The following is a 54,537-nucleotide window of genomic DNA, read 5'->3' as shown; positions in this document are numbered from 1 at the left end:
ATGCTGGAACCACGACCCAGAAGATCTGTTCACCTGGACCGGAGGTGACGGTGCCTGGCGCGCACGGACCGTCCTACAGGTGCGTGGACAACTCAGCCACCAACCACTGATGCACTCCGAATGCGCAGAGATACGGCAGGTGCAGCTCAGCGAAGCGGGCTATGCCGAGCTGAAATCCGCCTTCCCATCGCTCGCCAGATCACTGGTCGTAACCCGCAGGCTCCCCGCCAGCCGGCGACAAGGAAGGCCCGAGGAAACCCATTCGGACAGCGTAGTTTTGATCGACACCCCACCATCTGGGAAAGGATCGACATAGGTTCGTTTTACGCCGCCGCCCCACCATGAGAAACCAAGTCGACACGGGGATGGCTAATGTCAGCGGGCAGAGATTTGGTGTTGCGCCGACGACACGGGATCACTTCGCCCCTTCCATGACGTCGGCAGTGGAGGCATGCATCTGCAACGCTCTCCGAGAGGTTTGCACCGCCGCCTTCGATCTCACCCCGAATAGAGGCGGTCATGCTCTAAGCATTTAGCTCTCCCTCTCCTGTTCGTGAAGTCCGCGGGCCACTCTCAGCAACATCTCGTCCGCCTCCTTTGTACGGTCCAAAGCATTGCCAAACACTGGAGGCATGACATTTTTTCTTAAAAGCATCGGTAATGCATCACGGCGCGTGGCGATCTCGTCGAGCGCCGCGGCGCTATGCGGCATGTGTAGGCTGGGCGCTGCGGGATCAGCAAGAGCCCACAACTGAGCCGCAGTATAGGCTGACGAAGGCCCGATCGTAACCGACATCTGCGCAATCATCGAATACTCTTCTCCGATGTGTGCATGCGCTCCGACAGACGCTATGCAGAGGCTGAGCGCGGATTGATCAGCCTCAAGTTCAGTCGTCAGCAGTACGTCTGAACTAGCGGAAGATCGAGTGTGTTTGGGATGTTTCGCCAAAATGTGGCCCAGTTCATGCGCGATAATGAACTGTTCGGAAGCAGCCACAACAGCCAACCTTGTATTGACCGTGCGGACGAACTCCTCGTCACCTTTGAGGACCGCGGAATATCGGTGGCCGTAGGGGTCGGGACCCACGTCGTACAAGTGCCGGACACGGCTCAAGACCAGCATTGTGGCTTGAGTCACCAATTGAGTTCGACGGTGGGCGAGCTCGCCGACATCACCGAATCCGAATATGTCCGTGCCCGATCCAGGACTGGCATACCCGTCAAGGTCGATCCGAATCGACCTGAGGTTCGAGTAGAACTCATGCATCGATCGAATCATCCTGATCAGACCTACGCTGATGAAAATGAAGTCGACATCGCCCGATCCAGTTTTTGCGCTGGCCATGAACTCTCGACTCCAGGCCATCCTGACTGATACTGGCCGCGCATCAATGAGGTCACGATGGTCAGGACGAACCTCCGCGAGAAGAGAAAGCAGGAGCCACTGGAGAAATATATCCCCGTCATTGTCATAGGATTCGGGATCGATGCACCACCCATATCCCAGCTTCCGCGTGAGGTGGGGGTACGCCTTCAGCAAATCGGCGATTAATTTGAGTACGGATCTCCCACCTCCAACAGGACGTCTCACCATGTCGGACTCGTCCCGATATTCCTCAACCAGGTCGAGCGCCGACGTTGCTGCCGCCCGGACTGACCGCCCGGACGGGCCCCACATACTCATATCGGCAACATCTGGGCGAGTCCGAACCAGCGCGCGTTAACCAATTCATACGCCGTTCCATTACTCCACACTGACAATCGGATCACTGAGTGGCGTCCTCTGCCGTGTCCCAATAGATAGCGCAGTACTTCAGTACACCTGCTCTGACCGTGAGCACGGCGATGGAAACCGAAACCTCAGAGGAGACCTGATAGTGCTGAAGTACGAGGTCTGCAATCGCGGATCCTAATGCGACCGATTCCCCATTGTCCTGTGAGAGTTTTCGAATCTCATCGCTAGTACAAATTTGCTCACGTAGCTTTGCTGTGAGGTTGAGGTATGCCTGCTTTCCTCGCCTCAAGGGGTCGCTAGGAAACGCTCCGTATTCAGACAGTCCGATCGTCCGGTAGAGGTCGTCATCAGACCGAGTCAGGGCGGCTTTTACTTCGGCGTAGCTACTCATGCACAGTTTTTACCACGCCAACCACCTGCAACCTCAGTGTCATTCATCCGAGTGATATCCGACCTCGCACTGCACGAGACATCGCAGCGACTACTTCTCTTAAGCGCTGGGATGATGGGAGTGAGGTAGTCAGGCCTCTCAGAGGAAGCTGCGTGGAAGGCTGTGTCTACCGTGTTCGAGCCATCGCGCTGTCGGATGTTCTGCCGGATGCGAGGGGTGTCGTCGGAGGATCTCGATCAGCGGGTCAGGTTGACCACACATGCGTCGAGGGCTTGGACACGCTCGTCGCCGGGCGAAACACGCAGTGGAGCGTCACTGGCCTTCGCAAACGAGGTCGTATTCCGCGCACCCCCGGTGGACGCGTACGCGGTCCCGTTCGAGATCACCCACACGTCGGACCGGTTCTTGACCTTGCCGGAAGCGTCTACCGTGGTTCCGCCCACGAAAGTCAGCGGACCGGAATTGATTACCGTGCCGTTGATGAGCGACAGCCCCGTCTCCGAGAAGCCCGATTGCACGCGAGAGACCAGTGCGTCGTCGGCGGGCACGCAGCGCGGGTCGGACGCGGGCTTCGACGGTGCCGCCTGCGGCTGACTCACCGAACCAGATGGAGCTACCGTGGGCGCCGACGATGACGGAGCCACCGCCGGCGTGGTCGTGGCCGACCCCGGTGCCGCGGACGTGGCCGATGTCGCGGCCGAGTCTCCATTCGACCCGCACGCGGTCAACGACAAAAATGCACAGGCGGCGCCGGCCGCGAACAACGTCCTCATGCAGCGTATTCAAGCAGACCCAGCGCGCCTGCTCGTCACCCGAGCGGGCTGTGGATGCCAGGCCGTGTCGGTGAGCCGGTCTGTCAATACGTTGCATGAATGAATCTGCGGCGCAGCGTATATGCTCTTCAGCTCCCGCCATGCGAGGACACCGGCAGCTACGGCGCCGGACTCGCGTCTGTCGCGAAGAATTAATAATACGGACGAGGCGGCGCAGCTCACCATAGGTGAGGTCGGAGGTACGGCATCGAGATACCCAGATCGCCGGCGATTCGCATTTGGGGCCGCGGTTCACACCCGACCTAGTCAGATCCGTTTCTCGAGTGCCCGCCTGGGTGCAGTCGCGTTTGTGCGATACCGACGTTCACGGATGTCGCACAGTACCGTCCACACGAACATGCCGACGAGCGTGAGCATCACCACCCCGTAGGGCCTCATGCTGCTCTCGGCCACGAACACCCAGCCTCCCCCGGTCAACCACAACGAGAGGTAGATTCCAATCAGGATCTTCGGTCCTCCCAGTGGATTCTTCGGACGCGCGGTGTGGCCGCCTTCCACTGGAGATGAGTGCCGTACCCGGCAGCGGCCCAGAACAGGGCTGCGGCACCGGCAAGCACAACCCCGAGGACAGCACCCCATCCCGAGCCGTACCACGCGATCAACACCGCGATCTCCGCCAGCAGCACGGCAACGAGCAGCGCGGACAACGGCGAGAGTCCAGCCGCCGAAGGCGACGGCCGAACATCCTTCTTCGGCGGGGAAGGGCTTGCGACAGCAGGCGCGATTTCGCGCGGATACTCCAGCGCCAACTCCTCCACCAGACGCCCCACCGGGTTCGCTGCGGCGATCCTGCCCAGCACGTCATAGGTGAACAGGGCGATACCCACAGTGTCGGCGTAGGCCACCGCCTGCCGGGAATACCCGGCCGCGGAGAAGAACAACAGGTCGCGGGAACGATCCTCACCGCGGGTACCATACAGTCGTTGCAACGCCGGTCGGCCGGTCTGGTAACTCTCCTGCTTCACCTGCGCCACTGCACGATCGGACACGACGTCCACACCACCATCGGCGCCACGACCGGTCACGCGCGCATCGGAGTAGCCCAACTCGCGCATGCGGGCAGCGGCATTTAGCTCCGCAGCCTCCGGAGTCGTGAGGTATTCCACCGCTCACCTCGCTCTGCACCCTGAGAAATTCGAATCGTAGTCAACCAGTCACACCGTCGTTGGGCGTTAGTCGACTCTCGCCGTCACTGACAGCTCAGGCTCTCGGTTTGCTGGATAGGCATGAGGTTGCGCGCTGGCGGTTTGGTTTCGATCACGCATGCAGCGACGCGTTGCCAGGGACCACGGGAAGGGTGCCAGACCCCTGGCACGGCGTGCGCGGAGCGATGGCGCTGTCAGCAGAATCGGCCGCGGCACCGGCCGCCCCACCCTCCCCCGCCTCCACTTCCTCCACCACCGCTGGTGTCGAGATAGAGCTCACCCTGTTCGTTGTACCGCCAGTTCCTGAAATCATCATCGCTCGTACCGAATTCACCGTCGGGACCGCGGCGCACGCGGGTGAGCTCGTCGTCACGCTGCTTCTTGAGCACATCTTCGGCTTCCTTGGCCCTGCAGTCGGCTTGGAATCCGCCGTGCCCGTCCCAGGCGATTCGATGAGCATCAAGGAGTCGGGGAAAGAGCGAGAGACTCGGGTTCAGCTCCAGGGGCGCGTAACCGGCATACATCTGTTCCTCGACCGTGTTGGGTGCCACGGCCGACAGGTTGATATCCGGGTTGACCAGGGAGCCCAGCCCCTCGGCGAGGATCGTCTCATTCAACGACGTGCCAGTCGGCAGGTCGGGATCTGGGGCCTCACTGGTCGGTGCAGCGACGCTACGAGTCGCGACGCTGGTGGTGGTGCTCGGGGCAGTGGGGGTGCTCGGGGCGGTGGTGGTCATACTGGAGCCTGGCTCCCGCGTGGTTGAGGTGACTGGTGCAGCGTCCGACGCATCCGCCAGGTACACGAATCCGTCCTGACTGAAGTCGATGGTGCGACCGATCTGCTTCGTTCCTCGCACGATAGTGACCTCGGTACCAGGTGGCGCGAGCTGACTCAGGCGGGCAAGTACTGCTGCAGTCGTCTCATCCCTATCCGCGAAGTGCTTACAGCTGGGCGTGCCGACGTGAGCAAGCACAACCGACTCGAAGTGGTCGCTGCCGAGATTCACCCGCAGCACCGGGGAATGGTAGTCACCGCCGTACGTATCCACGGTTCCAGACCACACCGGCTGATCCTTCAGCGGCACGAGAGCTGCGGCACCGGTGCGGGAACCAGAGCCCGAGTCGTCAGTCCCGTCGTCGTTGCAGCTGGCGAACAGCATGAGAACGACCAGGGCGGCACCACCCATCGCCCACTTCTGCTGCTTCCCCGCCATCGATGCCTCCCACGTTTGGTTGCCCGGAGTTTGCCGTCCGGGACCGCGTGAGCTTAGACCGCGAGTCGTGCCAACTCAGCGGCGGGATTGGCTGCTGGCCGGAACCTCACTCATCCAACCCGGTTCGAGTAGTCCGTTCCCCGCGCGCGGCGGGACCCGCCTGGTTTCGAGGGTGTCGCCCTTCGGAGAGCCGAAGACGACGGAACCAGCTTCTCGGGAGGGTGAGCACCCAAGCAGCCATACGTATCGGTTGGTTACAGATGACCTTGCCGCTGAGTTGACCCGCTGCAACCGTGCTATCAGTTGACATCGTCTCACTTTTCGCGCCGCGGGTAGATGGCCACCGGTACGGCGCAGGATTCCATAGCCCGTGTCATTCATGTGAATGACAGACGGGCTCAATGATACTGGCGATCCCTGAATCCAAGAGCTAAACCATGAGGCGAGGCAAGTGCTTGCACGCAGGTGTGGTAACTCTAAGGATCTTGCTCCCGTCGTGGGCGGGGGCGACGATGAATGCGCTCTGTGCGCGCCGGGCAGGGGGCGTTAATGGTCAGTGCGGCAGAACCGCACGCCGAGGCAGGAGGTCTCGGTGAGTCGACGCTGGCTCCTTCCGGCGCCGACGGTCTCACCCATCTGGTATTCGGGCTGGCTCCTGCGGAGGACAGCGGATCGGACACACTGGGACGGTACCGCTATCAGGCGGAGGTGGCCGCCCGTGATTGCCTGACCATGCTCACCGAGGAAAGCATTGACTTCATCGTGTGCGAGTGGCACGAGGACTTTGTGGTGGCCTTCACCGATGGATCGGTGGAACTGGTCTCGGTCAAGCACCGGGAGGAGAGCCAGGGCCCCTGGTCGGTCACGGAGCTGTGCAAAACCGGAGGGTTGGCGCACCTCTTCGACCGCTGGTGTGCGTGTGAATGCGCCCCCAACGTTCGACTGAGGCTGGCTACGAACGCCGCGATGAAGCCGAGCAAGAACAACGCTGGCACACTTGCGCGGATGTGCGGTCCGGAGCCGGAACTCACCAGCGGGTTGACGGACATGGTGAAGACGGTCGCCCATCAAATGCTCAAGATCCGCTGGAAGCAAGAGTATCTCAACATCCCCCTGACCCCGGAGGTGAAGCTCGCCGATATTCAACCGCCCGCTGGATTCGTGGAGAAGGTCAGACGCTTCCTCGCTGTACTTGAGATCTCGTGTGCTCCTCCGCAGCGCCGCTATATCACAGACGTCAATATTCAGAGACTCCTTGCACCTGCCGTCAAAAGCCTGGAACTGGTGGACGTCGACCTCGAGGCAACTTACCGGGCAATCGTAAACCGGATCGAGCAGGCCAACCGCGACGAGGAAGACCGCAGCCAACTCGCGGTGTACATCGCCGACCCCACCCGGGTCCGCTACAACACACAGCTGCAGCAGCGCATCAGCCGACGCCAGCTGACCCGAACCATCATCTACGAAGAGTTCGAATACACGACGGTGCAGCCTCCAACCGTCCCGCGTGGCCAAACTCCCGTCGTGGCTCCGGGAGGCATCAGACTTCGACGCAAGTTGAGTCGTGGACAGGTGCTGTCGGACGAGGCGGAGTTCGCCGAGTCGCTTCGCTCGGCGTGGTTCACGACCTGGTCCGGGCGACGTTCTGGATTGGTCGGCGACGAAACGGACTTGATGAACCTGTCGTTCGACGTACTTGACACTGCATTCAAATGCCGCCGCCACGCGCGCAGCGAGGTCAACGACGGCAGCGCATTCGGGACCGAAATGAACGAGCTGCTCGCCGAACGGCTCACCGTCGACGCGCTGTCCTCTACCCCGCCCTTCCCTCTCAACGACCTGCACTTGCGCGGGCTGGCCTACCAGTTGTGCGACGAGTGCCGCTTCTACTTCTCCGAGCCGTTCGACACGGACGAGGAAGCCTCGTGACGCACAGTCTCGACTTCGAAACCGCAGCAGCGCGCATGCGGACACAACAGCGCGCGGCCGAACAGCGCGAAGCCCATTATCACGAGGCTCGCGTTCTCCTACTCATCTCCCAGTTCACCACGGCCAAAAAGGGTCTGGCAGGCCTGACCAAGCTCGCAAAACTCGACTTCCTTCTGCGCTATCCCGCGATGCTCGAACGTCTCCTACCCTCTGGTGTGGCGTCCTGGCCGGAAGGGACCGCCCCGACCGGGCCGGAACGCCTGGCCGTCGAAAGCCGGATGACTCGTTACAAGTACGGGCCCTGGGACCAGCGTTACTACAACATCCTCGGCTCACTCGCCGCCCGCGGCCTGATCACGTACGGAGACGGCGCCAGAGCCGAATTCTTGGCCACCCCGCAAGGTGTCGCAGCCGCGACCGCCCTCGCCGCAACACCCGAGTGGTCGGTCGTCGCGGACCGGGCCAAGTTGTTGAAGAGGCATTTCAACAAATCAGGTTCGGCCTTGAAGGACCTCATCTACGACCGTCTGCCCGACGCGGTAGACCGGCCCTGGCGAACGGAAATTTGACGTGGCCGTCCACCTGCGCTTCTTGTCTCTGACAGTCACCACCGCCGAAGCTGAGAGCACCTACCGTTTCGACAAGCCGGCCACCGTCATTACCGGCCCCATCGGCACCGGCAAGTCCAGCCTGCTCATGCTTCTCAAGCACGTCGTCGGTGGCAATGCAATGCTCACCCCAGCGGTCCGCGAGAACGTGCTCTCCGTTCAGGCCGAGATCGCAGTCGGCACCGAACGCACTGTCGTCAAACGAGCGATCGATGGAGACACCACCGACCGCGTCGACCTGCTCGATCCCGACACACTCACTCTGCGCTCGTCCCTCCCCACACGGACCACACCGGGTGAGAACACCGTCTCCGACCATCTCCTCGACGCGCTCGGCTTCCCCCGCGAACAGGTCGCAGCTCGACGCGACGGGGTGTCGCGGCCCCAGAACCTCACATTCAACGACCTGTACGCCTACGTCTACATGCAGGCACGCGAGATCGACCGGCAGGTCGTCGGCCACCTCGACTCATATTTCGACCCCAAACGCAAAGAACTCTTCCGGCTAATGTTCGCGCTCACCAACAGCACGCTGATGGAACTCAAACGAGACGCCAGCGCACTTGCCGACGAGCTGAAATCCAAGACCTCCGAACACAAAAGCGTCGATGCGTTCCTCCTGGCATCCGATCCCCGCAGCGACGACGAACTGCGTGCCGAACTCACCGAACTCCGCGACACTCTGCAACGAGCCGAATCGACGCTGTCCGCCCTACGCTTTGAACTCTCCGAACAATCCGCCGCCGATACCGCGCTGCGTGAGGAACTGCAGTACGCGATTCAAATCGCACGACGGGCCGAGGAAGAAGTAGTAGCCGCACGTGAGTTGGTAGATGCACGCCAGGCGGTGGTCGCCCAAGTCCAACTCGACGTGTCTCGACTCAACCGATCCGCCACCGCAATCGACCGCCTTGCCCCATTCCAGTTCGTCCTCTGCCCGCGCTGCATGCAATCGCTGACCGGCCGACACATCGCCGAGGATCATTGTGTCGTGTGTCTGCAACCCGATCCCGTCGGAGCAGACATCGACCCCGCCGCCATCGAGGAAACCCGCGCGGTGCTGCACCAGCAGCTCGAGGATGCGCAGCACATCGAACAGTCCGACATCGCACACCTTCAGGCCGCACATCAGCAGGCTCAGCAAGCCAGCTTCGTCGTTGCCAGCCTGCGTAGGGAGCTCGATACTCAAAGCCGCGATGTAGTGGCCCCACGATTTGATGCAATCGCCGATGCCAGTTCCCGCGTCGCCACGCTCAAGGCCAGCATCGACGCTGTCACCCAGTTGCGAGAATCCTGGGCCCGTGTCCGCGCGATCGAAGCGAAGATCCGCGAAATCAAGAGAACCCGCAGGCAGATCAACAAGGAGATCAAGGATATGTCCGAGCAACTTGCGGCCCGCCAGGCGACAGTGATAGCCGAGCTCAGCACGGAATTCGGGAATCTGCTCAGAAGCTGGAACTTGCCCTGGGTCAACACCGCCGTTATCGACAGCGACAGCTACCTGCCCATGGTCAACGGCCAGCCCCTCGAAAGCCAGCAGGCATCCGGTGGTGGTATCGCTACCTCCATCAACGTCGCCTACAGTCTCACGCTCCTCGCATTCGGGCTCGATCACCCCGATGTCCTTGTTCCGTCCCTCCTGATCATCGACTCTCCTCGTAAAGCATTCGGCAACAACGAATCCGACCGACAGCGAGCAACTCAGATCTACAGTCGCTTCCGCACACTTGCCGATGCATACGGCGAACGTCTCCAACTCATCATCGCCGACAACGACCCCCCGCCAATTTCGAGCGACTCCTTCGGCAAGGTGGAGTTCACCTACGAGAACCCTATGGTGCCCGGAGTCCACCACCCCGGACCCGACCACGTCGTCCGCCTCGAAGACGGCGCAGACAGTTAAGATTTCGCTTGCCAATTCGGACCGCCCGATTCGTGCGGCGATCTCAGTGCACCTGCGGAGCCGACGCGATCGAACACCTTGACGCCGCTCACCTCATAGTCGGCGCTGGAAGCGCACGGTTCCCCTGTCGTGGCCGCGGCTCGAAACGGCTTCGCGCGAAGAACAACAGCGGGCAATCTCCGGGGTGGCGCTCCCTGAGCTACGTCAACCCGCAAGCAGATTGACCTCCGCGGGGCCCTGTGAAAAAGTTGGCCTACCCCTCGGACCTGCACACCCGAGGGGACCAAATCTGAGTGGCCATACGCTCGGCGGCTGCCGTCTCGGTCAACCCACTACTTCAGCTCGTTGCGCCTGGACTGGACCAGGAGTGACCCCGTGAGGCCATGACCGATGTTCTTGATTGCGTGCCAGGAATTTACGCCCATACGCATCCACCTCGTGCTTCCTTTGTCGGATCCTTGACGGTTACTTTCAGCACCGCTTCTGAGTGACTCCAACACCGGAACGACGATCGTGAAGACAAAAACACTGCACACGGTCACGGCCAACAACACCGTAATCGGTGCTCCAGACCCAAACCACGCGCAACGAGCCGACTATAATTATAGTAGTCCCGTCACATCAGCCCCACGGGCCCCTCCTCTCGCGCATGTGAACCAGTTCGCTGCCGAACATCCAGGTCAAGAGCGTGGCGCGACTTCTTCGAATCAATCATCCCGACGGCGTCGAAGACTAATCCGTGTGCGTTGGCCCGCAGTGAGGTCCCGTGGGGCGTGGGTGGCAGTCGCGACTGCGCGAGCCGCACGCGCTTCGCTTCGACCGCGCCACGCGCGACCGCGAAGGACTGGGGCGAGGGCCCTCACCACGTCCCGCCTAGCGTCACCTGCCCAGCGAAGACACGCTGGTCCCGCCGGAGTTCGGCGGGCGGGCACACGATTGAGCTGCCAATCAGCGCTGCTGTGGCCTGCAAAAGGAGGGGCCCACCTCCCACAGGCCGGGGCGCTCGGAACGCTTTGACCTGTGCTTCCTCGGTCGAACTGCCTCGGCCCAATTGCGCAGCAGCTTGCTGCGCAATTGTCCGTTCCCTCGCTTCGTCGTCTTGAGGAGCGACAGGAAGTCGACGCCCCCGAAGGTAGGCAGCGGTGTCGGCACGCCCAGTTTCACCCCCTGTCGGTTGGATGGGAGAAGATGGCGACGATGAGTCGAGCAGAAGAAATCGAGCCCGCCGGCTACGGCGCATTGCTCGAGGACATCAAGTCCCAGGTCCGCACCGCCCGTGTCCACGCCGCTCGCAAGGTCAACACGGAGCTGATCCTCCTGTACTGGAAGATCGGGAAGCTGATCCGCGCTCGGCAGAGCGAGGAAGGGTGGGGAACCCGGGTCATTGCCCGGCTCGCCGACGACCTCCGCACCGAGTTCCCCGGCATGCGAGGACTGTCCCAGCGCAACCTCGTCTACATGCGCACCCTTGCCACCGAATACCCCGACCCAATTGCGCAGCACCCTGCTGCGCAATTGCCGTGGGGACACATCCTCGTCCTCCTCGACCGTCTCCCCGACCCCCGTGTCCGCGACTGGTACGCCGGCCAGGCCGCCCATCACGGCTGGTCCCGCGCCACACTCGTCCATCACATCAGTTCTGATCGGCATCTGCGGGTGGGTGCCGCCCCGAACAATTTCCCCAGCACGCTGCCGGCGCACGAATCCGACCTGGCCCACGAGATCCTGCAGGATCCGTACAACCTCGATTTCCTCGGCCTCGACGCCGGGTACAGCGAGCGCGACCTCGAAGACGCCCTCATCGGTCGGCTCACCCATTTCCTCATCGAGCTCGGTGGTGGCTTTTCCTTCGTCGGACGCCAGTACAAGCTCACCGTCGGCAACTCCGACTTCTACCTCGATCTGCTGTTCTTCCACCTGGGCCTGCGCCGCTTCGTCGTCTTCGAGCTGAAAATCGGCCACGCCGAGCCCGAACACATCGGCAAGCTCAACTTCTACGTCAACGCCGTCGATGACCTGCTCCGCAAGCCCGACCACGGCGACGGCACCACCATCGGAATCCTCCTCGCCGCGGACCGCGACGACATCGTCGTCGAATACGCCCTTCGCGGTCTGGAATCGCCGCTCGCCGTCAGCACCTACACCACGCACCGGTCCCTGCCCGCCGACGTCCGGCCCGCCCTGCCGACAGCCGCCGACCTCGCCGACGCCATCCGAGACGTCCGACACCCGAACAACCCCCAGACCCCCCTTACCGGACCAGCAACCGACAGCTGAACACCCGCACCCCTGGGTGCCGGGGAACGCGTTGCAACGCAGAGTCCGGGCACCTTCGCGAGGCATCGCACGCCAGGCGTCCCGCGCCAGATACCGGTCGATGATCGTGCGGCGCAGCCGCAGCCGGGCCGGGGATGCCGCAAAGCGGATCATCGTGCCGGTGTCGGATTTGGTGTGCAGTGGGCCACTGGGTACGGACATGGCGGTGAGCTGCGCGGCGACCTTGCCGCGCAGCGGATCCGGGGAGTTCACGCAGACCGTGCCGCCTGCTGCAGGGCGTCCTTGTTGCGTTCCATCAGCCGCCCGATCTCGTCGTCGGTGAGCAGGCCGCGGTAGTAGGCGCGTTCGATCTCGTCCCAGCTACCCGGCTCGTACGCATCGGCCGAGACTCCGCCGCTGACCGGGACATGGCCGAAGGTGAAAGGCCAGTCCAGCAGAACCTGCATCATCTCGTCGCCGCTGATCTGGCCGGCGGTGCGGCGGTCGATGACCTCGGTCGGTGTCCGATCGAGGAGGGTTGGGTTCTCCAGCACGGTGCGCAGCATGCGATGAATCGTCGGTTGTGAGATTCCGATGTGCTCATGGATCACCCGTTGGGTGATGTTGGCGGCGTTCGCCTCGGCCACCGCCCGCAGGACGTCGAGGTCGGCGACCCTGCGCCGGGCGGCCGCAGCATCGAGTGCGGCGACAGCCTTGTGGTCGATGGTGTCCACGACAAGCACCTCCTCGTGTGATTCATAATGAATCATCCCACTACAGGGGACCCACACCCGCCCGACACCGTCCACCCATCACCGATCTCACCGGGCCTCGACGCATTCTGGTCCGTCCCCCTTCGATGCGCCCCCACATCAACCGCTCGGCCGCCGAGTCGGTCACCGGGGCGTCGACCCTGACACCGCAATCCTCCGACACGGACCTGCCGGCTCGATGCGGGTTCGGGCGCCTTCATCAATGGCGCCGAGGAGAAATTACTTAGCAAAAAGAGTTAGCACTCTCCTGATCTGAGTGCTAAATTCTGATGGGGTCCGGGTCACAAGCTGGAGACCCTGACCGAGTCGCAACGACCGGCCACTGACGCTGCCTCGACAACTGCCGCGCAAGTTCGTGGACCGAACAGTCCCGACGACACCTCCGGCCCCGTAACGCCGACACGTCCGCCGGCTCGACTCGTCGACCGTACGAAGGAGGATCATGACCGCCGCCGTCCCCCGCAGCCCCCGCGCCGACAACCGCATGAGTTCCGCCGACGACAACGGCAACGGCAACGGCAACGAGAACCGGAAGCGGCATGGTTCCCGGTTGCCCGCCCTGTCGATCACCCTCGGGGCGCTGTCCGTGGCGTCGTTCTGGGTGGTCGGACTCGGCTTCCTCTTGGGCGTGGCCGCGGTGGTCTGCGGCGCCGTCGCCACGTCGCGGTCCGCGGTGGCCGACGACGAGGCGGCATCCTTGCGGGCCCTGCTGGGCGTCGTTGCCGGCGTCGCGGGGATTACCGTCTCCGCGATCGCTCTGTTTCCCGTGCTGGTGCAGCTGTGAACCGCGCACGAGCCGCTGCAGTTCCGGTCGACACCCGGATTTGACCTGCACCACCCTGTCACCGCTGCCCCATGCTCACCGCGTGATCCCATCAGGGCCAGGACCTCGGGCGCTGCACGGGCGGGATCATGTCGGATCCCCCGGTGATCGTTCGAGACTGTTGAGCTCATCGAGAACCTGGTCGACCGCGGTGGTCGGGATACCGGCATCCGTGCTCTCCGAAGCGCGGAGGCGGTTGCGCACGGAGGCGAGCATGGCGAGTGCACGCGCGAGGTCTGGGGCGGTTCGGTCGCCCACGTTCTCATCCTTCACTGAGCGGGTGGTGATCAGAACTGCGGGCTGACCGGCTCAGTGAGATTGTTGAATACCGGTACCTCACACACTATTTCGATCCTGTAATACCGAGAGGGCGCTCGAGGGCTTCGCGCTGACGTCGAGCACCTGGTACACGGCACGAGCGGGAAGGGACCTGAGGCAGTCGGTCCGGCAGCGACCAATTCCGGAGCGAATCCGGTTCGCCGAGGCAACCGGCACAATGTAGATCCGAGATGAGCCGGTTGAGCCCATGGCCGGCTACGTCGAGGGTCTCGACGGCGTCAGTGACGCGCTGCGACAACATCGTTGTCGAGAAAACCCTTCAACCCGCCGCTGAAGACATCGTTGTCGTCGCCGGCGACCATATGACCGGCCCCGGCAACGTCGATCAGTGTGGCGGTCGGGATCAGCTCGAGCAGCTCCCTGGCGCCTTCCTCGCTGACCACATGGGATTGCTTGCCACGCACGAGCATCGTGGGAACCGTGACCGCGGCCGCAGCCTTCCGTGCGCGTTCGTATCGCACGAGCGAAGCGGCCTGACGAGTAGGTTCGTCGCCCTGGCGAAGAAACTTTGGATCCCAATGCCAGAACCAGCGCCCATCACGCAGGCGGAGGTTCTTGCGCAACCCGTCCGGGTTGGGCTTGCGAACACGGTTCGGGGTATACGCCGCGATCGCCGCAGCAGCCTCGGCCAGGCTCTCGAAACCCTCGAGGCCACTGCGCATGAACGCCATGATCTCCGCGGTACCGGCGGTTTCGACCTTCGGCGCGATATCGACCAAGACCAGACCGCGAGCGAGCTCCGGGTTCTCCCCCTGCCCGATCAACGACGTCATACCGCCCATCGAGGCACCGACGAGTACCGGCTGCTCCCCCAGCTGCCCGATGACCGACGTGAGGTCGGCGACCAACGCATCGATGCCGTAGTCCCCATCCGGTGCCCACTGGCTGTCACCATGCCCCCGTGCGTCCACCGCGATCGCGGACCAGCCGTCCGCCGCGAGGCTGCGGCCGGTGTTGCGCCAGGAATGGCGGGTCTGCCCGCCGCCGTGCAGCAACAGCACCACGCCTTTTCTGTCGACGCCTGATCCGCCGGCACCCGGTGATAGTGGATCCCATCGGTCGGCGGCGAGGGTGACACCGGCACCGCGGAATTCGGGCTGTGTGACTACGGGATCCATAAAGTTCCTCACCACCATTATCGAATGAGCGTTTCCCTTCATGTTGCACCACGAGGTGAACCATGATTCACCCGCACTCCTCGTGACATGACGTATCAGCACAGGTGTGGGCTGTGTCGGCCGACTGCCGTCGGTGTCTTCCGAGGTTGCCGGCCCCCGGTCGATGGGACCGACTTGCCGGATCACCGCCCTCCCAACCTACCTGCAGTCGTTGGCCTGCTGACTGTCCAGGCCCGCCCTCTCGCGACGCGAGCCGCAAGGACTCTCGCACACGCAAGGCACCGTAGCCCGCACAAGGAGCCCGCTACACCGGGACAGCGATCGCCGCGCCGTACTCGCCCGCGAGGCACTGAACGTAGGCCGTGCCAGCCCGCGACCCGATGCAGGGATGAGTACCGTGATCAGGCGGCTTGCCGCCCAGTCGGCTCACAGCGGCCCTATCCTTGTTGAAGATCCCTCGGTGCGCGCCGCTCATCGCAGCGACGCTGGTCGCCGACACCGCTCATGTCGACGAGATTTCACTCGGGGGTCGCCGTCTTCTCGGCGACCGCGGTCGCCGGATGCACGGCGACCAGGCCGAGGCCCTGGCGTCGCTTACACAGCCGCGCCAGTTCGCGATACACGGCCTTGCCGAGCAACGCGGTGAGCTCCCGCGCGTACGACTGCCACACCGGTTTGGCGCCGACGTGCGCGTCCGGCGAGCCGGAGCAGTACCAGTTCAGGTCTGATCCGCCCTCACCCCAGCCGCGGCGGTCGTACTCGGTGATCGTCGTCTTGAGGATCTGCTCGCCGTCGGGTCCTCCACCCATTCCTGGGTGCGCCGGATCGGCAGCTGCCAACACACGTCCGGCTTCACCTCGAGCGGCTCGATACCGCGCTCGAGCGCCATCGAATGCAGCGCGCACCCGATGCCACCCTCGAATCCGGGACGGTTGAGGAAGATGCACGCACCCCGGTAGCGGCGGGTACGCAACGCCGGCTCGCCCTCGAGCTCGTCCTCCTCGATGTACCCCCTCTTCCCCGAGGTTGCGCTCGACTTCGCTCGGGAATGGGTGGAGTTCCTCGATCCCGACGACGCCGAGCATCTCATCGCCGCGGACATGACGTGGCTTCTCTAGCAGTGGACCTGCGTGTTCGGTACTCCGGCGTGCCAGGGCATCATTGCGGGCCGACCCGACGACGGCTGCTGCTCGCACGGCGCCTTCTTCACCGACGAGGAGGATGTTGCGAGGTTGCACCAGTCCGTGAAGCTGCTCAGGCCTGGGGACTGTTCGCGACGGCCGCCCCGGCGGCCCCAACCTCGCCGCCGCCGGTTTCCTCTCGGCGCCGCCGCGCTGGCCGGTGCGCTCGGAGCCAACGCAGGGTCCACGATCCCGGCCGAGCGGGCTACCTGCTGCGCCATGGTCGGTGCCGAGGTGTCCATACGGTCAGCGCCCTGTGCGGCGCTCGCCCTTACTCGCTCTGATCGCCGTCGGAACTGGAGACCTCGTGCGATGCAACAACTTGGGGTTGATCAACCGGATATCACCGCGGTGATGTCGCAGGGGTCTCGGCGAGAGTCGGGTCGGGCGTCGTTCGCTCTCGGACGGGATCGGATCGGTCCTTGTCTGTCATGTGGGTGGGCTACCGTCGGGGTCTGTGACAGCAGATAGTTCGCGGCGTGCGCACAAGATGACGCCCAGCCGGTGCCGAGTCAGCACTTCCGCGGACGCCGGGGCCGGGCGGCGACCGCGCTCCCCCGTGTCGAGGGACCGGAATCACGCCAGAGCGGTTGGCGCTGGCCGGTTTCCGGAAGGGGGGTCGATCACATGCTGTGATCCCACCGAGGTGTGTTCCTGCGTTGGTTCAGCTGGCGTGGGCGTGCCGGTGTGGGAGTTGGGTGAGAAGCTGCTCCCATTCGTCGAACCGGACTGCGTCCGGTGTCCGCCGACGGGTCGGGGATCCGGCGGCAAGGTCGACCAGATTCCGGGCGGCACCGACAACGGTCTGGTGATGACGGCGGGAGACGTCGAGGAGTTCGTCGAAAGCCTGGGCGCCACTGCAGCCGCGGGCGGCCATCAGGATGCCCTTCGCGGTGGCGAGAAGTTCGCGACCGTCGGGGCGCCGGCGGGGAAGAAGGCGCGTCGCGCCCGGCACCGGGGTGAGGGGTGATTCTGCGGTGTCCTCGATCATGTGATGTGCCCTTTGCTCTCGTGCATCGACCGGGACGTGCCGGTGTGCCGGCAACCATCCCGAGCGGACATGAATGTGAGCCACATCACTGACGATGTGTGATCAGTTCTAGCACACCGGCACCAACCGGCGATCTGCACACACGTCCAGATACCGGCCGCCACCTCGCACACACCAACGTGGTCGTCATGCGCGACGTGGCGACGCGACCGCGGTGGGGCGCGGCAACACCGCTGGTCGGACAGGTACGGACGGGAGGAGGGTCAGCGCGCTCAGGGCCAGGGTGACGAGCAACCCTCCGGCGATGGCTCCGCCACTGCCTGCGCGGAGAACGAGGACCTCGTCGGTCGCAGAAGCGGGGCGCGGATGGTGTGCGGTCATCGGTTCTCCTTGACGGCCTGGCTCGCCCGAAACGAACTTATCTATGTCAAATACAATAGATTTTGTTCGACATCGACGCAATAAAAACTCAAGCCACGGGCGGCCCTGAGTCCACCCGATGATCGCCGAGGTCAACCGACAGCTGACAGAACGCAGCGACGGATGGATGGTTGCTCGCTGGTGGATGACTGTCGTGGACGGGCACACTCCGGCCGGCCTGATCGATACCGACCCGGAGGCCCTGCGCGTGCGGGCGGCGGCGTTCGCCGGGTAGCGCGGTGATCGCACCGGCTCGGTTTCGGCGACGCGGGGCATTGCCCTGCGGCCGGGGGGTCGGGCGGCGGCGGTTCATGCGCGCATAGGATCAAACACGTTCTCCAGCAGGCAGCGCGCGCGCGTTTTGCCTGCCTGCCCCGCCCTGCCCCGGTCCCTGTCCGGTACTGCTTCAGTGATCGCCCGCCTGCGCCGTAACGCCCAGGGAGGTCCCCAAGGTGCCTCAGCCATGGGGTGACGTCGCAACTCACCACACAAGGTGAGATGTTTACCGCATGAGTGCGCGCCCGGTCGGCAACCTGCCCGTGGAGTTGACCAGCTTCGTCGGTCGTCGGGATGGTCTCACCCAAGCCAAAAACCTTATCGGCTCCGCTCGGATGCTGACCTTGACCGGTATGGGGGGTGTGGGCAAGACTCGATTCGCTCTAAGACTCGCGAACGAAGTGCGGCGTCACTTTCCCGACGGGGTGTGGCTGGTGGAACTGGCGGATCTCCGTCAGGGTGACCTGCTGGCACAGACCGTCAGCAACGCACTTCGAATTCGGAATGAGTCGTCCGATCCTCAGAGCATCTTGGTCGAACACCTTCAGGAGCGGCGGCTTCTCCTCGTCCTCGACAATTGTGAGCATCTAGCCGAAGCATGCGCGTTGTTGATCGGCCGGCTTCTGCAGGCGGCACCGGCTCTCAAAGTGTTGGGGACGAGTAGACATGTGCTCGGGGTCGTGGGTGAGCAGGTCTTTCCGGTACCTCCGCTCACACACGAGTCACCCGCGACCGGCTTGAGCGAGGCGGTGGTGTTGTTCGAGGAGCGCGCATCCGCTGCAGATCCGCAGTTCCGGATCACCGATGAAAATCGCGAGGATGTCGCGAAGCTGTGCCGAGCACTCGAGGGCCTGCCGTTGGCCGTCGAACTCGCCGCAGCCCACGTCCGGACGTTCAGCGCCGCCGAGATCGCCGAGCGGCTCGAGCATGCGGAGGTCCTGACGGCCACCGAGCGTACTCGACACCCGCGCCACCGCACGTTGGACGCAGCGGTCGACTGGAGCTACCAGTTGTGCACGCCGGGTGAACGCCGCTTATGGGAGCAGCTCTCTGTCTTTTCGGGAGGATTCACGATCGAAACCGCGAACGGGGTCTGTCTGGCCGCCGAGCCGGCCTCCACTGTCCTTGGCGCATTGATAGGGCTGGTCGACAAGTCGGTCATCGTCCGCATCAATACCCCTCACGGGATGCATGGCCGCTACCGAATGCTGGAACCCGTGCGCCAGTTTGCCCGCGAGAAGCTGGCGTCCTCCCCTGACGAGCAGCTCGTGCGGCGCCGTCACCGTGACTACTTCTTCCGCCTCGCCCAGCGCAGTCTCACTGACTACTGCAGCAGCAAAGACGTCGAGTGGTACGCCACGACGCGAAGCGAGCAGGCGAATATTCGCGAAGCACTCGAATTCAGCCTGACCGACCCCGACAGTGTCGCTACAGCGATCGAGATGGCGACGGCTCTGCGTCCCTTCTGGCAGCAGTCCGGATCGATGCGCGAGGGATACCATTGGCTCCGCCGGGCCCTTGACCGCATTACAGAGCCCTCCGCCGAGCGTGCCGCGGGACTCGTTGCCGCGAGCATTCTCGGGTTTCTTATCGAACAGACGGACGAAGCCAGGGCGCTACTTCGTGAGTACCGCGAACTGATTGCTCGACCGGGATTCGACGACGTCAGCGCGATAACACCTTTCGCCTACGCGATGGAGGCGTTTGCTGACGGGGACGTCCATCTTGCGTTCCTACAAGCAGAAAAGGCGGTCGAACTGGGGACTGAACAGGAATGCATTGTCCCGGTCTCGGAAGCGATGGCCCTGTCCGCTCTGTGCGCTTTCATTACGGAGCACGAACGCGCAGAAGAAATAGCTCAGCGTTTCGTCCACTTCACGGAACAACACGCCGCGCACTTGTTCCAAGCTATAGCTCTGTACCCGCTCGGTGCAGTGCGGTGGCGTAGCGGAGATATCGCTTCCGCCACAGCTCTCATGAGGAAGGCCATCCATCTTTATCAGATGTTCGAGCAAGCAGGCATGGTCGCGGTCTGCATCGAGGGGCTTGCTTGGTCAGCCGCCAAGCGCGATCCTCGCCGTGCTGTCATGCTTCTCGGCGCCGCCAAATCGATTTGGCGGCGCAGCCAGATGCGGCTGCCTCAGGCCGCCGTGCACGCCGTCACCAGGGGAATCGAAGCTCAGCTCCGCGAGGAGTTGGGCGACCCGGTCTTCACACAGGTCTTCGCCTCCGGCCAGGATCTCTCATTCGACGAATCGGTGGCGCTCGCCCTGGGATCCGAGTCGGATCCAAAACCCCGAGCCCGAAGCTCTGCTGCTCACGCCGGCCTGACGCGGCGCGAGCAGCAGATCGCGGCTTTGGTGGCCGAAGGACTCACCAACAGGGAAATTGCCGCCAAACTGGTGATCTCACCCAGGACGGTCGACGCTCACGTCGAGCACGTCCTCGTCAAGCTCGGCTTTCGCTCCCGGACCCAGATCGCGCGATGGTTCGGCTCGCCCGACCAATCGGACTAAACACCCGCAGTCGCTCACGCGGTAGCGGCGAGGTAGGCGAGCGCTTCTACACCCGCGTGCGTCAGAATGACGTCGCTGCTGCTTCGCCCCTCAGCGCCGAAGGCAATGAGACCCAGATCTTCGAGTCGTCCGAGCGCCTGATACTCGGCGCCGGAATCCATGTGGCGAAGGCCGATCTGTGCACTGTCAGATTCGCACCACCGGTGAGACTGCGCCACCAACTCCCTAACCGCTATCTGCTTGAGCACACCCAGCTCTGCTGTTTTCATGTGACCTCCTTGTCCAGGTCCAAGCCTGGCCGGAGACGGTCCTGGATACCATTCGGCAAACTACCTACGTAGGTACCTATGCCCTGGATCACATTGTGATATCGATGCGCGCCCGCGTTTCCCCACGGCCGGCTGGCCCGGCCGCGGCGCAACGTTCGATTAGTGCACCGTGACCGTCCCCGCGCCGCCATCAACCGTGAGCACTGCGCCGTCCTTGATTCGCTTGGTCGCTTGCCGGACGCCGAGCACGCACGGGATGCCGAGTTCTCGGCTCACGATGGCCGCGTGACTCATGGAGGAGCCGACATTCACCACGACGGCAGCTGCTGAGGTAAAGATCGGCGTCCAGCCGGGATCGGTGAGCGGCGCAACGAGGATCTCACCCGGTTCCAGGTCGGGGGCATCTTCGGGGTTAGCGATGACACGCGCGACGCCGGTCGCGACGCCGGTGCAGGCGGGCAGCCCCGTCAAAACATCCCCCGAAACGACAGCCTCGGCACCGGGGTCCGTCTTCTTCGGCCACTCGGTGACTGGCGGAATCTTTCCAGCCTCGAGGAGGAACGGGGGCTCGAGTTCGGCGAGCTGATCGAACCACTCCCAGCGTTCGACAATGATGTTGTGGAAGGAACGCGGGTCGGCGACCAGGGCGTCCAGCTCGTCTTCGCGCACCATCACAATGTCGTCGGGACGGTCGAAGATGCCTTGATCGGCGTACCTTTGCCCGAGCTCGGCCATGGGTAGCCGGGCCTCGTGCAAGACCCTGATCGTGTTGGTCTTGCTTTGTTCGCGTGCAGGTGAATAGACGGAGACCGACTGAAGTGCGGCCTCGAGCTTGGCCAGCTGTTCAGGCGAGTCGGCGAGCTTGTCGCGTATCTGAGCGACGCAGAGCTCCCTCTCCTCTCTGAGCCTTTTACTCTGCTGGACCGGGTTCTTGTCCTCGTCCTGAAGTCGCATCCGGTCGATCATTCCCAACGGAATGGACGGGAACGCTTCCCAGGTTCGCGCATTAGCCTCCCATTCCTGTGTGGAGCGGGAACCGAACTCGTAGAGGAACTCGTCGAATACGGCGAGGAAGTCATCAATCTCTGGATCGCCTGCGGCTCGGAGGCGCTCGTCGAGCGAGGCTATTCCTTGTTCGAAGTGAGCTGTCAGGATCGGACTCTGCCTCACCAGTCGCCCGAGTTTCCACATCGCATGATTCGGGGCGGCCGAGGCGATGTTGCCGAGGCCCGCGGTCAGCCGGACCGCTAGCCCCGGATCGTCGAATGGGGCAACGGCGTCCTCCAATGCCCCGGTGACGATGGAACCCTCGTAGACCATCCGCAGATGGGTGCGGGTAAACGTCGGATAATGCTCTCGCATCACCATGCGCTGGTAGGCGACGAGGTCTGACTCGCTCATCGAAGCATAGTCGGGGCGGGCGCTGCGCAGCTGCTCGGCTGCTTTCCGATGCTCCTCGATATCGGATCGGCTGGTTTCGCTCATGACCCGCTGGACAGTGGCCAGGATCCGATCGGTGTACTCGGGCTTGTCGTCGTCGGGGTGCGGGATGTAGGGCGGCGCTTCGCGGTCTCCGAGATAGGTGCGGTCCATCAGATCTGCGGTTGCACCGGGCATCCGGGCACCGAAAGTGCGCATGTTGGACAGGTTCAAGTACACGTATCCGTGCACGAGCCCTTGGATATCGATGACATCGCCCCGAAACTCGTCGAGGTCGAATGCACCGAATTCGGCGAGCGCCTGCTGCCACTCACGTTCCGAAGGCGGGCCACCGATCATGCTCCAGAACAACGGTGTAGCAACGGTAGACGACACTTCGCCGACATTTCCGCGGGTGTACACAGGCCACCGCGCACTCAATTCGTTGTCGACTACCCAGGGCCGCGTGATGTCGCCCATAATTCCCCTTCCGGCGACTCCGAGTGGCGCCGCTCACAAAGAATACTAGTGTAATCAACAATCGGATTCTAGATCTACTTGCCCATTCTGCCGTCTCATGTCACCACTGCGCCACATGATCGGCAGGTGGGCGAACCCGGCCTCGCCGTCGACCTCGATCGCTGCCAGATTCTCCCGGTGACCCGGCTCGATCAGATGCCCGTCGCAAAGGACAGCACCGGAATCGGCCAGTTCGTAGACGTCGTATTCGGCTACGTCGCCGCGACGAGCGCCGAAGCCCGAGCCGTCGTTGAAACCGCGGTTGTAGCCGCCTCCGCGACTGGCCCAGGCTCTGCTCGGGTGTGGCGTCGCACGCATCGAGAGTTCACTCCCATCCTCCAACGTGAGGCGTAGCAGAGCTTCACTCCAACCGCCGGGCACCTTTGTCACGTTGTGGTCGACCGCCGTAACCCCCAGCGAGGAGCCGTCATTCGCATATACACGTCCATCGATATAAGGGGGCCGACCGTCGGCATACTCGCGCAGTTGTATCAGGCCGTACCGGGTCGAGGTCGAGAAGTTGCACCAGATCGTCACGCTGCCGACGCGGCGCGACAGTGGCGGAGGTTCGAGTCCTCCGACGTCGACGCGCACACCCCAGGAATGGTCTCGGTCACCCCACCAGTCGTTGACGTCGAGGCGCCGCCCCTCTACCTCCACCCAGCCATTCCAGGACCCGACCTGGTCGTAACGGGTCTGCTCTTGAATAAGTCGGTGGCCCGCCATTTCTCGATGCTTGGCCTCGAGATGCGGATGGCGAGCGGTGGTGAACACGAGTTCGGCCCGTACGGGCTCAGACGGTCCGTCGACCGTCAACCGGATTCGCCGGAACGGTTCCTCCACATCGATTTCGAAGGGGCCGACGCCAACGTGATGAATATCTGCCGCATCGGCGATCACGTCGATCTCTGTGGCCATGCGCAGATTGTGCTGACGAGACCCAATCAGCACGTTGACGAAGGCATCCCGCGTCGCCATATTCGGGTACCTACCCGTGCCGGCGAAGAAGGCGAACCCGCCGACGGGGTCCAACCCTGAGAACCAGTACCGATCGAAGAATCGATGGTCTGGTGTCGCCACGACGGCGAAGGGGTCCGACGTCTGATGGAATAGGCTCTCGTCCAGTGGCGTCAGCACTTGATGGCTCCCGACAAGTGCATCGACGACACGGAAAGTGCTGCTCGCGTAAGGAATCGAGGAGCGAGCAGCAGCCCTGAGATGCCATAGAGAACCTGCTCGGGCCGCTGCAGGAAGACACTGCGCATCCGGTACGCCGAGACGGCCCGCCAGAAGTCCTGCCACACGATGTACCACGCCAGCGCGTCGCCAGAAGGTTCCAGCCCGCCCACTGCAACATACTCGCGCAGAAACTCCGACCACGACTCGTCGTCGAGCGTGGGACGCAAATACGCGAGATCTTCGACTGCAAGCCCGACGTGACTACGTTCCCAATCGAGCACTCCCGACAGTTCCTCACCCTCGAGGAGGAAGTTGTGCGGCCCGAAGTCGCCGTGCACCAGCACCGGCGCGTCAGTCTGGTCGGGGATCGCTGCTTCGAGCCATTCGAGCACTACGTGGAAAGCCGGTGCCCACGCGTCGTCACCGTCAGCCCATATACTTTCGAGGACGCCTCGTCGTTCGGCGAGCGCCTCCCGACGGTCGTCGATGGACACCAACGGCGGCAGCGGGGCCGTGTCGATCGCCGCAACGTCGACCTTGTGCTGGCCGGCGACAGCTAGTGCCACCGATGCCAACACCGTCGCCGACGGTGGTTCGAGCCACCCGTTCGGGTCGCCGGCGGGTACGCCGGAGACGGCGGAGGTCGCGATCGCGGGGGCGCCCAGTACGTCGGCGTCGTACCACCACGGTTCGGGTACGGGACACCCGTGCTGAAACGCCGACCGCAGGACGTCATATTCGGCGCGAAGGCCGTCTGCCCGACGTCCCGGAGCCACCTTGCGCACGACGAATCGTTCGCGGGAGCCGTCCGTGTAGGCCGCTGTCGCCATCACCATCTCCTTGGAGAAGCCACCGGACAGTCGCCTGATTTCCTCGACGGAAGTCGCCGTGTGCTCGTCCCGCGGATGGTGATCGAGTGCGGCGCCGAGGCTAGCAGCAGTCACGGTCAGTTCCGCGGAGGTTCCGTAGTCGATCGGCACCGGCGCACCGTCCAGTTCGTCTCCGACCGAGGGCAACTCACGAGCGAGGAGCTGATCGGCGCCCTGGGGCGATGGGTTTGCGGCACGTCTGTGTCCGAGGTCGTCGTCGAGTTCTGCCCGTTTGAGGAGAGCACGCCCGACCGTCACCAGCTCGGCGACCCGACGCGGGTCGGTGCCGACGAGCGCCAGCTCTGCTTGAAGGACACGAGCCACCTGTGAGGTTACCGAATGTCGCACTCCCGCACCGTAGCACCGAACGGCAATAACATCTAGAGTTAGACTATCGATGTTTCGATTATCCGACCCTGCTCTCACGAGGTGACCAGTGATTGACGAACGCTCCCTCCACCCTGCGGACGAAACCCTGCTCCACCAGGCGCCGTGGCCGTTCCTGTACGCCGCGACGAGCGATCACCGATTCTTCGACCGCTACTGGTTCGCAGGTGTCGATCCCTCTGGCGGTTTCGGATTCGTCGCAGGGCTCGCCGTCTACAAGAACATGGGTGTATGCGACGGCTTCCTCTGCATCCTCGAGGGGGACCGGCAGCACAACTCCCGGTTCTCCCGCGCTCTGAGCGATGACGTCCTCACCACGGGGGTGGGTGGCCTCAGGGTGGACGTAGTCGAGCCGTATCGGCAGATCAACGTCCGCCTGGACAACCCTGACACGCCGATTACCGCGGACTTGACCTTCACCAGCGACCATGCGCCGGCGTGCGAGGCGCATTACGTCGACTCGCGCGGTGGGCGGATCGGCCAAGAGATCACGAGATATCACCAGCCCGGGCGTTGGGAGGGCTGGATTCAGTACCCCGAGAACAAGGTCACCGTGAACAACTGGTGGGGTACCCGTGACCATTCCTGGGGTATACGGCCGGGCGTAGGTGGATTCGATCGCTCGGTCGCGGATCCACAGGCCGCCAAGGCCGCGTCCCCGACGGCGCCGACCGCATCGCTGCTGCACATCGCTCTGGTCGTGGAGCACGAAGATCTCTGGGTGTCGCTCCAACAGCGTGAGGACGGCGAAGGGAAGATCACTTTCAGCGACATGGTCGCCATGACACGGGAGGGCCTGCGCCTGCCTGTCAGCGTGTCGGCGTTCGACATCACCTTCCACCCCGGAACCCGGCAGTACGACGAAGTGCGGCTGGGGCTCTCGATCGGTGACGGGCAGGATCTCACAGTCCGCGTCACACCGTTGATCCATGCCTGGGCGTATGCCGGCACGGGATACGACGGCGGCTACAGGGATGGTCGTGGCCTCGGCGCCTGGCGCGGAGACGTCGCCGAATACGACGTCTATGTGCATGCCGATCGCGAGCAGGTTCTCCTCGAGGGTCGGCCGACTCCGACAGGGCATCGGGAGCAACTCGCAAAGATGACGGTGAACGGGATCGATTCCACTGGATACTGCGCCGTGATGACGCGCGGGGCGCTGCCGCATCGCGGCCTCGCCGAGTGAGCGGCGACCCCGCTACGCCCAGGTGTAGCGGGGTCGAATGGTTTTTTCGCCCGATATTCAGCTACGACCCGATAGTCGTGCGATCGGCGAGCATCTCCGGCCGAGGAGTCTGCCAGGGCATGAGTGAACGCACTCCGACACCGCCATCCACCGGGAGGACCACACCGTTGACGTAGCGCCCGGCGCTCGAGCTGAGATACAACACCGCGTGCGCGATATCCTCGGGCGCTCCTGCTCTCGGAAGAGTGGGCTCCCGCCAGGCATCGCGATCCTCCTCAGCCGGGTCCGCGGCCGCACGGAGCCCCCCACCGTGATCTACCGCTATTCGACCGACACGAATTGCGTTGCAGCGTATTCCGAGATGCCCATAGCTTCCCGCGATCGCACGGGTCATCGACTCGATCGCCCCCTTTCCGGTGGCGTACGTGTCGAAACCGGGCATCGCCTGGGCTGCGGCCATGGACGAGATCATGATGATACTTCCGGCACGTGCACCGACCATGTCGCCCAGCGCTTCACGAGTCGGAAGGTAACTCGACGTGACGGTTCTGTTCATCAGCGTTGCAAACGCAGCCGGCTGTACCGCACCCAACGGACCATCCACATCGCGCGAGTGCAGAAGATCGGTCGGGCCGGCGTTGTTGACGAGAACACTGACCGCCCCGTAGCGAGAGCGGACCTCGCCGAACAGCTCGGTGACCGAAGCCTCGTCGCTCACGTCCGCCCTGGCGAAGTGGACGTCGCCCACCGTTCCCAATTGCTCGGCCGCGTGCTGCCCGCGATCGGAATTGCGCCCGCACACGACGACCCTGGCTCCAGCAGCGAGCAGCACCTTCGCGGTCTCGTACCCTATGCCCGCGGTGCCACCGGTGACAATCGCGACTTCGCCATCCATGCGGAACGGAGCGGTGATCATAACGTCGCCCCATGGCAGTCGATTGGGTTGTCGAGCGGCTCGGACATTTCTGCCGGGCACCTGAAGGTACATCTCGGACTCATGTTTCCCCTTCCTGTAGGGGTCGTGCATCTTGTTGCGCGAGTGGTGGTTTCTCGCACGATCAACTCGACGGCGCAGCGTGGAGTCCGGGAACGTGGACCCCACGCTGCGATCGAGTCAGGCGCCGACGGCCCCGTGGCCCATCTCCTGAGCCAGCGACTGCAGCTGAGTTGCGGTACCGAGGCTGTCCAAGTAGTCGGTGTAGCGGCGAATCTTGCCGTCCCGTACCTCGAGAACACCGGCGACACGGAAGTCCATGATCTTCGACCCGTCGCCCCGGTACATCGTGTCCACCCGTTCCGTGAAGACCAGGTCGCCGGCCGAACCGATGTTGATCACATTGATTTCGCAGAAGGCCATTCCGGTTTGCTCGGCCAGGGTGTCGAGGTACTTCAGCGAGTCCTCCAGATTGGGGTGATGATCGAACCCCACGCTTTCCCACTCCACGTCCTCGGCGAGGTAGTCACGATAGGTCTTCTTGAATGACTCCAGGTCAGGACCCATTCCCTTGAAGAAGTCGAGGACGAACTGTTCCTTGTCACTGTTGGCCGAGACCATGCCATCTCCTTGAAAGATCGAGCGATAGATATTCCACGCCAAGAGTATCAGGTTAGTGACGTAGATTACAGAGCATTTTCGGCGAGAGCCGATCGCAGGACACTCGCACGACGAAACTCGCTGATTCCGATTGGCAATAGCCAAGCAGTGCTGACGATCGCAGATCTCCTCCTCGCCGGCCGGTCAGCCGATGATGCCGGGAATAACCAACGGGTTGTCGTGGATAACCTCCCGGTTGCCGACCTTCCAGGCAGCCAGCTTGTCGGCGATCGAAGGCGACTGCAGCGCACCACGATCGAAATAGTGGGCGTATCGCTTGACCGCGAGGGCCACCTCCGGATCATCGGTCGCCACCCGAGACAGCAGTGCACCCGCCTCCATATCGTCTGCGGATGGTCTCTGCACTCCGATGAGCTCGGCGCCCTCGTACGCTCCGTCTGTCGACACCGCCATCGCGAAGACGACGTCGATAACGTCCTTCATCGCCGTTTGTACGCGAGACGCGAGCCCGGCGGTCGATGAATCCTCGGACAGACTGCGCGACAGGGCCACTGCTTCACAGGCGGCCACCGACATGCCTTGGCCGTACAACGGGTTGAATGCCATGACGGCATCGCCGATCAGCAGGTAACCGTCAGGCCTCTGGGTGAGATCCTCCCAGACCCGCCGCCGGCTTCCACGCACCCGATAGGTGGCAATATCTGTAAGGAATTCCGCCTTCCGGGCCATCTCCCCCACAATGGGACTCGGCGCGGCGTCGAGATGAGCCATGAATCCGTCGATGTCCCGGGGCGGATCCTGATTCATCATCCCGAGGCCGGCAATCAGATAGATCCCGTTGTCGGCGGGAACCACCGCGGCCCCGCGACAGTTGCCGGGATGCGGGTGCGCCAACACGCCTGCCACATCATCGTCGAAGACATCCTCGGGCAGTCGCACCTCGACGGTGGCGTAGCCGATGTGCGACCGCATCTCCCGCTCCTGCGGAGCGTCGTACCCGATATCACCGAGCCACTCCACCGATCGCGAAACTCTCCCGGTAGCGTCGACGACGAGATCCCCCTCCAGCGTGGCGCCGTCGAGCAGTGTGAATCCCGCTACTCGCGACCGGTCATCGGTGACCGATATCCCGGTGACGGCCGACGACCGGAGGGTGACGTTCGGTAGCGCCAGCACCCTTTCCCGCACCACGTGCTCGAGTACGGGTCGGCGCATCATCACAGTTCGAGTTCCGCTCTGCACACGACCAGCCCAGCCGAAGCGCCCATAGACGGCCAGGTCGGCGGGTGAGTCGACCATGCGAGCTCCGGCCCCCTCGAAGTCGTCGACGATGCCCGGCAGCAGTTCGGCCATGGCATCCTGGCCTGCGCCGAGCAGCGCGTGGACCTGCCTTCCCTGGGGGACTCCGCGTCTAGGTGCCGGTTCGACCGGTATCTCGTCCTTTTCGACGATGACGACGTGCCGTGCGAACGGACTCACGGAAGCGGCAGCGAGCAGGCCCGCCATACCTCCTCCGGCGATGACAACCGAGTCCAGACCCATTGCGCCTCCCAGGCATCTCGCAGAACTTACATTGACGATCAATAGTCTTGCATGCGACTATTGATGTGACAAGGAACATAGGAGGACGCAAGTGATCATCCACCCTGGGGCAGAAGCACAGACCGACGCAGAGAAGGCAGTCGTCGGGTTTCTCGACGACTGGGGACCTGGCGCCTGGCCGCACATGCGCTACGACCACTGGATGACCGACGACGTTTCCTGGGAAGATACCGGGTCACCGGCCACCAAGGGCAAGCAGGCAGCGATGGACTTTCTGACCACGCTGCACGACACCCTCGAGATGGAGTACTGCACCGCCGAGCTACTGAACATCGCCTCGCGCAGCAACATCGTTCTCACCGAGCGGATCGACCGGGTGCACACCGCCGACGGCAGCGTCGCGATCGAAATACCGATCATGGGTTCATTCGTCGTCACGGACGGAAAGATCGCACGCTACTCCGACTACAACGCAGACTCGCCTATCCGGGAACGATTCCCGCGACACACCCACTGACACTTCGTCGCACAGAGGACGGAATAATGACTGTTGAATCCATGGAACAGACTGTTCGTCGACTCGTTGCCATAGAGGACATTCGCCAACTCAAGGCTCGATACTTCCGTTGTGTTGATCTCCGACTCTGGGACGAATTCGCGGACCTGTTCACCGGCGACCTCATCGTCGACTTCGCCGAATCGACCTCCTCCCCTCGCGGCAAGCAGGAGTTTCTTGCCAGCGTGGCCAGGCACTTCGAAACCGGTTACTCGGTCCACCACGGACACGTACCCGAGATCGACATTGTCGACGAGACGACAGCAACGGCCATCTGGCCGATGTACGACCGCGTAGAGTCCCCGGCCGACAGCGGCTATGTATCCCACGAGGGGTGGGGGCACTACACCGAGACATACCGGCGATGCAAGGACGGGCGCTGGCGTATCTGTCGCAGTCGACTGTCCCGAATCAAACGACACGAACTTCCGAAGCAGGCGACGGGAGTTACCTCGTGACAACAATCGGGCTCACACTGCCACAGCTGGGACCGGTCGTTACGGCATCGTTGATCCGCGACTTCGTTCAGCAAGCCGACGACATGGGTTTCGACAGCCTGTGGGTGCAGGACCACTTCCTCTACGCACTCCAGCAGTCCGGCGATTACGGTGGCAGCGCAACCGACCAGCCCGACGTCTACCGTTCGGTATGGGCACCCACCGAGTTGCTCGCCGCCGTTGCAACATGGACAGATCGCCTGCAACTGGGAACCAGCATTCTCGTCGGCGGAAACCACTGGCCTGCGCAACTGGCCAACCGACTTGCCACCGTCGACCGAATCAGCCAAGGCCGCCTTTCCGTCGTGGGCCTGAGCGTGGGATGGTCCGAGGAAGAACATCGGGCCGTCGGAGTCGACCCCCGCACGCGAGGCAAGCGAATGGATGACTTCGTTCCCGCACTCCGTGCGTGCTGGAGTGACGATCCAGTGGAACACCATGGCGCGTTCTTCGAGATCGGACCGGCCATCATGCAACCGAAGCCGACACGGATCCCCCGCCTGATGTCGGGCATGTACTCCAAAGCCGGCCTCGCACGAACTGCTCGCGACTTCGACCTGTGGAATCCCGGCTCCATCCCCATCAGCAATGTGGTCGGCATCCTCGAGGACATCAACAGACAACGACCGCCAGACAAGAACCCGGTCGGAGCGATCTACCGACTGGCTCAGCAATCCACCGCCGGCAAACGAATGACCGTGGACGAGATGACCATCCGAGTTGAGGAGTGCGTTGCCGCAGACCTCGAAGGAGTCATAATCGAGACCAACTTCTGCTCCGAAATCACATCATCAACAGGATGGCACGAGGTTCTCACAAACCTGAAGCCGCTTGTCGAAGCCGCGAAGGGCTGATCACATGATCACCACCATCGATAGCCTGACCCTGCGCGTCACCAATGTGGCCGTGATCGCCGACGACGTCATCGAAGTATCTTTCGCAGATCCGGAAGGGCATCCTCTGCCGGCCTGGGAGCCGGGGGCTCACATCGAAGTGCACCTACCTTCGGGACTTTCTCGTCAATACTCACTCTGCGGGAACAGAGACGATCGATCGAAGTACACGATCGCCGTTCTGCGGGAGGAGAACGGCCGCGGCGGTTCGAAGGAACTGCACGATGCCGCCGTGGCCGGTGTCGAGCTGAGCATCCGCCTTCCGAGGAACAACTTTCATCTGGTCGAGGCGGACTCGTACATCTTCATCGGCGGAGGGATTGGCATCACACCGCTCATCCCCATGATTGAGCAGGTGCGCAAAGCGTCTGCACAGTGGGCTCTCGTTTACGGTGGCCGCAGTGCCAGTTCGATGGCGTATCGCGAGCAGCTCGGTTCACTCGGCGATCAGGTGGATTTGTGGATCGAGGAGGAGCGCGGCTATCCCGATCTGTCGTCCATCCTCGCGAGTGCGCCGGGCGGCACCGTGATCTATACCTGCGGCCCGAGCGCGATGATTGATGCAGTTGCGGCGGAGTTCTCCGCGCACGACCAACTCGGCGGCCTGCACTTTGAACGCTTCTCGGCCAGCGGACCCGTGGACACCAGTGGCGATTCGTTCGAGGTGGAACTACGACGAACAGGTGCCACGTTCACCGTCCCCGAGGGAGTCAACATCCTGGACGAAGTACGGAAAGTGCTTCCCGATCAGCCTTTCTCCTGCGAGGAGGGGTATTGCGGCGAATGCGAGACAAAAGTACTGGAAGGCCAGCCCGACCACCGAGACGACTACCTGACTCCCGACGAGCAGGAAAACGGCGACATGATGATGATCTGCGTGAGTCGCTGCAAGGGGAAAAAACTCGTACTCGACCTGTGAGCATACTGCGTCGATCCAGCAAGCAGATGTGCGCTGGATCGACGCCGACTTTGTATCCAGACGCCCGCGACGCCTGATTCGTCGACTCACCGAGAATGGCCTGCGTGACGACGGTCTTCCTGAGTGGTGTCGTCTTGGCAGTGGCGAGGGTGATCAGTTCGGTGACCGAGAGATTGGACCAGGCGCTGGACGGCGGGAGCCGACGATGGTGCACACACCGCCCGGTTCTTCTGCTCAGTATGAGCGCCGTCGTTGAAGCTTCCCGGCTCCGACCGGGTGAGGCTTATGTGCCGTCTCTCGATCAGTCGAGCGAATGGTGATCGATGAACTCGCTGCCGTTGTCCGAGTCGATCCCGAGTAGTGGGAACGGCAGTGCTCGCGATCTTCTCTATCGCGGTGTCCACCCATTTGCGGGCCGTGTCGGGGACCGCCCGATTCTCGGCCGCGCCGGTGGCGATGTCGGTGACCGTCAGTGTGTACCAGTGTTCGCAGACCGTGTTGCCGCGCTCGTGTCCGACCGGGTAGATCTCGACCGAAACGGGCACGACATCGTCCCGTTGCGCCCGGGTGCGGATCCAGCTCTGCAACTGAGCAAGGTGCCAGGTTTGGTGTGCGCACGGCCCCTCCGATCAACGCCGCAACAACGAACGGGCGTTCGTGATCGCGTTCTGGGCGGCGGTCGAGATCCCGAATGGTGGCGACGGGTGCAGAGTCGGTGGCGGCCTCTGCAGCAGGGCGGGTGCGACTGCGGCGCCGCCGACGTTCAAATCCGTACGTCGGTGAGCGCGCTGCCCCGCGGTCGTAACACCTTCGGGGCCAACGCTGCCCGCAATTTCGTGCGGGCGCCGTCGCGATACCAACCGATCGAGACGCCTGGCTCGTCGAGGATCCTCGCCGTGCCCGCCGCGCGGGCATTCTCAGATGAGGCAACCACGAACTTACACGGAATTGTGGATGAGTCAACGCGGCGTATAGACACGCCGCCGCGCCGTCAGATACTCTAGTAATCAATATTCTAGCAATCGTGCATGAGGAGTTTGCGGTGACAGATCGAGCGGACACAACAACCTGCCCCGCCGCCACATTCGATGACCTGCTAGCACTGCGTCCCGACGTCGTCCGGTGTCCTTACAGCGCATATGCGGCCCAGCGCGACAGCGAACCGGTCTCATACAACGAGCAGTTGGGCGCTTGGGTTGTCACGCGGCACGAAGACGTCCTGGATGTGTTGCGCGATGCCACCCGGTTCTCGAACCGCATGGCCAGCGGGCCCAGTTCGGTATCAGGTATCGCCCAGCAGATACTGCAGAACGCCGATCTCCCGGAGCGCACCCGGCAGCAGGCCGCCCGGCGCATCGAACTCAGCAAATCGCGTGTCCTGCTGTTTTCCGATCCGCCCTTGCACAAGCGCCAGCGCTCACTTGTCAATGCTGCTTTCACTCCGCGCCGGGTGGCAGAACTCGACGGCGCCGTGAAGGAACTGACCAACCAGCTCATCGACAACTTCGCCACCGACGGGCCTACCGACGTCGTCACCGGTTTCAGCATGCCCATTCCGATGACGGTGATCGCTACCCTTCTCGGGGTGCCGCCTTCACATATGGCGACCTTTAAAGAGTGGTCCAACGCCTTCACACGTGGGGTCGGCGCACTCTCCCACGACACGGATGCGATCATCGAAATCTTCGACCAGGTCGACGCGTTCTACGACTACTTCACCGAGGAACTCGATCGCCGGCGCGAGCACCCTGTCGATGATCTTTTGAGTGACCTACTGGCAGCGCGACTCGATGGCGAAGCTCCTCTGACTCTCGCCGAGTTACTCCAGATGCTGGTGCAATTCCTGGTCGCCGGCAACGAGACGACGACCAACCTGCTGACCAGTGCACTCTGGATGCTCGCCAAGGATCCCGAGTTGCAGGAATCCCTGCGTGAGGATCCCGAAAAGATCACCAACTTCCTCGATGAGGTGCTCCGCCTGGAACCGCCCGTACAAGGAATTTGGAGGGTCGCCGTCGATGATGTGGAGGTCGGAGGTACCCGCATTCCTGCCGATGGTCTGATCTACCTGGTTACCGGCTCCGCCAACCGCGACCCAGCGGTGTACAGCGAGCCTGACGCACTCGATCTCGACAATGCACGTGCCCGCCATCTGACGTTCGGTCGCGGCGAGCACTCCTGCTTGGGTATGAATTTGGCCAAGATGGAGTCCAAGGCAGCGTTGTCGGTTCTATTGGATCGCTGTCATTCCATCGCTCTGGCCGATTCCGACCAGGAAGTGACTTTCCACCGGAGTTTCGTGCTTCATGGCATCGAATCGCTTCCAATCACCTTCTCTTCGCCCTCGCGCTGACTTAGCGACGGGTCTGCCCTTTCAGTGATCACACGACAGTGCGAGTCCCATCCGGGACTCGCACTGTCGTTCACTTATCGCAGCCACTCTCGATCGCTGCCCCCCCCTGCTTCACGCCGTCGCGGTTTCCGCCGCGTTTGCTCGCGTAAGGACGCTGACCAGGTTCGCGGGACCATCCACCCGAATGTGGTCCCCATCGTGGATGATCCTCGTCCCGCTCTCCGTGCCGATCACGAAGGGAATGCCCAGTTCGCGGGCGACCACCGCCCCGTGACTTGCCGATCCACCGATGTCGATAACGAGGGCCTCGGCCAGCGCCATCAGGGGAGCCCAGCTCGGATCGGTGAACCGACACACCAGGACATCGCCGGCGTCGAGTTCGATTTCCTGGTCCGGGTCGACCACAACACGCGCCCGACCCTCCACGCTACCGCCGCCGCTCGCAGCGCCGGACAATTCGGTGACATCGTCGACACCGACGTCGCCCTTAAGCGGTTCCGGCATGCCTCGGAACGCGACGGGAAGCACCATTGCCTTGTACTCGGCGCGTGTTGCGCGGCGAACTTCGACGATCTCTTGCACATTCGGTATGCGCCCGCAGGCCAATTCCTGGCATTCCTCGACCGTGAAGAAGAAGATGTCGTCGATTTGCTGGAGTACGCCGCCTTCCACAAGTTGAGCACCGAGGTTGCGAGCCGCTGCCCGGGCGGCGTCGATTGCCATGAGGTACGCGGCCTTCCCGATCTGCAGCGTGCGGATGATGTTTCGCATCCGATGCACTAACCAGCGGGTCGCCGGACGGCGAGACCAGGGAGTCGCCGCGAGAAGGCGGCGTTCCGCCTCGGAGCCGACTTCCTGGGCACGCGCTGCGCGCGCCGCGGGTCGCTCGGACCGCTGTGCGTATGCGGCCGCCAATGCACGGATCGGTGCGGGGTTCTCACGCCACACCGAGGTATAGGGATTTCCTTCATTCGGTCCGTGGTAGCCCCAGTTTTCGAGGAACTCGCCCTCGGTCAACTCGCCCTGACCCAATCGCCAGAGGTCGTCAGCCATCCTCGTCTCGTTGACATCTCCCACTCCCGATAGCAGTTGGTCGGCAAGTGTTGCATCTCCGGCCTTTTCGGCGGTTTGCGCCACCGCGCTCTGCGCACCCTGAAACACGAACCGCCATACACAGTGGACGGAGAAGATGCGCTGAAACTGCTCGCGCGCTTGCACCAAAGCATCGATGGGCTCGTGGCTCGACTGTTCCTGTGGGAAGACCGACGCGAGCCAACGCTTGTACATCTCGTCGTGCAGAGACTTCAACCGCGAGCCGGTCCGTAGGAGTGCGTATGGCGCCTTGAACATGAGCACGGGAACACGGGCGTAGCTCGACTTGAACCGCGGCGCATCCGGTCGGACACTTCCCATGAGATCCCGCTCGAAGTCGTCGGCATCGACTCCGGGCAGCGCCGACATGATCTTCTTGATTGCGTCGACGTTCAGTGCCTGCCTCCCATAAAAGCAGGACAGGCCGCGGTCGTTTACGTCGGGAGAGACAGTGACCTTCTTCTTCGGGAGCACGCCGAATGCGTACATCGAGTAGAGCCAACCCAGCTCCGCTGACCGTTCCCACAAACTCCAGCACATGGGTGACATGACCTCGGGGCACGCCTCGCCCAGGTTGGTGCTGGTCCAATACCGATCAGGTTCAGATGTTCCGCGAATCGGGTCGGTGACGGTGGTGTACAAAAGCTTCTCCTCATCGTGAGCGCCGATGCTGCCGTGCCGACGAAGGCCGGGACAGCCTTGGAGGCAGCACCCTCCGGCACAGTGATGCCGCAGACTTCTGCGGCGATAAGTGACGGGCACCACAATTAAACTCTACTCTTGGACTATGGTGCAATAGATTGTCGAGCAGAATATGCCCACAGGCGGCACCGGCCCCCCAGGTGCCCCCGGCCACCGTGATCTCCCGCCCTATCCGGATTCCCGCATCCACTCAACGCTACGAGAAAGGGAACTGCACGTCGAAGATTTCTCGCACCAGCATTGCTCCTTTGGGTGTCGACACCGAGGGCAGACTCGATCGACTAGGGTGCAATCTGGCGCACGAAAGTTTCGACATGCTGTTTGAAACGAGCGGTGGGGTACACGCCTCCGATAAGTCCCTCCTCGAGGGCTGCGCGAGCCGTGAGCGTCTCACCGAGGAGGCTCATTCTCAGCGCGCGATTTCTGCCGATTGCCCTGGCCGTGAGGACCGCCGCAATCGAGGCATGGGGACCATACCGCCATTCGCTCTGCGCGATCGAGAACTCGCTCGAATCGGAAGCGACGGTGACGTCACACGCCAACGCCAGTGCCAGACCTGCGCCGGCCGCGAGACCGTTGACCGCACCAATCACGGGGCGGGGAAACGCGACCATTGCTTCGACGACCCTTTCCAACGCCTCACCGGCGGCGGCGATTACAATATCGGAGCTTTGTGATGTGTCACCGATTTCCACCCCTGCGCAAAAGGAATACACGGTTCCGGCGACGACGATCGCACGGACCGTACGGTCATGGCGGGTATCACAGAGCAGGTCGGCGAGTGCGTGCAGCGTCCTCGTGGTGATCAGGTCGCCGCGGACCGCTCGGTGGAATCGGACACGGAGGACACCCTCATTGCATTCAACGACGATTTCCGGATACCTAACAGCCACTTACTTCTCCGTCATATCTTCGCACCGACACCGTCAGGCGTGACGTGTGCTTATTGTCATGTACCGGACGCATCTCTGACATAGGATCCACTCAGCAGCAGTACATTCGACAGCCGACTCGCGGCGCCCGTGACCACGATCCGACCATTCCCGTGAGGCGGAATCGTCTACACAGGCAATCCACCCGTATCACGTCGACCATGCAGTGCAAGCGTGTCTCACTCATGGGCCGGCGCGGGCAGTAGCGCGGGATCGGCGCTCCCTTCCGCGCAGATACTCTAACATCAGACTATTGTTGGTCGTGCATTCCCGAGGTGCCCGCGGACGGACAGCGCACAAGCGCCGGTGCGCCGTCGATACGCACCCCGGCCAAGGTTCCGCGATTGCCCACGAGGGCGGCGCGCATTCTGACAGGACACTTAGTGACCACTTCCCACACCCACATCACGTCCGACGCCGGCGTCCTAAGCATCTCCGTGGCTACCACCGCACGCGGCACTTCCCTCTCGGCCACGGGTCTCGCCCAGGGCATCGACGCACTACACGGCGCGGGGCCCGACGACATCGGCGCCGTCGTCCTCGTCGGCGAGGGCGCCAATTTCTGCGCCGGTGGCGACGTCCGTGCGTTCGCCAACGAGCCCAACCGCGGCGAATTCGTCGGCGACCTCGCACACTTGTTCAATCACTTCGTGCGCGCGATCATTGCGATTCAGGCGCCGGTGGTGGCCGCCGTGAACGGTTGGGCCGCGGGCGCAGGCATGAGTATCGTGCTCCACTCCGACATCGCACTCGGCAGCCCGTCCACCAAGCTACGGCCGGCATACCCGTCAATCGGCTTCACGCCGGATGGGGGCATGTCGTGGACCCTTCCACGGGTCGTCGGTCTGGCACGAGCACGCGAGATCCTCCTCACCGACGCCGTCCTGAATGCCGGCGAGGCAGTTCGCCTCGGCATCCTCAGCCGCCTCGTACCCGAAGAGGAATTGCAGAACGAGGCAATGCGGGTAGCCAGATCACTCGTGAGCGGCCCCACTGCCGCCTACGCACGCACTCGGGAACTTCTTGCCGAATCCGCCGAACGATCCCTGATCGAACAACTCGATGCGGAAGCAGCAGCGATCGCCATAGCGGCGAACAATCCTACCGGCATTGAAGGGGTGAACGCGTTCATAGAGAAACGAGACCCCGATTTCAATGCCGTCGCGCGTCGCTGACCGGAACCGTCGCACACTCGGACTAGATATCGCATCAACGACAGTCGACGCCTAGACTTTATTGTGGTCTATGTCATAGAGTCGTCCCAGCGACGGCCACTGTCTCAGTCGTGTCACTCCGCGAACCCGCTCATGGCCGAAGCCCACAATCCACCGTGCCACAGAGAGGCGCAGTAATGGTTTCTACGCCACCGAAAGGCTCTATACAACGGGCCACTCCCACCGAGAGTCGCGAGGAGTCCTCGTTCGAGGGGATCACATCACGAGGCAAGTTGATCATTGCGGCTGTGGTTGTCATCGCAATCATCGCCGCCCTGATCATCACCGCACTCCGGCAGGGTCCTGTCCTCGGAAGCGCCGACTTCACAATAGATCCCGAGTTCGGCATCCCCACACCGCCGCACAACACGCCGTACATGTCGACGAACAACATCATCGCTACCGTCTGCATGACTGCGGTCGGACTCATCGGCGTCGGCCTGGGAATCCGCGAGATAAGGCGAACCGGCTCTCTGCTCCCGCTGATGCTCGCACTCAGTGGGGCGGTGATCTGCATACCCGAGGCGTTCTACGACGTGATCGGCGCGGTCTACTTCCCCTGGAGCGAGTCGAACCACGCGTACACCATCCTCGGCCGCGAGATGCCCTGGTGGATCGTCGCGGGTTGGTTCGGATACGGCGCCTTCATGATCTTCATCTACAAGCTGCTCGAGAGTAACCCTCGGACCAAGACGATCTGGTTGATGTGGGCAGGCGCAGCCGCCAGTTCCGTTATTTTCGAAGAAATTCTATTGAGCATGGGCGTCTACCACTACTACGGGAACCAGCCGCTCGTCATCCTCGCGCAGCTACCGTGGTGGTGGATTCCGTGTAACTCGGTCGGCGTGTTCCTGGCCGCAGCGATCGCCTACCGATACCGCGAGCAGTTGCGCGGCTGGAAGTCGATATCGATGCTCCTGATCACTCCCCTGTCCGTCACCGCCGTATACGGTTTCATCGCGATGCCGTCCTGGATCGCCGTCAACGGCAACTATCCCTGGCTTCCCACACAATTGCTCGGCATGGTGACCATCGCACTCGGTGTGGCCGTATTTGCTTTCATCCTCGACGCCCTGCTCGGTCGGCCACCATTCCGGCCCAACTACATTCCTCCTCGTCTCCCGCCGGAAAGCGGAGTCGAGGTGCAACGGTAAGCGCGCATCACCGGCGGGCCCGTCCTGTGCCACCGTCACTCGGTGTCGAAATCCCTGACCACGCGCCGGTCCCAACGGATCGGCGCGTGTCATGCCTGGCGCCCGGTTCCCTATGAGGTCTCGATGAATCTCTTGTACAACTTTCCGTTGTCACCCCGCGGGAGGCTCTCTACGACGATGATGCGCCGCGGGCACTTGTAGCCGGCAAGTTTCGATCGGCAATATGCGCTCAGCGTTGCCTCAGTCTGCGTCCCGTTCTGAAATCCCTCCCGCAGTACGACATAGGCAGCAACGATCTCGCCGTACTCGGAGTCCGGAAGGCCGACGACAGCGACGTCCGAGACCACGGGGTGCAACAGCAGAAGGTCTTCGACCTCTTGCGGATAGATGTTGACACCGCCCGAAATGATGAGCTGACTTCTCCTGCCGGTGAGGTAGAGGTAGCCGTCGCTGTCGAGATGGCCGACGTCCCCCACGATCTGCCATCTTCGGCCGCTCGGCTGTCGTTTGTCGTCGTTGTACGCGAACGTGGGAGTACCTTCGAACCAGACCGTGCCGTCTCTGCCCACAGGACATTCCCTTCCGTCGTCGTCGGTGATATGAATCGTGCCGACGAGCGCCCTGCCGACGGAACCCGGGCGCGCCAGCGCTTCATCTGGCCCGATGTGACAATTGCCGTAACTCTCCGACGCTCCATAGAGTTCGTGCAGCACCGGCCCCCACCATCTCGCGATCCGGAGCTTGAGCTCCGGAGGGCATGGTGCCGCTCCGGTGATGGCGACCTTCAGGCTGGATATATCGGCTGAACTCTTAACCGTTTCCGGGAGTCGATCCAGACGGATCAGCATCGTCGGAACGAACTGCGCGTGGGTGACCCGATGCGCGGTGATTGCCTGCAGCGCCCGGATGGGATCGAATCGTTCCATGCAGACGACGGTCCCGCCGAGCTGCGTGATCGCGAGTACGAATCTGAAGGGGGCCGTGTGATAGATCGGCGCCGGGGACAGATAGACGGTGTGGAGATCGAATTCGAACAACTCCGTGTATCTACCGAGATGCGGTGGCGCCTCGGCGGGATGGACGACCGGTACGGAATGACGTATCGCCTTGGGTGTGCCCGTCGTCCCCGCACTGAACATCACGCGGCCACCGAGTTGCTCGTCCGGCAATTCCGATGCGGAAACTGCTGACAGCATGGCGGTTTCGTAGTCTTCGACGTTTCCCAGCCCACCGGAAGCGCCCTCGACGCCGCCCAACACCAAGATCGTCTCGACCTCGGGCAGGCGGCGACCGACCGCTGTCTGCACTGCCTCGAGACAGTCCCGAGAGGTGATGACGACGCGCGTCACACGCACCCAGGACTGCACAGAGCTCGTCGCCACCCAGGTGCCAGTTGACGGGGGCGATGTCGAATCCTGCGCGGGCAGTCGCCCAGATGACCTCGGCCCACCCGATCCTGTTCTCGGCGACGACTGCGATCGTGTCACCGGCGGACAGCCCCCGGCGTCTCAGCAGTACCGCAAGGGACATCGACCGCCGATCAAGCTCTCGATAACTGATCCGAGTACCGGAGCCAGCCATGATCATTGCAGAGCGCTCGGGATGCGATCGCGCGAAAGTTCCTGGATAGCCCACTTGCTGTGCTCCACTTCTCGGTACGCCACTTGACGGTCGACCCAACACCACTACTCTAGACTTAGATTATCGATCAAAAGTGTATTCTCGGCCGATCGGCCATACCTCGAGGACGGGACACCGCATGGACATCGAACACACCGCCGCACTGGTCACCGGAGCAGCCTCCGGGCTCGGCGCCGCCACCGCCAAGCGTCTCGCCGACGCCGGAGCCACCGTGTTCGGACTCGACCTGCAGCAGTCCATCGAGCGCGCCGGCGACAACGTCCCCGACGGCGTGACCCTCCTCGCCACCGACGTCACCAGCGGCGACGAGGTCCAGGCCGCCATCGACAAGATCGTCGAATCGGGTCTGCCGCTGCGCATCGTCGTCAACTGCGCCGGCGTCGGCTGGGCCGGCCGCATCCTGTCGAAGAAGGGCCCCCACGACCTCGAACTGTTCCGCACCGTCATCACCGTCAACCTCCTCGGCACGTTCAACGTCATGCGCCTCGCCGCCGACGCCATCGCCAAGACCGACACCGTCGACGAGTCCGGGCAGCGCGGCGTCATCATCAACACCGCATCCGTCGCCGCGTTCGAGGGCCAGATCGGCCAGATCGCGTACTCCGCGTCCAAGGGCGGCGTGCACGGCATGACCGTCCCCGCCGCCCGCGACCTCGCGCAGTTCGCCATCCGCGTCAACACCATCGCACCCGGCATCATCGACACCCCGATGCTCGCCGGCGTCACCGACGAATACCGCAAGGGCCTCGAAGCGGGCGTGCCGTTCCCCTCCCGCCTCGGTCAGCCCGCCGAATACGCACAGCTCGCCCAGATGATCGTCGAACACGACTACCTCAACGGTGAGACCATTCGTATGGACGGCGCTCTGCGCATGACGCCGCGGTAGGCGGCTTTTTTACTCAGCATGCCAGGCCAGGCCGCGCCACTACGTTGACGGCGCCCTGGCTGGTCATCAATCAGTTCATCCCCAGGAAGTTGAGAAACATGAAGGTCTCCGATTCGATCGTGGTGGTCGACGGCGCGAGGACCCCGATCGGCAGCTTCGGCGGCGCGTTCAAGGACGTGCCCGCCCACGAACTGGGTGCCACCGCCGTCAAGGCCGCACTGGGGCGTGCCGGGGTGCCGGGCGGCGACATCGACGAGGTGGTGATGGGCTGCATCGGTCAGGTCGGGCCGGACGCCTACAACGCCCGCCGCGTGGCCCTGGCCGCGGGACTTCCCGAGAAGACCCCCGCGTACACCGTCAACCGGCTGTGCGGGTCCGGGCTGCAGGCGGTGTGGTCGGCGGCGCAGCAGATGCGCTGGGGTGGGGTGGACTTCGCCCTCGCCGGCGGCAACGAGAGCATGTCGCGGATGCCGTTCTACGACTTCTCCGCCCGCTCGGGCTACAAGCTCGGTGACCGCACACTCGTGGACGGCACGGTCGCGATCCTGACCGACCCGTTCGGTGGCGTGCACATGGGCCGCACCGCCGAGGCCGTCGCCCGCAAGTACGACGTCAGCCGGCAGCAGCAGGACGAGTTCGCCGTCGAATCCCAGCGCCGCGCCGCCTCCGAGGCCGCCCGGGCCGCGTTCGCCGAGGAGATCACCCCGGTCGAGATCGGGGGCCGCCGCCCGAGGACGATCGAGGTCGACGAGCACCCCAAGCCCGACACCACCCTCGAGACCCTGGCGAAGCTGCGGCCGGCGTTCGAGGAGGGTGGCTCGGTGACCGCGGGCAACGCGTCCGGTATCAACGACGGCGCGGCGGCCCTGGTGCTGGCCACGGCGTCCGCGGCGCAGGAGAAGGGTCTGACCGGGCTGGTCACCCTGGAGGCCGTCGCGACCGCGGCGATGGACCCGGCCCTGATGGGGTACGCCCCCGTGCTGGCGCTGGCGAATCTGTTCGAGCAGACCGGCACCACCCCCGGCGACATCGACGTGATCGAGCTGAACGAGGCGTTCGCGTCGCAGGCGGTCGCGGTGATCCGGGACGCGAAGCTGAACCCGGAGAAGACCAACCCGTACGGCGGTGCCATCGCTCTGGGGCACCCGGTCGGGGCGACCGGGGCGATCCTGAGCCTGCGTCTGGCGAAGGACCTCGTGCGCCGCGACCTCGAACTCGGCATCGTCACCATGTGCATCGGCGGCGGCCAGGCCCTCGCGGCACTCTTCAAGCGAGCGGCATGAGCCGCACCTCACGCAAATCAGGGCGACGGGCCGTGCAGCAGTGGCTGCAGGTTCAAGCGATTACGTTGGACGATAGCGAATCGATCTCGCGCCACGACCGCGACATCGTACTGTTCGCGTTGAAGTGGTTGCCCTTCAGGGGGGCGAGCGCCGAGCACATCTGGCTCGAATTCGGAATGACGCCGGATCGCTACCTCGATCGCCTCGTCGAGTTTCTCAATAGCCCGAAAGCTGCTGCACTCCAACACGATTCTGCGCGGGAGTTACGACGGTTTGCGTCAGCGAGAGACCTGGAGCGTCGCATCCGCAACAAGAAGCATTGAACGGTAGTCACACTCCGGTTCAGCCGAGTTCCAAGCAGGCTAGCGGAAGGCGGCCGGCGGTTGCCTCACCACGTAGACTCCTGTCGCCGTGGCGACCAAGTCGGCAGCACCATCTACTCTGACCACCCCACTAGTGTGAAAGCGGCCGTCGAGGATCTCGTCGATTTGCGCTTCGAGCGTAAGCTCTTGGCGTGCATCGACCGATCGTTCGCAGTCGATCGAAAGATGTTCGGCATGAAGCAATTTCGCTACCAGAGCACCGAGAGTTCCCATCGACTCGTCCAAAATCGCGGAGATCAGGCCGAATGGGACCACACCGGAGCAACGCAATTTCGATGTTGCCGGTACGAAGGAGGTCCGCACGGTGAGGCCCGGGCCCGCGACGTAGCGGAGGCCCAGTCCGATCGGATTGTCGGCGCCGCATCCGAAGCAACCATCACCGTGATCGGCGTGCGCGCCAGGGGCGTCGAAGGAATCACCCGGCGACGAGGCTGTGGGCAGTTGAGGCAAACCGTGCATCCTCTCAGTCTAGATGCGGCTCTCCGCTCTGCACAGCAGGGTGGTTCCGCGTTCTCGCGCGGAACCACCCTGAACCGACTGAGCGGATGCACCTGCTCGATCAGTTGGCGGCCGCGAGGATCTTGTTGAGCGGGTTGTCATTTCCCGTTTCGCTGGCAGCGAGCCACTGTGTGACTACCTGCAGATCGGGGTGGGTGTCCTTCGACGGGACTTCAACTTCGAGAATTCCGTCGAGAATCTCGCCCGATGTGGCGTCGACCGTGACGTTCCGGCCTACCAGGTCCATGAGCGAGCCTTCACCGCAGCCGACGACGCAGGCCCTGTTGAATTCGCGGCTGACCACGGCGGCATGGGAGGTGGCGCCGCCGATCTCCGTGATGATTGCCTTGGCGGCGAGGATTCCATGGACGTCGTCCGGATCGGTTGTCGGGCGCGCGAGGATGACGTCGATTCCTTGCTCTGCCATCTCCTCCGCCTCGTCGGCGGTGCCGACAACGATGCCGGTGACGACCCCTGGACATGCGACTTCGCCGCGAGCGAGAACTGTGGCACCGATACGGGCGGTGGGCGAGAGATGTGGGCGGAGGAAGGCGCTCAGTTGGTCGGGACTGATCATCGACAGTGCCCCTTCCGGTGTGACGATACCTTCCTTCTCGAAGGTGACGGCATGGTGCACGGCCGCGCTCGCCGAGCGTTTCGCCGACCGCGTTTGCAGCAGCCACAGGTGCCCAGACTCGACGGTGAACTCGATGTCCTGCACGTCGCAGAACGTGCGCTCCAACAGCGACGCCGCATCCATCAATTGCCTGTGGACGTCCGGCATGTGTTCGGCGAGGTGGCCGAGGGACAGGGGTGTACAGCGGCCGGATACGACGTCCTCACCCTGCCCCTGGGGAAGCCATTCGCCCAGCGGTGCCGACTGAGCGGTGACGGGGTCACGCGTGAACAACACACCAGTTCCCGAACGGTCGTCCAAGTTTCCGAAGACCATAGCCTGAACCGTGACGGCGGTGCCCCCGTCGTCGGAGATGCCGTGGTGGCGGCGATACGCCACCGCTCTCGGGGAATGCCAGGAATCGAACACGGCCGCGACGGCGGCCTCGAGTTGGTCCCAGGGTTCCGGAGACGGGTCGCTCCCGACGACCTTGCGAAACTGCTCCCTGAAACGGCGGTGGGTGTCGGCGGCGTAGTGCGCATCGGCGGTCTCCTCACGGAGTGCCTTCTCGACGCTGTCGTTGATACCGAGGTTGAGAACGGTATCCATCATCCCAGGCATGCTGCGGGGCGCTCCGGAGCGAACGGAGACGAGCAATGGCTTGTGCGTCGCCCCGAAGGTGCGTCCGAGTGTGCTTTCGAGACACTCGATCCCGCTCCTCAGCTCCGCCAGTACGTCTTCGGCGAGGTTCCGATCAGAGGCGTAGTACCGAGTGCATTCGTCGGTTCCGAGTACGAACGCCGGCGGAACTGGGAGACCGAGGGTAAGCATCGAGTTGATGCTGAACGCCTTCCCCCCGATGAGCTCGCGCGTCGCATCCGGGCACTGCCCAAGGCGCAAGACGGTCATCTTTTGTCCTTCCTGACTAACTTTTGGGCCATATGTGATGGCGGGTTTCAGATTGCGCGGCCGGCCGCGGCTTCGGATGCGCGGTCCCTGCCGAGCAATCCGATCAGTTCTTCGTGCAGCTCGAACCACACGGTGTGGTAGCTGTCGGCGATCGGACGCGCAATGAAGGTGTGGTCACCGCTGCGAACCTGGTCAAGTGCGGTGTCGAAACGTGCGGTGTAATGAGCCAAGCGCTGATTGAGCTCCGCAAGTCGTCCCAGCCAGGGCCGGAAAGACTCGTGAAGCGTGGTCAGCCGGCTCACGATCTCCGAGTCGTAGTCGGCGTCGGTGTGATCGTTGGGGGTGTTCGCGTCCTTCATCTGCCAGTCGGTGATGAGGGCCTTCAAGTCGTTGTTGTAGGGGTCGAACTCCTCGTAGAGGCTTTCCAGGCGCGCCTGGTCGACCGACGCTCGTTCGGCGGCGGCCAGTTCCGCGAGCCGTTCCTTCCCGGAGGGTGACACCTTCACGTACTGCCCCGATCGGGTACAGCGTTCCGCGGCGACAGCATCCTCCACGAGTCGCTCGACCGTCGATTCGTCGATCCCGGTGGCGGACGCGAGCGCACTGGGCGTCGCGCGCCCTTTCAGGCGAAGCGTCTGCAGCAGGCTCAGTTCCTGCGACGTGTCTTCCTGGTTCGAAGTTCCGGTGCTCATCGATTCTGCCCTCGTGCTCGGTGTACATGGCTTACTCGACACATTAATTGTCGGTTCTTAGAGTAAAACCGATCGTACAGCACTGTGCAACAGATCACTACCGACGGGCGGCGGCATGTCCTGGCCATTGCCGTCGGTGTTAGGACCCGGATGGCACGACAAGGGAAGGGAGGAATGCACGATGCCGCATGACAGGTGCAGTCGAGATCGACGCCTCACAAGCACGCCTCAAGACCGATACGGCCCGGGCGCCCGGCCAAAAGCCCGACCACCACCATCGACATGAGGTGGCGTGCAACCTGTGTTTATGGCCGTCGAGCCGCATCAGGGCAGCCGGGCCGTTCCTCGGCTATCGGCCGACTTCGTCGACCTGGACACGGGTGCCGACAGAATTCACACCGAGTGTTTTCACCTGGATCCGGTCGAGCAGGCGATGGCGACGAACCGCATGCTCGAAGGTGGGTGCGACGGCAGTTCCGGTCAGCAAGTCGTCGCGGATCTGGGCGTATGCATTTGCAACGTTGTACGCCCGGGGCGCGTCGCCGAATTGATCGCTCGGCACCAGTTCGTAGCGCCGAGGCGGGGTCATCGCGGCCAAGGGTTCACCCGAACGGGATCCGCGCAACTCCACGTCGGCCAGCTGCAGATGCCCCGAGTTTCCGGTCAGCACGAGGTCCCCGGCGGTGCCGTTGATCTCCCAGAGCAAGTTCGTGCCCGCCGACATTCCGCCGCGGAAGTGCACGGAAGCGACAGCACCGCTTTCCAGGGCACCAGTGACCACAATCTGGTCCTCCGCAGTCATCGGCAACGTTGTTCCGGAATCGCCGTTGGTGACCTGCGGCCGGCGTATCGCTGTCGTGACCGCAAGATCCGCGAACTCCCCCAACACCAAGGTGAGCGCATCGACGGTGTGACCGAACGGGATGGTCAGCATTGTCGCGCCGTTGCCACGGTCGAGGGTGTACGCGTTTCGGGCATCGACGCTTGCCCCCCAACTGCCCCCCGATCCTATAACGCTGGTCGACAGAACCTCTCCGACGAACCCGTCTGCGACCAGATCACGCATGTACCGGATCATCGGGGCGGATCGCGCTTGGAGACCGACGAAGCCCGGCAGTCCACGACTGCATGCTGCGTCCGCGAGTTGCTCGGTTTCCCCGAGCCCATTGCCCAGAGGCCATTCGCAGAGGACCGCCTTGCCGGCGTCGAGGGCCGCCATGACGAGGTCGCGATGCTCGGGAACCTTCACGGTGACAACGATGAGGTCGACTTCCTCGCACTCCGCAAGCTCGTGTACGTCGTCGAACACGTGAGCGACCCCGAACTTGTCGCCTGCTGCCTTCGCCGTGGCGGCACTGCTGGAAGCCAGACCGCGCAGCTCGTAACCAGGGAGCCGCGAAATCGCAGGTACGTGCGCGCTGGCGGCCCACCCTCCGGACGCGCTGAGTCCCACGATGCCGACTCCGAGCGAACCGCGATCACTGACAGGGAACCCCATACCGACATCCACTCCTCTTCGAGACAGTCTTTTCGTTGGCGTGATGCCGCCTCCCTGCCCCGGAGCTAGCGCACTTCGTCCGCCAGGTACCTCTCGATGGAGACGCAGCACCGCCGCACCCCATACTATCTATCTGTTGATTATTGATTGCAAGAGTGATTGGCTGTCAGCGACGTACCGATGACGAGCAGTTTGGAGACATCGTTGACCGACCTCACATCCACAGTGGAACTTCTCGCGGCCGAACGTGACATCGACCGGGCGTTGAAGATGTACTGCCGTGGCATCGACCGGCGCGACGGAGAGCTCGTGCGCTCCGTCTATCACGACGACGCGATCGACGACCACGGCGGTGCATTCCTCGGTGGACCCGACGCATACGTGGAGTGGGTGATGGACCATCTCCTCCACTTCGTCAGCTCGATGCATACCCTGCACAACAGTGCGATCGACGTCGATGGAGACGTCGCCCGCGTCGAAAGTTACTGCGTAGCACACCACGTGCGCCGCGCCGAAGGCGAAGAGTTGACCATGGATGTCTTCGGGTGTCGCTACATCGACCGGTTCGAGAACCGGCCGGAGGCCGGATGGAGGATCGCGCACCGCATCGTCGTTCGCGAGTGGCGTCTCCGTCAGCCGATGCTCCCGGAGGCCGAGCAGCCACGCGGCTTCGCTCGGTCACGGCGCGATCGCACCGACCTCAGCTACATGGATCGGCTTCCCACACGAGGAGACGATTCCGTCGCGGGAACGCTCTTACCCTGGTGGCTACCGTCCGACCTTGCCTGAGACTACTGCCGCCCGAGGAGTTGATCCGTTCATGAATGAAACCGAACATCCGACCCCCTCACCCGACTCCGCGCCGTCGACGCGCGATCGGATACATCGAGCACTGCTCATCGAGGGGCCGCGCACGGAGGTGGTCCTCGTGCGGCATGCCCAACAGACTTCACCTCCCAGGAGCGCGCCTCGCGCAGCGCATTTGGATCCTCCACTCTCCGATCTCGGCCGAACCCAGGCAGATGCGGTCGCGGCGCACCTCGCGCTCGAGCCGTTTGCCGCCATCTATTGCAGCGACCTCGAGCGAGCGCATGAGACTGCCAGACGAGTTGCGCAAGTCCAGTCGCAATCCTCCGACCCTGTTGTAGTCGAGGGGTTACGAGAAATCGATGTGTTCGGTTTCGGTGACGAGTCGCGCGCAGATCCGACCCCCGAACAGCTCGCAGCCGCGAGCGACGAATTCCTCCGGACACGACGCTGGGAGGTATTTCCTCACAGCGAACGCAGCAACGACTTCCGCGCACGGGTATACTGCGAGATCGAAAAACTGGCATTTCGCCATGCCGGAGAGCGATTCGCCGTCGTCGCCCACGGCGGTGTGATCAGCGCGTTCTTGGCGTCGATCTTCGAGATTCGCGAAGACATGTTCTTCTACTCAGCCCATACCGCAGTCACCCGCGTATTCCACGGTGACGAACGGTGGGCAATGCACACCGTCAACGAGCTCGGCCACCTGCGGCCCGGCGACCTCGTAACCTATTAGACGGTTCGGTGACGGTCTCAATGGGACCGGTCGAGGTCGCCGGCCGTCCGGCGTACCGGAGCCAGTAGTTCGACGAGGAACCGGGCCGTGTCAGGATCCAGACCCGGCATACCGAAACCGCAGCGACCAAGCATGTCTGTCGCCGAATCGACGACCGCCTTGCCTTGCTCGGTAATGGTGACGCACGTGGCTCGCCGATCGCGAGGATGTGCGTGCCGGTAGAGCAATCCACGCGCTTCCAGGCGGTCGGTAGCAATGGTCACCGTGGTCGCATGCACGAGCAGGTGCCACGCCACACGGCTCAGCAACCTGGTCCCCTCGTCGCTCATCTGTAGCGTCTTGAGCATCAGAAAATCCGTCAGATTCATCGCGAAATGCTCTTTCAACTCATGCTCGAGAACCGACGTCATGTGTTGCTGAAGACGCATGAGTGACCGCATCGCCATGAACATGGTTGTGGTCGCACCTTCGCGATGCTCCCGCGCGAAGGTCAACCAGTCGACGGACTCTGGCTGCGGGGGAGCACCCAGCGTCAGAGCCTCCGCTGCCACATCGGGGTTGTGGTCCGCAGCCATTGCCGCCTCCTGATCACGATCCGTTCCGGACCACTCGAGCCAACCAGCAAATGCGCCAGCGAAACGCGATCGCGGACACGTCGATCAACCATCCCGGTGCTAGTTCGTCATCGAACGGAGACGGTGCTCGAGCACCTCGCCGGCGTCTGAGATGATCCGGTCTACTACGTCCGCGCACGATGCAACCTCGTGGATAAGCCCCTGCGCCTGACCTGCCCACCACATGCCGTCGTCGACGAGGCCGTTCTCGAGAACCTGCGATCGCCCCCGCTTACCCGAGGCAAGGTGTGCGACGTCCTCAAATGACGCCCCGGGCCTCCGCGAGATCTCCGCGATCTGCTCGGAGATCTCATTCCGCGCGACACGAGCAGTGTTCCTGAACTCGCGGAACACCACGACGGTGGATCGTTCGTCGTTGGCGACGATCTGTTGCTTAACATTCTCGTGCACGGGTGCCTCGTCGGTGGCGACGAACCGGGTGCCCATGTTGATGGCGGAGGCCCCCAGCGCAAGTGCTGCAATCAGACCGGCACCGGTAGCGAACCCGCCGCTGGCAACAATCGGAATGGAGAGGGCACGGGCTGCCGCTGGTATCAAAATCAGACCGGGGATGTCGTCGTCACCGGGATGGCCGGCGCATTCGAAGCCGTCGATACTGACGGCGTCGACACCCAAGGCTTGTGCCTTCACAGCGTGCCGCACCGCGACCGCCTTGTGGATGACCTTCACGCCGGCCGATTTGAAGGCGGGCAGGTGCGGCGCCGGGTTGCTGCCTGCGGTCTCGACGATCTTGATACCGCTGTCGATGATCACGTCGCGGTACTCGTCATACGGGACAGGGTCGATGGTCGGCAGAATTGTCAGATTGACTCCGAAGGGCCGGTCGGTCATCTCCCGGCAGCGTGCGATTTCCTTCGCCAGGTCTTCCGGTGTGGGTTGCGTCAGCGCCGTGAGAAAGCCGAGCGCTCCCGCATTCGCGACGGCCGAGATCAATTCCGCTGTACCGACAGCGGTCATACCACCGCAGACGATCGGGTGTTCGATACCGAAGGTGGTGGTGAAGTCGGTGGTGAACATGCACATCCTCAATACTCGGGCTCAGGGATCAGGATCGGCGGTCAGCCGGTGTACTCGGCGCGACCGTCGTCGAGGACGACGCGCTGGTTGGTCCCGTCCGGTCCGGCAGCCTCGGTACGGAACACCGCGAGACCGGGGTCCGTCGTCCACATCGAGGTTGTCAGTGTCTCGCCGGGAAAGACCGGAGACGTGAACCTGGCACCAATTGCGGTGATGCTCTGCGCTTTACCGTTACCCAACGCGGTGACGAGGGCACGTCCCGCGACACCGTAGGTGCACAGTCCGTGCAGAATGGGCCGAGGAAAGCCCGCCTTCTCCGTCGCGAACCAGGGGTCGCTGTGCAGAGGGTTCCGATCTCCGGACAACCGGTACAGCAGGGCCTGGTCTTCGCGGGTGGGCAGGCTGATTCGTGCGTCCGGAGCGCGGTCGGGGATCACGAGGGCGTCGGCGCGAGTTCCCGGCTCCCCGCCGAACCCGCCGGCGCCGCGGATGATCAGCGTGGTCCGGGTTTCCACCACGGCGATACCTGTCTCCGGATCGGTCCCCCGGGCGAGCAGAACGACGACGGCGTTCTTCCCTTCGCCCTTGTCCTGGATGTCGGCAACTTCGGATACCACCTCGAGGCTACCGGCCGCAGGCAGGGGCGCAAACAATCTGATCTCCTGAGATCCATGAAGGAGCCTGCCCCAGTTGATCTTCCCTACCCTCGACAGTGCACCGAACCCGGCACACGCGATGACGGCGTAGGTGGGAAGAACCTGCTGCGCGACACCGCTGCTGTTCTCTGTGGTGAATGACAGATCGTCCGTCCCTGCTCCGACACCGAGGGCATAGAGAAGGGTGTCCCGGTCGGTCCAGGTGAACAGTTTCGGCTCAGTGACCGCACCGATGGCTGCGGGGTTGATCGACATCGTTTGCTTCCTGTCTGTCTCGTACGCAGGGCGCACGGGGGTATCAGTTCGTCGCCGGCTTGTACGTGTTCCCGGCGATGCCGCGGGCGATCAGCTCCTGACCGCCCTCCAGCCCCCAGTCCGTCAACACCTCGAGCGTGTGTTCGCCCAACCTGGCAGGCCGACGCTGTACGGCGCCTGGGGTTCGGTCGAATCGTGGTGCAGGTGCCGGTTGCCGTACACCGGCGATGTCCACGAAGGTCTGGCGTTCGCGCAGGTGTGGGTGCTCTGCAGCCTCGCCGAGAGTGAGCACCGGGGCGACGCAGGCGTCGGTGCACTCGAAGACGGCAGTCCACTCGGTCTGGGTCTTGCTGCGGAAACGTTCTGCGATGTGCTTTCGCAATTCAGGCCAACCGTCGCTTTTCGGACGTCGGGCGAATTGTTCGGGGAGACCGAGAAGCGTGACGAACTGGCCGTAGAACTTCGACTCGAGTGCGCCGACAGTCATCCATCGACCGTCGGATGTCTCGTACACGTCGTACCAGGGGCGGCCGGTGTCGAGGAGGTTCACGCCACGCTCGTCCTTCCAGCTCCCCGCATGGAGCATGCCGTGCAGCATCGTCGTGAGTGAGGCGGCACCGTCGACAATGGCAGCGTCGACGACCTGACCGCGACCGGAACTTCGCGATTCCCAGAGCGCGGCGAGCACGCCCATGACGAGATAGGTCGATCCGGCTCCGAAATCGCCGAGCATGTTGACGGGCACCGCGGGCGGCTCGCCAGCTCGGCCGATCGCATGCAGTGCACCGGTCAGTGCCACGTAGTTGATGTCGTGACCCGCCATCTGCGCCCAGGGCCCGGATTGTCCCCACCCCGTCATCCGTCCGTAGACGATGCGGGGGTTGCGGGCAAGGCAGGTGTCGGGCCCGACACCGAGGCGTTCGGCGACCCCCGGCCGATATCCTTCGATGAGGACGTCGGCCTGCTCGACCAGTTGCAGCAGGACCGTGACGGACTCGTCCCGGCGAAGATCGAGGACAACCGAGCGCCTGCCTCGTTGGAGCACGTCGGTCGCCCCGAGACCGCTCTCGGGACCGGGTCGATCTACTCGCACGACGTCGGCGCCCATGTCGGACAGCAGCATCGCCGCGAACGGTCCGGGGCCGATTCCCCCGAGCTCCAGAACTTTCAGTCCTGTCAGCGGTCCGCTGGAGGGCGTGCCAACTTCCGGGATATGGGCTTGGTCAGGCACTCGCGATCAACTCCGTGGGTCAGTTTTGGCCGTATCATCGATATTCTCTCACAAGATTATCTAATAATAGAGCTTCTGGTCAACGGGTGTCAGAGACGCTCGATGATCGTCGCCGTGGCCATGCCACCCCCGGTGCACATGGTGACGAGCGCGGTGGCGAGGTCGCGGCGTTCCAGTTCGTCGAGGACGGTCTGGAAGAGCATCGGGCCGGTGCCTCCGATCGGATGTCCCAAGGCAATCGCTCCGCCGTTGACATTGACGCGGTCCGGGTCGATTTTCAAGTCGCGCATCACTTTCAGCGGCACCGCGGCGAAGGCTTCGTTGATCTCCCACAGATCGATGTCCTGGACGGACATCCCCGCCTGTTCGAGACAGCGCTCGGACGCCGGGCCCGGGGCGGTCAACATGATGACCGGATCAGCGGCGGCCACCGCCGCCGACCGGATCGACGCCCGCGCCGTCAGACCGTGAGCCTTCGCGTAATCGGGAGACGACAACAGCAGGGCACCTGCACCGTCGACGACGCCCGACGAATTGCCCGCATGGTGCACATGGTTGACCGCATCGATCTCCGGGTACGAATTGATGCACATCTGATCGAAGGAGATACCTTCCGGTTCACGCACTTTGGACCCGCTGCGCGCGAACGACGGTTCCAGCGCGGTCAGCGATTCCATCGTGGTCTGTGGCCGAGGGTGCTCGTCGGCGTCGAGAACGACCCGGCCGGCCCCGTCACGAACCGGAACCACGCTACCCGCGAACCGCCCGTCGGCGATCGCCGACGCAGCCTTCTGCTGACTCTGCAGCGCGAACTGGTCAACGTCCGCGCGGGAAAAACCCTCCACCGAAGCGATCAAGTCGGCGGAGATTCCCTGGGGAACCAAGGCGTGCTTCTGCAGGATCGCCGCGTTCCCGCCGTCGAGGCGACCACTGGTCCGTCGTGGCTGATACCGCGACATCGACTCCACTCCGCCTGCGACGACAAGCTTCTGCCATCCCGCGGCGATACCCGCGGCGCCGAACATCACCGCCTGCTGCCCCGAACCACAGAATCTGTTGAGCGTTACCCCCGGCACCGTGACCGGCCAACCGGCCGCGAGCACCGC

At 63.3% G+C, this 54,537-nt stretch carries 50 protein-coding genes and 3 pseudogenes (1 of these 53 cut by a window edge); 22 read left to right on the top strand and 31 right to left on the bottom strand.

Going from position 1 to position 54,537, the window contains the following annotated elements; translation table 11 throughout:
- Positions 1-532 precede the first annotated feature (532 nt).
- The 3 genes from JVH1_RS43240 to JVH1_RS43230 all read right to left on the bottom strand — a co-directional run bounded on the left by JVH1_RS43240 (position 533) and on the right by JVH1_RS43230 (position 2,674).
- Positions 533-1,345 (bottom strand): hypothetical protein, encoded by an 813-nt coding sequence (locus JVH1_RS43240; protein WP_009473029.1) that lies wholly within the window; start codon positions 1,343-1,345, stop codon positions 533-535.
- Positions 1,346-1,766: 421 nt separating this feature from the next.
- A complete protein-coding gene (locus JVH1_RS43235; RefSeq protein WP_157173920.1) occupies positions 1,767-2,126 on the bottom strand; it encodes a hypothetical protein in 360 nt (119 codons plus the stop codon).
- Positions 2,127-2,362: 236 nt separating this feature from the next.
- Positions 2,363-2,674 carry a hypothetical protein gene (locus JVH1_RS43230; RefSeq protein ID WP_371113187.1) on the bottom strand — a complete coding sequence of 104 codons (312 nt, stop codon included), beginning with the start codon at positions 2,672-2,674 and terminating at the stop codon, positions 2,363-2,365.
- Positions 2,675-2,744: 70 nt separating this feature from the next.
- Here JVH1_RS43230 and JVH1_RS43225 point away from each other — a divergent pair, with 70 nt between their 5' ends.
- A complete protein-coding gene (locus tag JVH1_RS43225; RefSeq protein WP_009473031.1) occupies positions 2,745-3,002 on the top strand; it encodes a hypothetical protein in 258 nt (85 codons plus the stop codon).
- Between the two features lie 397 nt (positions 3,003-3,399).
- Here JVH1_RS43225 and JVH1_RS43220 read toward each other — a convergent pair whose 3' ends face one another.
- Both JVH1_RS43220 and JVH1_RS43215 read right to left on the bottom strand, forming a co-directional pair.
- Positions 3,400-4,065: a restriction endonuclease gene (locus tag JVH1_RS43220; RefSeq protein ID WP_009473033.1), complete on the bottom strand. Its 666-nt coding sequence runs from the start codon at positions 4,063-4,065 to the stop codon at positions 3,400-3,402.
- A gap of 233 nt (positions 4,066-4,298) precedes the next feature.
- Complete coding sequence (locus tag JVH1_RS43215; RefSeq protein WP_009473034.1) at positions 4,299-5,318, bottom strand: hypothetical protein; 1,020 nt, start codon at positions 5,316-5,318, stop codon at positions 4,299-4,301.
- A gap of 525 nt (positions 5,319-5,843) precedes the next feature.
- On the opposite strand from JVH1_RS43215, the gene JVH1_RS43210 reads away from it, so the two are divergent.
- The 4 genes from JVH1_RS43210 (at position 5,844) to JVH1_RS43195 (ending at position 12,035) form a co-directional block, all read left to right on the top strand.
- A complete protein-coding gene (locus JVH1_RS43210; protein WP_009473035.1) occupies positions 5,844-7,247 on the top strand; it encodes a dsDNA nuclease domain-containing protein in 1,404 nt (467 codons plus the stop codon).
- Positions 7,244-7,816 carry a hypothetical protein gene (locus tag JVH1_RS43205; protein ID WP_009473036.1) on the top strand — a complete coding sequence of 191 codons (573 nt, stop codon included), beginning with the start codon at positions 7,244-7,246 and terminating at the stop codon, positions 7,814-7,816. Before JVH1_RS43210 ends, JVH1_RS43205 begins: the two co-directional genes overlap by 4 nt.
- Before the next feature lies 1 nt (position 7,817).
- Complete coding sequence (locus JVH1_RS43200) at positions 7,818-9,758, top strand: AAA family ATPase (RefSeq protein ID WP_009473037.1); 1,941 nt, start codon at positions 7,818-7,820, stop codon at positions 9,756-9,758.
- A gap of 1,197 nt (positions 9,759-10,955) precedes the next feature.
- Positions 10,956-12,035: a YhcG family protein gene (locus JVH1_RS43195; RefSeq protein ID WP_043777698.1), complete on the top strand. Its 1,080-nt coding sequence runs from the start codon at positions 10,956-10,958 to the stop codon at positions 12,033-12,035.
- 248 nt (positions 12,036-12,283) lie between these two features.
- On the opposite strand, the gene JVH1_RS43190 is transcribed toward JVH1_RS43195, so the two are convergent.
- Entirely contained in the window at positions 12,284-12,748 is a 465-nt protein-coding gene (locus JVH1_RS43190; RefSeq protein ID WP_009473041.1) for a helix-turn-helix domain-containing protein, read from the bottom strand.
- A gap of 481 nt (positions 12,749-13,229) precedes the next feature.
- Between JVH1_RS43190 and JVH1_RS43185 the strand changes: the two genes are divergently transcribed.
- Complete coding sequence (locus JVH1_RS43185) at positions 13,230-13,571, top strand: hypothetical protein (RefSeq protein WP_009473043.1); 342 nt, start codon at positions 13,230-13,232, stop codon at positions 13,569-13,571.
- A gap of 126 nt (positions 13,572-13,697) precedes the next feature.
- Here the strand turns inward: JVH1_RS43185 and JVH1_RS43180 are convergent, their stop codons facing one another.
- The 3 genes and pseudogenes from JVH1_RS43180 to JVH1_RS43170 form a co-directional block, all read right to left on the bottom strand.
- Positions 13,698-13,868, bottom strand: a complete 171-nt coding sequence (locus JVH1_RS43180) for a hypothetical protein (RefSeq protein WP_009473044.1) — start codon at positions 13,866-13,868, stop codon at positions 13,698-13,700.
- Positions 13,869-14,167: 299 nt separating this feature from the next.
- A complete protein-coding gene (locus JVH1_RS43175) occupies positions 14,168-15,067 on the bottom strand; it encodes an alpha/beta fold hydrolase (RefSeq protein WP_009473045.1) in 900 nt (299 codons plus the stop codon).
- A gap of 518 nt (positions 15,068-15,585) precedes the next feature.
- Positions 15,586-16,088 (bottom strand): annotated as a pseudogene (locus JVH1_RS43170) (hypothetical protein); the annotation flags it as partial.
- Between JVH1_RS43170 and JVH1_RS43165 the strand changes: the two are divergent.
- Positions 16,072-16,335, top strand: a pseudogene (locus JVH1_RS43165) (hypothetical protein); the annotation flags it as partial. The pseudogenes JVH1_RS43170 and JVH1_RS43165 sit on opposite strands and share 17 nt — an antisense overlap.
- Positions 16,336-16,912: 577 nt before the next feature.
- On the opposite strand, the gene JVH1_RS43160 reads toward JVH1_RS43165, so the two are convergent.
- On the bottom strand, positions 16,913-17,239 hold the full coding sequence (locus JVH1_RS43160; protein ID WP_043777689.1) for an ANTAR domain-containing protein: 327 nt from the start codon (positions 17,237-17,239) through the stop codon (positions 16,913-16,915).
- A 186-nt stretch (positions 17,240-17,425) separates the two neighbouring features.
- Positions 17,426-17,620, bottom strand: a complete 195-nt coding sequence (locus JVH1_RS43155) for a hypothetical protein (protein WP_009473050.1) — start codon at positions 17,618-17,620, stop codon at positions 17,426-17,428.
- A 118-nt stretch (positions 17,621-17,738) separates the two neighbouring features.
- On the opposite strand from JVH1_RS43155, the gene JVH1_RS43150 reads away from it, so the two are divergent.
- Positions 17,739-17,894 carry a hypothetical protein gene (locus JVH1_RS43150; RefSeq protein WP_009473051.1) on the top strand — a complete coding sequence of 52 codons (156 nt, stop codon included), beginning with the start codon at positions 17,739-17,741 and terminating at the stop codon, positions 17,892-17,894.
- Between the two features lie 274 nt (positions 17,895-18,168).
- Positions 18,169-20,451 carry a LuxR C-terminal-related transcriptional regulator gene (locus tag JVH1_RS43145; protein ID WP_009473052.1) on the top strand — a complete coding sequence of 761 codons (2,283 nt, stop codon included), beginning with the start codon at positions 18,169-18,171 and terminating at the stop codon, positions 20,449-20,451.
- Positions 20,452-20,465: 14 nt separating this feature from the next.
- On the opposite strand, the gene JVH1_RS43140 is transcribed toward JVH1_RS43145, so the two are convergent.
- From JVH1_RS43140 to JVH1_RS43125, 4 genes are all read right to left on the bottom strand, one after another.
- Positions 20,466-20,720 (bottom strand): hypothetical protein, encoded by a 255-nt coding sequence (locus JVH1_RS43140; protein ID WP_009473053.1) that lies wholly within the window; start codon positions 20,718-20,720, stop codon positions 20,466-20,468.
- 159 nt (positions 20,721-20,879) lie between these two features.
- Positions 20,880-22,619, bottom strand: a complete 1,740-nt coding sequence (locus JVH1_RS43135) for a PEP-utilizing enzyme (RefSeq protein ID WP_009473054.1) — start codon at positions 22,617-22,619, stop codon at positions 20,880-20,882.
- Between the two features lie 54 nt (positions 22,620-22,673).
- A complete protein-coding gene (locus tag JVH1_RS43130; protein ID WP_009473055.1) occupies positions 22,674-23,795 on the bottom strand; it encodes a hypothetical protein in 1,122 nt (373 codons plus the stop codon).
- Positions 23,789-25,054, bottom strand: coding sequence for a phosphotransferase family protein (locus tag JVH1_RS43125; RefSeq protein WP_371113186.1), 1,266 nt, complete (start codon positions 25,052-25,054; stop codon positions 23,789-23,791). Before JVH1_RS43125 ends, JVH1_RS43130 begins: the two co-directional genes overlap by 7 nt.
- An 88-nt stretch (positions 25,055-25,142) precedes the next feature.
- Here JVH1_RS43125 and JVH1_RS43120 point away from each other — a divergent pair, with 88 nt between their 5' ends.
- Entirely contained in the window at positions 25,143-26,279 is a 1,137-nt protein-coding gene (locus JVH1_RS43120) for a hypothetical protein (protein WP_009473057.1), read from the top strand.
- A gap of 61 nt (positions 26,280-26,340) precedes the next feature.
- On the opposite strand, the gene JVH1_RS43115 is transcribed toward JVH1_RS43120, so the two are convergent.
- The 3 genes from JVH1_RS43115 to JVH1_RS43105 all read right to left on the bottom strand — a co-directional run bounded on the left by JVH1_RS43115 (position 26,341) and on the right by JVH1_RS43105 (position 29,376).
- Positions 26,341-27,195, bottom strand: coding sequence for an SDR family NAD(P)-dependent oxidoreductase (locus JVH1_RS43115; protein ID WP_051033643.1), 855 nt, complete (start codon positions 27,193-27,195; stop codon positions 26,341-26,343).
- 198 nt (positions 27,196-27,393) lie between these two features.
- Positions 27,394-27,834: a limonene-1,2-epoxide hydrolase family protein gene (locus JVH1_RS43110; protein WP_009473059.1), complete on the bottom strand. Its 441-nt coding sequence runs from the start codon at positions 27,832-27,834 to the stop codon at positions 27,394-27,396.
- A gap of 183 nt (positions 27,835-28,017) precedes the next feature.
- Entirely contained in the window at positions 28,018-29,376 is a 1,359-nt protein-coding gene (locus JVH1_RS43105) for an NAD(P)/FAD-dependent oxidoreductase (protein ID WP_009473060.1), read from the bottom strand.
- A gap of 91 nt (positions 29,377-29,467) precedes the next feature.
- Between JVH1_RS43105 and JVH1_RS43100 the strand changes: the two genes are divergently transcribed.
- From JVH1_RS43100 to JVH1_RS43080, 5 genes are all read left to right on the top strand, one after another.
- Positions 29,468-29,893 carry a limonene-1,2-epoxide hydrolase family protein gene (locus JVH1_RS43100; protein WP_009473061.1) on the top strand — a complete coding sequence of 142 codons (426 nt, stop codon included), beginning with the start codon at positions 29,468-29,470 and terminating at the stop codon, positions 29,891-29,893.
- 26 nt (positions 29,894-29,919) lie between these two features.
- Positions 29,920-30,390 carry a nuclear transport factor 2 family protein gene (locus JVH1_RS43095; protein ID WP_043777692.1) on the top strand — a complete coding sequence of 157 codons (471 nt, stop codon included), beginning with the start codon at positions 29,920-29,922 and terminating at the stop codon, positions 30,388-30,390.
- Positions 30,387-31,283, top strand: coding sequence for a TIGR03619 family F420-dependent LLM class oxidoreductase (locus JVH1_RS43090; RefSeq protein ID WP_009473063.1), 897 nt, complete (start codon positions 30,387-30,389; stop codon positions 31,281-31,283). Before JVH1_RS43095 ends, JVH1_RS43090 begins: the two co-directional genes overlap by 4 nt.
- A gap of 4 nt (positions 31,284-31,287) precedes the next feature.
- Complete coding sequence (locus tag JVH1_RS43085; RefSeq protein WP_009473064.1) at positions 31,288-32,241, top strand: PDR/VanB family oxidoreductase; 954 nt, start codon at positions 31,288-31,290, stop codon at positions 32,239-32,241.
- Positions 32,242-33,265: 1,024 nt separating this feature from the next.
- Positions 33,266-34,594 carry a cytochrome P450 gene (locus tag JVH1_RS43080; protein WP_371113185.1) on the top strand — a complete coding sequence of 443 codons (1,329 nt, stop codon included), beginning with the start codon at positions 33,266-33,268 and terminating at the stop codon, positions 34,592-34,594.
- A gap of 111 nt (positions 34,595-34,705) precedes the next feature.
- On the opposite strand, the gene JVH1_RS43075 is transcribed toward JVH1_RS43080, so the two are convergent.
- On the bottom strand, positions 34,706-36,328 hold the full coding sequence (locus tag JVH1_RS43075) for a PEP-utilizing enzyme (protein WP_009473069.1): 1,623 nt from the start codon (positions 36,326-36,328) through the stop codon (positions 34,706-34,708).
- A gap of 341 nt (positions 36,329-36,669) precedes the next feature.
- Positions 36,670-37,281 (bottom strand): enoyl-CoA hydratase-related protein, encoded by a 612-nt coding sequence (locus tag JVH1_RS43070; RefSeq protein WP_009473070.1) that lies wholly within the window; start codon positions 37,279-37,281, stop codon positions 36,670-36,672.
- A gap of 422 nt (positions 37,282-37,703) precedes the next feature.
- Between JVH1_RS43070 and JVH1_RS43065 the strand changes: the two genes are divergently transcribed.
- Complete coding sequence (locus JVH1_RS43065; protein WP_009473071.1) at positions 37,704-38,495, top strand: enoyl-CoA hydratase-related protein; 792 nt, start codon at positions 37,704-37,706, stop codon at positions 38,493-38,495.
- 287 nt (positions 38,496-38,782) lie between these two features.
- Complete coding sequence (locus JVH1_RS43060) at positions 38,783-39,688, top strand: hypothetical protein (protein WP_237735086.1); 906 nt, start codon at positions 38,783-38,785, stop codon at positions 39,686-39,688.
- 110 nt (positions 39,689-39,798) lie between these two features.
- Here the strand turns inward: JVH1_RS43060 and JVH1_RS43055 are convergent, their stop codons facing one another.
- Entirely contained in the window at positions 39,799-40,947 is a 1,149-nt protein-coding gene (locus JVH1_RS43055) for an AMP-binding protein (protein WP_371113184.1), read from the bottom strand.
- A 139-nt stretch (positions 40,948-41,086) separates the two neighbouring features.
- A pseudogene (locus JVH1_RS43050) lies at positions 41,087-41,269 on the bottom strand (AMP-binding protein); the annotation flags it as partial.
- A gap of 178 nt (positions 41,270-41,447) precedes the next feature.
- Here JVH1_RS43050 and JVH1_RS43045 point away from each other — a divergent pair.
- The 3 genes from JVH1_RS43045 (at position 41,448) to JVH1_RS43035 (ending at position 43,821) form a co-directional block, all read left to right on the top strand.
- Positions 41,448-42,215 (top strand): SDR family NAD(P)-dependent oxidoreductase, encoded by a 768-nt coding sequence (locus JVH1_RS43045; RefSeq protein ID WP_371113183.1) that lies wholly within the window; start codon positions 41,448-41,450, stop codon positions 42,213-42,215.
- 98 nt (positions 42,216-42,313) lie between these two features.
- On the top strand, positions 42,314-43,498 hold the full coding sequence (locus JVH1_RS43040) for a thiolase family protein (RefSeq protein WP_009760480.1): 1,185 nt from the start codon (positions 42,314-42,316) through the stop codon (positions 43,496-43,498).
- Complete coding sequence (locus JVH1_RS43035) at positions 43,495-43,821, top strand: DUF3263 domain-containing protein (RefSeq protein ID WP_009760479.1); 327 nt, start codon at positions 43,495-43,497, stop codon at positions 43,819-43,821. Before JVH1_RS43040 ends, JVH1_RS43035 begins: the two co-directional genes overlap by 4 nt.
- A gap of 39 nt (positions 43,822-43,860) precedes the next feature.
- Here the strand turns inward: JVH1_RS43035 and JVH1_RS43030 are convergent, their stop codons facing one another.
- From JVH1_RS43030 to JVH1_RS43015, 4 genes are all read right to left on the bottom strand, one after another.
- Positions 43,861-44,340 carry a hypothetical protein gene (locus JVH1_RS43030; protein WP_009760478.1) on the bottom strand — a complete coding sequence of 160 codons (480 nt, stop codon included), beginning with the start codon at positions 44,338-44,340 and terminating at the stop codon, positions 43,861-43,863.
- A gap of 100 nt (positions 44,341-44,440) precedes the next feature.
- On the bottom strand, positions 44,441-45,904 hold the full coding sequence (locus JVH1_RS43025; protein ID WP_009760477.1) for a pyruvate, phosphate dikinase: 1,464 nt from the start codon (positions 45,902-45,904) through the stop codon (positions 44,441-44,443).
- Between the two features lie 47 nt (positions 45,905-45,951).
- Positions 45,952-46,596, bottom strand: a complete 645-nt coding sequence (locus JVH1_RS43020) for a hypothetical protein (protein ID WP_009760476.1) — start codon at positions 46,594-46,596, stop codon at positions 45,952-45,954.
- A 349-nt stretch (positions 46,597-46,945) separates the two neighbouring features.
- Complete coding sequence (locus tag JVH1_RS43015) at positions 46,946-48,094, bottom strand: Gfo/Idh/MocA family protein (RefSeq protein ID WP_009760475.1); 1,149 nt, start codon at positions 48,092-48,094, stop codon at positions 46,946-46,948.
- 204 nt (positions 48,095-48,298) lie between these two features.
- Here JVH1_RS43015 and JVH1_RS43010 point away from each other — a divergent pair, with 204 nt between their 5' ends.
- Both JVH1_RS43010 and JVH1_RS43005 read left to right on the top strand, forming a co-directional pair.
- Complete coding sequence (locus JVH1_RS43010) at positions 48,299-48,883, top strand: nuclear transport factor 2 family protein (RefSeq protein ID WP_237735186.1); 585 nt, start codon at positions 48,299-48,301, stop codon at positions 48,881-48,883.
- A 31-nt stretch (positions 48,884-48,914) separates the two neighbouring features.
- Positions 48,915-49,637: a histidine phosphatase family protein gene (locus JVH1_RS43005; RefSeq protein ID WP_009760473.1), complete on the top strand. Its 723-nt coding sequence runs from the start codon at positions 48,915-48,917 to the stop codon at positions 49,635-49,637.
- A 17-nt stretch (positions 49,638-49,654) separates the two neighbouring features.
- On the opposite strand, the gene JVH1_RS43000 is transcribed toward JVH1_RS43005, so the two are convergent.
- The 5 genes from JVH1_RS43000 to JVH1_RS42980 form a co-directional block, all read right to left on the bottom strand.
- On the bottom strand, positions 49,655-50,212 hold the full coding sequence (locus JVH1_RS43000; RefSeq protein WP_009760472.1) for a MarR family winged helix-turn-helix transcriptional regulator: 558 nt from the start codon (positions 50,210-50,212) through the stop codon (positions 49,655-49,657).
- A 99-nt stretch (positions 50,213-50,311) separates the two neighbouring features.
- Positions 50,312-51,289 (bottom strand): nitronate monooxygenase family protein, encoded by a 978-nt coding sequence (locus JVH1_RS42995; protein ID WP_009760471.1) that lies wholly within the window; start codon positions 51,287-51,289, stop codon positions 50,312-50,314.
- 41 nt (positions 51,290-51,330) lie between these two features.
- Entirely contained in the window at positions 51,331-52,200 is an 870-nt protein-coding gene (locus tag JVH1_RS42990) for a MaoC/PaaZ C-terminal domain-containing protein (protein WP_009760470.1), read from the bottom strand.
- A gap of 43 nt (positions 52,201-52,243) precedes the next feature.
- Positions 52,244-53,431: a CaiB/BaiF CoA-transferase family protein gene (locus JVH1_RS42985; protein ID WP_009760469.1), complete on the bottom strand. Its 1,188-nt coding sequence runs from the start codon at positions 53,429-53,431 to the stop codon at positions 52,244-52,246.
- An 89-nt stretch (positions 53,432-53,520) separates the two neighbouring features.
- A protein-coding gene (locus JVH1_RS42980) for an acetyl-CoA C-acetyltransferase (RefSeq protein WP_009760468.1) crosses the window boundary here: on the bottom strand, positions 53,521-54,537 show its 3' portion. 213 nt of this gene lie beyond the right edge of the window; the window shows 1,017 of its 1,230 coding nt (coding positions 214-1,230); its start codon lies beyond the right edge, outside the window — the gene reads right to left on this strand; its stop codon occupies positions 53,521-53,523.

The sequence above is a fragment of the Rhodococcus sp. JVH1 genome (assembly GCF_000280725.2).
GTDB lineage: Bacteria > Actinomycetota > Actinomycetes > Mycobacteriales > Mycobacteriaceae > Rhodococcus_F > Rhodococcus_F jostii_A.
This window is presented reverse-complemented; position numbering and strand designations above follow the sequence as displayed.

What these genes read in the sequence shown, in the direction of transcription:
- JVH1_RS43105 (WP_009473060.1), bottom strand. Translation starts at nt 29,376, where the DNA reads ATGGGTCTGGACTCGGTTGTCATCGCCGGAGGAGGTATGGCGGGCCTG.
- JVH1_RS43110 (WP_009473059.1), bottom strand. Translation starts at nt 27,834, where the DNA reads ATGGTCTCGGCCAACAGTGACAAGGAACAGTTCGTCCTCGACTTCTTC.
- JVH1_RS43015 (WP_009760475.1), bottom strand. Translation starts at nt 48,094, where the DNA reads ATGGGGTTCCCTGTCAGTGATCGCGGTTCGCTCGGAGTCGGCATCGTG.
- JVH1_RS43215 (WP_009473034.1), bottom strand. Translation starts at nt 5,318, where the DNA reads ATGGCGGGGAAGCAGCAGAAGTGGGCGATGGGTGGTGCCGCCCTGGTC.
- JVH1_RS43150 (WP_009473051.1), top strand. Translation starts at nt 17,739, where the DNA reads ATGATCGCCGAGGTCAACCGACAGCTGACAGAACGCAGCGACGGATGG.
- JVH1_RS43155 (WP_009473050.1), bottom strand. Translation starts at nt 17,620, where the DNA reads ATGACCGCACACCATCCGCGCCCCGCTTCTGCGACCGACGAGGTCCTC.
- JVH1_RS43135 (WP_009473054.1), bottom strand. Translation starts at nt 22,619, where the DNA reads ATGGGCGACATCACGCGGCCCTGGGTAGTCGACAACGAATTGAGTGCG.
- JVH1_RS43145 (WP_009473052.1), top strand. Translation starts at nt 18,169, where the DNA reads ATGAGTGCGCGCCCGGTCGGCAACCTGCCCGTGGAGTTGACCAGCTTC.
- JVH1_RS43045 (WP_371113183.1), top strand. Translation starts at nt 41,448, where the DNA reads ATGGACATCGAACACACCGCCGCACTGGTCACCGGAGCAGCCTCCGGG.
- JVH1_RS42995 (WP_009760471.1), bottom strand. Translation starts at nt 51,289, where the DNA reads ATGTTCACCACCGACTTCACCACCACCTTCGGTATCGAACACCCGATC.
- JVH1_RS43040 (WP_009760480.1), top strand. Translation starts at nt 42,314, where the DNA reads ATGAAGGTCTCCGATTCGATCGTGGTGGTCGACGGCGCGAGGACCCCG.
- JVH1_RS43115 (WP_051033643.1), bottom strand. Translation starts at nt 27,195, where the DNA reads ATGATCACCGCTCCGTTCCGCATGGATGGCGAAGTCGCGATTGTCACC.
- JVH1_RS43030 (WP_009760478.1), bottom strand. Translation starts at nt 44,340, where the DNA reads ATGCACGGTTTGCCTCAACTGCCCACAGCCTCGTCGCCGGGTGATTCC.
- JVH1_RS43185 (WP_009473043.1), top strand. Translation starts at nt 13,230, where the DNA reads ATGACCGCCGCCGTCCCCCGCAGCCCCCGCGCCGACAACCGCATGAGT.
- JVH1_RS43025 (WP_009760477.1), bottom strand. Translation starts at nt 45,904, where the DNA reads ATGACCGTCTTGCGCCTTGGGCAGTGCCCGGATGCGACGCGCGAGCTC.
- JVH1_RS43195 (WP_043777698.1), top strand. Translation starts at nt 10,956, where the DNA reads ATGAGTCGAGCAGAAGAAATCGAGCCCGCCGGCTACGGCGCATTGCTC.
- JVH1_RS43140 (WP_009473053.1), bottom strand. Translation starts at nt 20,720, where the DNA reads ATGAAAACAGCAGAGCTGGGTGTGCTCAAGCAGATAGCGGTTAGGGAG.
- JVH1_RS43175 (WP_009473045.1), bottom strand. Translation starts at nt 15,067, where the DNA reads ATGGATCCCGTAGTCACACAGCCCGAATTCCGCGGTGCCGGTGTCACC.
- JVH1_RS42990 (WP_009760470.1), bottom strand. Translation starts at nt 52,200, where the DNA reads ATGTCGATCAACCCCGCAGCCATCGGTGCGGTCACTGAGCCGAAACTG.
- JVH1_RS43000 (WP_009760472.1), bottom strand. Translation starts at nt 50,212, where the DNA reads ATGGCTGCGGACCACAACCCCGATGTGGCAGCGGAGGCTCTGACGCTG.
- JVH1_RS43240 (WP_009473029.1), bottom strand. Translation starts at nt 1,345, where the DNA reads ATGGCCAGCGCAAAAACTGGATCGGGCGATGTCGACTTCATTTTCATC.
- JVH1_RS43235 (WP_157173920.1), bottom strand. Translation starts at nt 2,126, where the DNA reads ATGAGTAGCTACGCCGAAGTAAAAGCCGCCCTGACTCGGTCTGATGAC.
- JVH1_RS43160 (WP_043777689.1), bottom strand. Translation starts at nt 17,239, where the DNA reads ATGATCGAGGACACCGCAGAATCACCCCTCACCCCGGTGCCGGGCGCG.
- JVH1_RS43005 (WP_009760473.1), top strand. Translation starts at nt 48,915, where the DNA reads ATGAATGAAACCGAACATCCGACCCCCTCACCCGACTCCGCGCCGTCG.
- JVH1_RS43095 (WP_043777692.1), top strand. Translation starts at nt 29,920, where the DNA reads ATGACTGTTGAATCCATGGAACAGACTGTTCGTCGACTCGTTGCCATA.
- JVH1_RS43020 (WP_009760476.1), bottom strand. Translation starts at nt 46,596, where the DNA reads ATGAGCACCGGAACTTCGAACCAGGAAGACACGTCGCAGGAACTGAGC.
- JVH1_RS43085 (WP_009473064.1), top strand. Translation starts at nt 31,288, where the DNA reads ATGATCACCACCATCGATAGCCTGACCCTGCGCGTCACCAATGTGGCC.
- JVH1_RS43035 (WP_009760479.1), top strand. Translation starts at nt 43,495, where the DNA reads ATGAGCCGCACCTCACGCAAATCAGGGCGACGGGCCGTGCAGCAGTGG.